Here is a 57,021-nt window from a genome sequence, read left to right on the forward strand (position 1 = left end):
CGACAGGCACGACTCCAGCGCCACCTTCAGCGCATACTCCGTCCAGCGGCCGCTGGCGGCCATCTCGGCGACGCTCAAGCCGCTGTGGCCCGTATCGGCCAGCGCCTGCAGCATGCCGCGCTTCCAGGCATAACGCACGCACTGAAAAACGACGGGACCGAAGGCGATTTTTTGCGCCTCGAAACGGGCGGCAAAGGCACTCTGGCGTTCGGGCGAGAATTTTTTATCTAACATGCGCTCACGGCTGGAAAGGTAGGGAGGAATCGCCACCGGGAACGGCAATGACGTCAGGATGAAAGTCGATGCGGCCACTGGCATGCTGGCCGGCGTCCGACAGATAGCGGAAATGCAGGCTGGCCTTGGCCGCGTCATACTCCAGCAGCAGGCGCACCGGCCGCTCCGGCAGCACGGGCTGCTGGAATTTCAGGGCATGCATGGCGCGAAAGCGCGCGGGCAGCGCCAGGTGCAGGCGCGCGAAATGCAGCGCCCACTCGACTTGCACCACGCCAGGCAGCAACGGTGCGCCCGTGAAATGGCCATCGAAATAAAACAGCGTGGCGGGCACCCGCAATTCGAGCAGCAATCGTGGCGCTTCGCCTTCGGCAGCGCACTCGAGCAGCTGCGCCTGCGGCAAGCGTGGCTTGTCCAGCAAGGCCAGCAGCAGCGACTGCGTGGTCTTGCCCTGGGCATTGATCGGCATGTGATCCAGATAGCGCCAGCGGCGCGGCAAGGCGACCGCTTCGACCTGGCCACTCAAGGCCAGTTGCAGTTGCCGGTTCAGGGCCAGCTTGCCTTGCGCCTCCAGCAGCGCGCGGCCGGCAGCGCTGCAAACGATAAAGGCAGCCACCTTCTGGCGTTCGCCAGCCGGCGCGTCGCACAGCAGCACGCGCGCCTCTGCCACCAGCGGCGTGGCCAGCAAGGCCGCCTCGATGGCGCTCAGCGAGATGCGCTTTTCTTCGATCTTGACGATACGGTCGCTGCGTCCCAGCAGCTGGAAATGTCCCTCGGCGGTTTGCCGGGCGCGGTCGGCCAGGGCCAGCCAGCCATCGTCGGCCAGATGCGCCGAACGTACGGCAAGCGCGCCATCGTCGTCCAGCAAACGCCATTGCACGCCGGGGAACGCTTGCCAGCTATCGTCCTCGGGCCGGTCGGCCATGCGCTGGCGCCATGCCACGCCGCCCGTCTCCGAACTGCCATAAATCTCGCACGGCATGCAGCCCAGCAGGCGCTGCGCCGCCAATGCACTGTCCAGTGCCAGCGGGCCGCCAGATGAAAACACGGCGCGCAGCTGGCTGCGCGCACCGGACCAGTCCAGATAGTCGGGCAGGCGTTTCAGGTGCGCCGGACTGGCGGCCAGCACGCAGGGCCCCTGCGCCAGCAAGGCAGCCAGCGGCTCCGGGAAATCCACGCTGAACGCATGCACGGCACGGCTGGCGCACAGCGGCCACAAGACCTTGAACAGCAAGCCATATATATGCTGGTGCGTCACGGTCGCCACTACCGCCGCACCGCCGGCGCGCGCGCCAAACAACTGTTCCAGCGTGGCGATCTCGCTTCCCAGCTGGGACAGCTTCTTCGGAATGGCTTGCGCCACGCCGGTGCTGCCCGAGGTGTGCACCACCAGCGCGGCGAAATCGTCATCGAGCACTGTCCACTGGCGTACACCGGAAACCTCGGCAGGCGCTGACAGCGGCGCATACGCCGCCGGGAACTGGCCCAGGAAGCCGTTGACCGACGCGGCCAGCGAGGCGCAGCTGGCCGGCAAGGTATCGGCCGTCAGCCAGATGGTCTTGCCAGCCTGCCAGGCGCCCAGCAGCGCGGCGCCAAATTCGATGCTGTCATCGAGGTACAGCGCAAAATGGCGGCCCTGCCGCCCTTCCAGCAAGCTGGCCCAGGCGTCCATGCGCGCGACAAAGTGCGCATGATCGAGCGCTGCGCCGTCGCGCCAGCCGGCCGGCATGGCGGCGGGACGGGTACACAAGGCGCGCGCGAGACTGGCCAGCGCAAGAATGGGAGTACGTGGTTCAGGCATGATGCAGACGTTTAAAACGCAAACGGACCAGGTATTCGCCACCGAATAACAGTCCCATTAAAATATAGGCGATCAGACCCGTGTACAGGGACCAGACGGCTTCACTGGCCCACAGCGCCGTGCCCAGTGCGATGCTGCCGTTGACGATGAAAAAGCCGCACCAGACTTGCGTCACGCGGCGCGTGTACTGCACGGCGGCGGGTGGAAAATCCGTTTCGCGCAGGCGCGCCAGCCGCTCCACCACGGACTGCGGCGTCCCCAGGCTGTAGCCGAAGGTCAGCAACAAGACCGCGTTGACCAGCACCGGATACAGTTTCAGCGGCAGCAGCAGGTTGCTCCACAGGGCGCAGGCGGCCAGCAGCAGGCCGGCCGCCACCGACCAGCGCGCTGCACGCTGCAACTTCAGCGCGGGCAGGCGGCAGGCAACCGCCAGCAAGAGCAGCAAGGCCAGCCAGCGTGGCTCGACCTGGCCATGACCGAACCAGATCGCCAGCGGATAGAGCACGGTCAGCAGCAGCGCGATGGCATTGAGCAGCACGCTTTATACCGCCTGCTCCGACAGCGACATCGCGTGCAGCGCCTCGACCACATCGTCGATCGTGCGGATGGTCTTGAACACTTCAGGCTGCAGGCGCTTGCCCGTCAATTGCTTCAGTTTCACCGCCAGGTCCACCGCGTCGATACTGTCGATATCGAGTTCCGCGTACAGATTCGACTGGGGCGTCAGCACTGCCGGGTCCAATTCGAACATCTCGGCCAGCAGTTGCACCACCCACGCATACAGCTCATCGCGGCTCATTTCACTCATGTCTACCATTTTGCTGCTCCCTTACTTCTTTCTGTGAGTATCAACCATCGCCGCGAGCGCCCGTACCGAGGCAAAGTGGCGGCGCGTATCGGCCGAATCAGCCGACAGGGAAATGCCATATTTCTTCTGCAGCGCCACGCCCAGCTCGAGCGCATCGATCGAATCGAGTCCCAATCCTTCCACGAACAGGGGGGCATCGGCATCGATATCAGCGGGACTGATGTCTTCCAGCTGCAGCGCCTCGATGATCAGTTCCTTCACTTCCAGTTCAAGCATGTTGTTCCTGTATCCCGCTAAAGTAATGTTGTAGATGATTGGTTAAGGTGCGCGCCGCCATCACGTCGCTGGCGCCATTCCCGGTAAATTGATCGATCGCCAGATCGTCCTGCACCGTGATCTCGAAGTGCGCGCGGCGCGCGGGCACGCGCCACCACTTTTCGCCCTTGCCCAGGGTCGAAGGCCGGCAACGTATCAGCACCGGCGTGACATCGCGGCGGCCACGCACGGCGATATTGGCAGCGCCACGTTTCAGCACGATCTCGCCGCTATACGGCGTACGCGTCCCTTCCGGGAAAATGATCAGGTTATTGCCGCGCGCCAGCGATGCCAGGCAGGCATCGACCAGTTCGGCGCCCCCCGTGTTATTGATGTAGCCGGCGGCACGCACGGGCCCGCCCGTAAACACGTTGTTCCACAAGCCGGACTTGACGATGCAATCGGCCCGTTTGACATACGCCATCAGGAAAATCGTATCGATCAGGGTCGGGTGATTGGCAAGGATCAGCAAGCCTCCCCGTTTCAGCTTGTCGATACCGCGCAAGTCATAGCGCAGCACCCCCAAAGCGCGCATCAGGCCTATGTAAAAACGAAAGCTCCAGCGTATGATGGCGCGCGCGCAGCTTGTGCGCATCTCGCGCCGCCACACCAGCAGATGCAGCAAGGGGAACACCAGTACCCGCAGCAGTACTCCGCCTATGCCAAAGGAGGCAAAGCTGAACCCCGTCGCGACGGTGCGCCAGCCCAGGGACAGTCCGTCACGCATGGGGGCCAGGCATGGCGCCAGCTTACGCAAGACGGCTCCAGCACCACTGCTGGCGATTGGCCGCATGTTCGTACGTGCGCGCTACCCCCAGCATGAAGCGCTGTAGCGCCAGGGTGGCGGGCATGGCGCGCTCCTGTGCACCTGGCGCCCCCTCATCACCCGCCAGCGCTCGCCACGACAATTCAAAACGGGCGCCCTGCTCCCGGTTATCGGCCTGCAGCAGCCAGGCAAACGCATGCGGCTGCTCGTGGCAATCCTCGAACGCCCCGAATGGCGCGGGCAAGGGACAGTCGGCAGCCAGCAGCAGCACCTGCGCCGCGCCATCGGCCAGCAGAGAGCAGGCCTCGATCACCGCCGCCTCGATACTGGCGCCGCCGGCAGCCAGGGCCAGCTGATTCGCGTGGTCTGCGCGGGCAATCGAAAACAGCGCGGCGCTGGCGTTATGCACGGCCATGCCAAACGCCGTGGGAGACAAGGGCTCGCCCTGCACCAGCGCGGACAACAGTTCGACTGCGCGGCCTACCTCGCCATGGCGCGAGCAAAATACCAGGGGAATATCGCGCTGTTCGCCCAGACAGGCATACGCCGTTTCCAGCGCCATCTTGCCAAGCTGGCCGGCGCGGCGGCGCAACAGGGGCGCCATCAGGCGTACGCCGGGTTCACCGCTGGGAGGAATGGGCGCAGGCGGCAGGGGACTTTGCGCCCATGCCTGCCACTGTTCTGGCGTCTCCAGACCGGGAGCCCAGGCAGCATGTCTGATGATGGAAAAACGGACACCGTGGGTGCGCATATGTATTTACCTGAGCTCATATAAAAGGTCGAACTCACGTCAAAACTACGCAAAAAGCCCCGCCGGCGTTCTTTTTAAATTATAAACGACGGCAATCAAAATAAACAAAACAAATATCCATGAAGCAACTTTCTTATAGAAAGTAAAAATACCAAGAATTTAGTATGCGCCGCGCTCCGTTACTATCTGTAACACTTTTTTTCATTATGTTTCAAGGAAGAAGTCATCATTTCGGCAGACGTTGCCCCAACAGGGATTTCAAGAAATGTTGCAATAAAACAACATATTCCAACCCATATGCTGTTGTTTTTAGGTAACAACCATTCCCTTCTGCGTCACTGCGACAGAGATGATTCTTTGATAATTCCCTGTTGAGGCTGGATTGAGCGCTTATGCATCATGGAAAAATATATGTTCCCGAACTTTCACGGTATGGGCAGTTATCTCCGTACCGGGATCATTTTAAGGATATTCAAGTTTTTCGATGCCGGGATAAAAAAACCCACTGTTTTGACTTTAACCTTTAAATCAATACAGTTATTTTTTGTGCAATGCTGAAAATAAGGGCCCAATCAGCAATACCAGCACCACCATGCGCGCCACGTGGAAAGCGGTGACGATGGGTACGCCCAGGTGCAGGGTCTTGGCCGTCAGCGACATCTCGGCGATGCCGCCCGGCGAAGTGGCCAGGATGGCCGTGCCGGCATGTATCTCCATCGCCTGCGACAGGCCCAGGCCGAAGGCGGTAGCCGCCAGCAGCATGGCCACGGTGCACGCGGCCACGCCAGCCAGGAAACGGGGCGCGGCGTACAAAAAATCGGGCGTAAAACGCGTGCCCAGCGCGATGCCGATGAACAGCTGGCCCGCGCGTATCATCCATTCGGGCAGGCGCGACAAGTGGATGCCAAACGCCGTCAGCAGCAGCGCCGCCAGCAGCGGCCCGATGACCCAGGCGTTGGGCAGCTTGCCCCGCTTGAAGAGTAGCGCGGCGGCCACCGTGACCAGCACCAGCAGCGCCAGCCCGCCATAGTCGACCATGGCGGCGCCGGGCACGAAATTCTCATGCCCTTCTTCCAGCCCATGGCTGCCCCAGTAACGCACGCCGAACGGTATCGTCGCCACCACCAGCATCATGCGCAGGCTGTGCGCGGCGGCGACCCGGCCCACATTGGCGCCATGGCGTTCGCTCTGCACCGCCATCTCGGAAGCGCCACCGACGGCCATGGCAAAAAAGGCGGTGGCGCGGTCCACGCCGGCCAGGCGCTGCAGCGCCAGCCCACCGAGCCAGCCCAGCGCCAATGCAACCACCACGCCAAGCACAATCCACGGCGTGTACGAAGCCAGCACGGCCAGCACGGGCGCCGTGAAATACAGGCCCAGCGCCGTACCGATGGCCCACTGCCCTGCTTCGCGCACGCGCACCGGACAAGCCAGTTCGCGCCCCGCCAGGCGCAGCGCGGCGGTGGCAAACAAGGGACCTATCATCCACGGCAACGGTGTCTGCAGCCACAGGCAGATGGCCGCACCCAGCAGGCCGGCGGCCAGCGCCGCTGCGAAGGCGCGCCAGCGCGGCCACCACACCATCTTTAAAACACCCAGAGTTTATCGGCCGGCATATGCAGCCAGTACTTGCCCGCCTCAAGCTTGTGGCGCGAATACGCGCGCAGGCTGATATTGTCGCCGCTCTCGTGCTGGAACAGGCATTCCCAGCGGTCGCCTAGGTACATGCAGGTCAGCAGCGGCAACTGCACCGAATTCTCCACCTGGGTAGCGCTGATCTTGACCTCTTCCACGCGGATCATGGTGGTCGCTTCCGTGCCCGTGCTGGCGCCGCGCGCCACGCCCTGCATGGTTGCGCCATCGACCAGCAGGCGCACCTGCTGGCCGTCGCGCTGCAGCACCTTGCCCGGCAGGCGGTTGTTACTGCCCATGAATTCCGCCGTGAACAGGGTGTCGGGCGTTTCATACATGCTTTGCGGCGTACCCTGCTGCTCGATCTTGCCGTTATTGAGCAGCAAAATGCGGTCGGAAATGGCCATCGCCTCGGCCTGGTCATGCGTCACCATCAGGGCCGACAGCCCCAGGCGCACGATCAGTTCGCGCAGGAAGGCGCGTGCTTCCTCGCGCAGCTTGGCGTCCAGGTTGGACAGCGGTTCGTCGAGCAGGATCACGGGCGGGTTGTACACCAGCGCGCGGGCGATCGCCACGCGCTGCTGCTGGCCGCCGGACAATTGATGCGGATAGCGCTCGCCCAGGTGTCCCAGGCCCAGCTGCGTCAGCACTTCCTTGACGCGCGCGGCCGTTTCCGTGCCGCCCATCTTGCGCAATTTCAGGCCGTAGGCGACGTTGTCGAAGACGGTCTTGTGCGGCCACAGCGCGTAGGACTGGAACACCAGGCCCAGGTTGCGCTGCTCGGCCGGCATCTCGAAATTTTTCGCGCCATCGAACACATTGCGTTCGCCGATTTCAATCGTGCCGCCCTTCGGGCTTTCCAGTCCGGCGACCGCGCGCAGCAAGGTGGTCTTGCCGCTGCCCGAAGGCCCCAGCAAGGCAACCACTTCGCCTTTTTTCAGATGCATCGAGACCCCTTTCAGGATCTGGTTGGCGGAGGCGCCGGTGCCGTAATCGAGATACAGCTCATTGACGGTCAATTCATTCATGGTCTTGTCTCAGTCTTTAATTTGTTATGCAGCTTAGTTGTGTAACTTAGTTGTGTAACTTCACGCCAAAGCGCAGCGCGATCCCCAGGCCGATGGCCACCAGGGTGATGTTGATGAAGGACAGCGCCGCCACCAGGTCGGTGGAACCGCCCGCCCACAGCGAGACCAGCATCGCGCCGATCACTTCCGTGCCTGGCGACAGCAGATATACGCCGGTCGAATATTCGCGCTCGAAGATCAGGAACACCATCAGCCAGGCGCCCAGCAAGCCGTACTTGATCAAGGGCAAAGTCACGTCGCGCGTCACCTGGCCGCGGCTGGCGCCGACGGCGCGCGCCGCCTCTTCCAGTTCCGGCCCCACTTGCAGCAGTGCGGTGGAAATGAGGCGCATGCCGTAGGCCATCCACACCACCGAATACGCCAGCCACAGGGCGAAAATGGTCGAACGCACTTCGCGCAGCGCCGGGATCAGATGGGCGCTCAGCCACATGGCCACGCCGTTGTCGACGCCTTTCAACATGCCGTCCAGCCAGGCCGGCACGAACAGGAACACCCACAGGAACGACAGGCCGGCCAGCAGGCCTGGCACGGCGCGCGGCACCAGCACGCTGTAGTCGAGCAGGCGCGTGATGCCGTCCTGCTTGCGGTGCATGGCCAGCGCGATAAAGCTGTAGCAGGCCACGGCCAGTGCGCCGCCGACCACGCCGATCAGGATGGTGTTGACGATGCCGCGCACCAGCGAAGGCTGTTCGAAAATATCGCGGAAATGCTGCAGGGTCAGCACGTCGGCCAGGTGCACGCCCTCGCCCCAGTACTGCACGAAGGAGCGCAGCACGATGCCCGTCAGTGGCAGGATGATCGTAAACAGCAGCCAGCCGGCCAGCAAGGCAAACGCCAGCCATTTCCAGCGGCCCAGCGGCATGGCCTTGCTGCGCGCGCCCTTGCCCTTGATCGATACATATTTATTGGCCGATTTCAGCAGCCAGCGCTGTATCATCACCAGCGGCATGGTGACCATCACCAGGCAGACGGCCACGGCGGCCATCAGGTGGTACGACGGTGTGCCCAGCTTATTGGTCAGCTTGTACAGATAGGTCGGCAGCACCAGATGGCCTTCCGGATCACCGAGCACCAGCACCAGGCCGAATACTTCAAAACCCAGGAAGAACACCAGCACGCCCGCATACGCCAGCGCCGGCATGATCATCGGCAGCGACACGTTCAGCATGACCTGGATCGGCGAGGCGCCGGCCACGCGGGCTGCCTCTTCCACGTCCGAACCCAGGCTTTTCAGGGCCGACGAGGCGTACAGGTAGACGTGCGGCACGTGCGTCAGCCCGGCGATGATGACGATGCTGGTAAACGAATAGATATTCCAGGGCACGAAGCCGAGCAGCTCCTTGGCCCAGATCGAGTAAAAGCCCACGGGCCCCATCGACACCACATAACCAAAGCCCATCACCATCGGCGAGACGAAAATCGGCACCAGCAGCATGGGCGCCACCCAGCTGCGGCCCGGCAAATCGGTGCGCACCATCAAAAAGGCCAGCATGCCGCCCAGCGGCACGGCGATCACGGTCAGGCCCAGGGCCAGCATCAGGCCATTCTTGAAGGCCATCGAAAAATCGGGATCATCGAAGATGAAACGGTAAGAGTCAAAGCCGAATTCGCGCACCGGCATGAAGAACGGTGCGGACAGAAAGCTCTGATAAAAAATAAGGAACAGCGGCAGGAAAATGGCGATGCAGGTGAGCGTCACGACGACGCCGCGCGACCAGTTCAGGCGCGACAAGAGAGAGCGTGACCGTACAGGTAACGGCAAGATGGCAGTTTGCATGATGAATCCAATGAATGAAGGGTGCGGCATCCGCGCGCAGGTGGCAGGTACTCGCTGCTACCTGCGCGCGGCTTGAGACGGCTTTACTTCTTGCCGGCCGTTTCTTTCCACTGCTTCAAGAAGGCCATGCGCTTGGCTGGCCCCAGGAATTGCAGGATGATCGGGTGCACGGGCACCGGCTTGATGTTGTCTGCGCCAATGATCTTGATCAAGTCAGCCGACGTGGTTTCGCCCTTCACGTCCGCGCGGATGGCGAACAGTTTCGAGTCATTGGCGATCACGGTCTGGCCGCGCTGCGACAGCACATAATCGAGCCACAGCTTGCCGGCGTTGACGTTTTTGGCGTTCTTGTTGATGAACTGCACGCGCGACAGGATCAGGGTGTAATCCTTCGGCAGCACCACGCCGATCGACGGGTCGGCCTTGGCGCGCACCAGCGCGTAGGAGCCCAGCACGTTGTAGCCGATCAGGTTTTCACCCGACGAGATACGCTCCATCATGGTGCCGGTCGACGATTGCACGCGCACCTTGGCCGTGCCAAACGCGTTCAGCAAGCCCAGGAACTGTGGATTTTCCTTGGCGTCCTGCGCCATGAACATGAAGCCCACGCCCGATTTTTCGATATCGTAGGTGGTGACTTTATCCTTGAACTTCGGCGTCGTGATCAGCTTGGCGAAGTCGGCATGCGTCTGCGGCACTTCCTTGGCGTCGAGCAGGCGCTTGTTGTAGACGATGGCGGCCGGCTCGAACGTGGTGCCATAGGCCATGTCGTCCCACATGGCCCAGCCTGGAATCTTGGCCGCTTCCACCGATTTGTATTTCAGCGCATAGCCGTCCGAGGCCAGGCGCATCTGCAAGTCCATCGCCGACGACCACATCACGTCGGCCGTATTGCCGCCGGCCGCCACTTCGGAAATGAAGCGGTTATACACTTCGGTCGAATTCATGTCGTTGTATTCAACCGTGATGCCGGGGTACAGGGCATTGAAATCCTTGATCAGCGGCGCCGTGGCCTTGCTGTCGGTGGCGCCGTAGATAACGACCTTGCCTTCCTTCTTGGCGGCGTCGATGATCTTCTGGTAGTCGGCAGGGTAGCCAGGAGGCACTTGCGCGAAGGCGGCGCCGGCCAGGCTGGCAAAGGCGGCGGCGAGCGCTGCCTGGAGGATGGTTTTGGTTTGCATGGTAAAGGTCTCCGTCTGTAAAAGTTTTTTATGGCTGCTGCTTGCTATGCCGTTCAGCGAACCAGGCCCAGTTCGCTGGCTCGTTTGGTGTAGTCGTCGACCGCTTTTTTTACGTAGCTGGTCAGTTGCGGCCCCGTCAGGGCGAAGGGAAACAAGCCTGCCTTGGCCCGCAGGCTGGCAAATTCCGGCGTGGCCATCATGCGGTCAAACGTGGCCACCCAGCGCCGATAGTCGGCGTCCGGCACTTGCGGTCCCATCCACACGCCGCGAATGATCGGCCAGACCACGTCGACGCCCTGCTCGCGCGCCGTCGGCACGCCGGCCAGCACGCCAGGCAGGCGCTGCTCGGCCAGCACGGCCAGCACGCGTGCATGCTGGCCATCCGCGTTCAGGGTCGCTTCGGAGGTATCGCCCGACACCACCTGCACATGATTGGCCTGCATCGCCGTAAACACTTCGCCGCCGCCTTCGAGTGCGACGAAGCGCAGCACCTTGGGATCGATGCCGGCCTGGCGCGCCACCAGCGCCATCTTCAGCCAGTCCTGGCTGCCGATGGTGCCGGACACGCCGATCAGCACCTTGTCCGGATGCTGGCGCAGCGCTTCGATCAGGTCGGCCAATGTCTTGTAGGGTGAATCGCTGCGCACGGCGATCATGCCGTAGTCGGTGCCCAATGCCGCCACCCAGCGCACGTCGCCGGCCCTGGCGTTGCCGAACTTGCCCTGCGCCAGGTTGAGCAGCGAGCCGCCCGAAAACGCCACCAGGGTGTCGGCCTCGGCCCGGCGGCGCTGCGACGCCATCGAATGCCAGGCGACGGCGCCGATACCACCAGGCAGGTAGCTGATGTGCATGGGCCGTGACTGGCTCTCCTGCAGCGCCAGCCCTTTTTTCGCCAGCTTGCAGGTCAGGTCCATGGCGCCGCCCGGCTTGGACGGCACCACGCATTCGACTGGCGCCGAGGCAGTGGCAGCACCGCTTTCCGCCGCCAGGGCAAGCGGCGGCAGAAAGGCCAACACCAGGAAAAGAGTGCGCAACATGGCCATGGATCAGAAGCGGTGCTGGATGCCAGTCATCACGCCGCGCTGCGTGCTGCCGAAACCTGGCTCGTCGCGCGACAGGCCGACCAGCTGGTTGTTCTTGGCCTTGGCATAAGCACCCACCACATACAGGTCGGTGCGCTTGGACAGCGCATAGCGCACGCGCGCCACGTACATGATCGGGTCGGCGTCCGTACCGGCCGGCACGTTCTTCACGTCCTGGTAGTAGATGGCGCCGGTCAGGGTAACGGCCGGCGCGGTCAGGTAGCTGACGCCACCCCAGTAGATGGTGCCGCGCACATCGGGCTTGCCGGTGGCGGCCGGATCAAGCTTGTAATCGCGCGCCACGGCTTGTACCTTCCATGCGCCTTCGCTATACATCGCACCCAGGTGATAGGCGGTGGTCTTGTCACGCTCGCCGTTGGCGATCGTATTGCCGTTGACCCGTTCATAGGTAGCCAGCAGGCTGACCGGACCGGCCTTGTAGGTCACGCCGCCAGAAAACTTGGCGCTGTCCTTGGCGCCGGTCGACTGTTCGCCGAAACCGTACGAGGCGCCGTACTTGAAGTCGCCGCTGCTGCCCGAATACTTGACCATATTGTCAAAGGCCGTGGTCATGCCATATTTGCTGGGACCGGTGGCGTTGCCCGAGGTTGCCCACGAGTAATTAGGCGCGTAGGCCAGTGGATCGAACGGCAGCACGAAGTCGTACACGGTGGTAAACGAGCGGCCCAGCACCAGGCGGCCATAGCTGCCTTCCAGGCCCACATAAGCCTGGCGCTTGAACAGCGCGCCGTCGGACGCGCCCGTGTCCATCAGGATGCCGCCTTCCAGGTTGAAGACGGCTTTCAGGCCGCCGCCCAGGTCTTCGCTGCCGCGCAAACCCCAGCGCGAGGTATTCATGCCGCCCGAACTGACGCGGCTGACCGAACCTTTCGATGGCGAGGCATTGCTGATGTTGTCGATACCGACATCGAGCAAACCGTAGACGCTGACGTTGGACTGGGCTTGCGCGCCACCGGCAGCGGCGGCGAGAACGGCCATGGCGGCCAGAGAGAGTGCGGTTTGTTTCATGGAGTGTCCCCTGTTTTTAGATATAGTTATGAGTGATATGCCTGATCACTTCTGTGAATCAGGAGCACACTATATGAGAACCATCCTTTCAATTGGCTTTCAGAGTGAAAGCTGTCGTCAGGCAGCCACAAGCGGCCGAAACTTATTCGGCATGGATGCTATCGGCGATGCAACGGCAGGCTTACACTGGCACCCTTTTCAAACGAATGGCGGAGACCATGCGCATACTATTAGTGGAAGACCATCTGGAACTGTCGCACTGGCTGGCAAAGGCCCTGCGCGACGCGCACCTGACGGTGGAGACAGCCCACACCGGCGCCGATGCCGACGCCCTGCTGCACACGCAGGAATACTCGCTGGTGCTGCTCGACCTGACCTTGCCCAAGATGGATGGCCTGGACGTGCTGCGCCGCCTGCGCGCGCGTGGCGGCACGCGCGGCAAGACGCCCGTCATGATACTGACGGCGCGCGGCGGCCTCGATGAAAAAGTCCAGGGCCTGAACCTGGGCGCCGACGATTACATGGCCAAGCCGTTCGAGCTGGCCGAGCTGGAGGCGCGCGTCAAAGCCCTGCTGCGCCGCAGCCAGGGCAACGAAGCACTGGTGCACCACTGCGGCGCGCTCAGTTTCGACACGGTCACGCGCATGTTCAGCTATGCCGGCGCGGCGCTGGCGCTGACGCCGCGCGAACATGCGGTGCTCGAAGCGCTGATCACGCGCTCCGGCCGCGCCGTATCGAAAGAAAAACTGTTCGATGAAGTCTTCGCGCTGGCCGACGACGCCAACCTCGACGCCATCGAGCTGTATATCCACCGCGTGCGCAAGAAACTGGAAAACGGCGTCGACAGCGGCAACCCCGATGGCGCCGCCATCACCACGCTGCGCGGCATCGGCTACCTGCTGCAACCGCGCAGCGCCATGGCGGGCACGGCGTCGAAATGACGGCCCGCCGGCCCCTGCTGGAACGCCTGCGGCTACGCTTTGCCCAGGGCCGGACGCTGGGCAGCCTGCGCAGCCAGCTGCTGCGCTGGCTGCTGATACCGCTGGTGATACTGGTGCTGCTGGACGCCGTCTTCGTCTACCGCAATGCGCTCGATGCGGCCGACATGGCCTACGACCGCTCGCTGCTGGCCTCCACGCGGGCGCTGGCGGAAAGAGTCTCGATCGTCGGCGGCAAGGTGGTGGCGGAAGTGCCCTATGTGGCGCTCGACAGCTTCGAAACCGACACCCTGGGCCGCATCTACTACAAGGTCACGGGCTTGAACGGCGAGCTGGTATCGGGCTACGACGACTTGCCGCCGGTGCCGAAAAACGTGCCCCGCTCGGAAAATTATCCCGCCCTGGTGCGCTTCTACCACGCCGATTACCACGGCAAGCCGATACGCATCGCCGCCCTGCTGCAGCCCGTCTACGACGACTCGATGCGCGGCATCGCCCTGATACAGGTGGCGGAGACGCTGGACGCCCGGCGCGGCCTGTCGAACCAGATCCTGCTCGACACCCTGCTGTGGCAGGCAGCCATGGTGCTGCTGATGGGCGGCCTGGTGTGGTTTGCCGTGCGGCTGGTGCTGCAGCCCCTGATGCGCTTGAAAACGGAAGTGGAAACGCGCACCCTGTCCGACCTGTCCGACGTCGATCCCAGCCTGGTGCACCGCGAAATGCGGCCGCTGGTGAGCGCCATGAATGGCGCCATGGGACGCTTGCAGCAACTGATCGCCAGCCAGCGCCGCTTTATCGCGGACGCCTCGCACCAGCTGCGCACGCCGCTGACGGTGCTCAAAACGCAGGCCGAACTGGCTTTGCGCGAATGCGACCGCCACCCGGACAATCCGCACAATATGGCGGCCTTGCGCGACATCGTGAAGTCCATCGCCAGCACCACCGATTCCACCGTGCTGCTGGCCAACCGCCTGCTGACCCTGGCCCGCATCGAACATGGCGGCGAAAACCTGCCCATGGAAAGCGTGTCGCTGCGTGAAGTGGCGCAGCAGGTGGGCCTGGAAATGGCCATGAGCGCCGTCAGCCGCGATATCGACCTGTCGCTGGAAGCGGCCGACGAAGCGCCCGTACAAGGGCAAGCCCTGCTGCTGCATGAACTGATCGCCAACCTGGTCGACAACGCGCTGCGCTATACGCCACCGGGCGGCAACGTAGTCTTGCGCGTGCGGGCTGCGGCGCCAGAGTCCCTGCATGGCGCCGTGCTGGAAGTGGAAGACAGTGGCGCCGGCATTGCGCCGGCCGAACGCGAACGCGTTTTCACGCCGTTTTACCGGGTCGCCTCGGCACTCGAGCGCAATCCCGGCGGCGCCGGCCTGGGCCTGGCCATCGTGCGCGACATTGCCGCCCTGCACCACGCCAGGCTGGAACTGGCCACGGCGGCCAATGGCCATGGCTTGAAGGTTAGCGTGCACTTCAACCTGGCGCGTTGACTTCCATAAAACATGACAGGGCTGCGGCGCGACGCTAAAAATTGCATGTTGCTTAAAAACAACAAGTAATTTATTTTTAATACTTAATTGACATTCATATTAATCAATTGCCTTACGTAAATATATTTATCCCTATAGAATTCGCCTTCCATTAAGCGGCAAGACCATCTTTCCGCATTAATTAATTTCTTAGGAATAAAATGAAAAAGCAATTGTTTGCAGTAGTCGTAGGCGCCGCTCTGGCATTCCCATTGTTCGCACAAGCTGAAGGCGCTTATGTTGGCGGCAATATCGGTCGTTCGGAATTGAAAGCCGGCGGCGACGGTTGGGGCAAAGAAAACAAAACCAGCTTCAAAGCCTATGCTGGCTACGATTTCACCGCCAATTTCGGCGTAGAAGGTGGTTATGTTAATTTCGGCAAAATCAAACAAAATGATGGCACCGAAGCGTTCAGCGCCGAAACCAGCGCATTGTACGCAGCTGCTACCGGCACCCTGCCACTGAACGAACAATTCTCGCTGCTGGCTAAAGTTGGTATTACGCGCAATCACACCAAACTGAAACTGAGCGACACCAATTTCAACTTCAGCGAATCGCAAAACAAAACCTCCGCCCTGATCGGCGTAGGCGCTGCGTACAACATCAATAAAAACCTGTCGGCAGTTGCTGAATACGAACACTTCGGCAAAACCGTCGACAACAACGGCGTGAACATCAAGGCATCGCAATTCTCGGTAGGCCTGCGCTACAAATTCTAATTCACGATTTTTGTGAATTAAAATCCAGCGATTAGCCTGGCTTTGAAGGCCCGGTCGAATTTTCGACCGGGCCTTTCTGCATTCAGGAGATCGTCCAGCCCCTTGCGCAAGCGCTGGAGTGGCGCAGACAGGCGGCCTATCGCCATGCAAGGAGGCTGCGCCTGAGTGAAATGAGGCCGCAATGCAGACTTTTTCCCGTCACCAGCGCATATTGCCCAAAATGTTGCCGTAAAACAACGTGTGATTTATTTTTCATTATTTTTAAATAATTTCCTTAAGGAAATAAAAGACAAGTTATAAAATCTGGCCTCCATTAAGCAACGCTTATTGCCGCTACCTTAATTACGCACAGGAGAAAAAATGAAAAAACAATTATTTGCAGCCATCACTGTCGCCGCACTGGCATTGCCCATGCTGGCCCAGGCACAAGCAGAAAATATTTACATCGGCGGCAGCCTGGGGCGCAGCGAATTATCGGTGAGCGCCCCTGAATCCAAGAGTGAACAAAACAAAACCAGCTACAAGATTTATGCCGGTTACGATTTCAATACCAACTTTGGCGTGCAAGCCGGTTATGCCGATTTCGGTTCCATGAAAGTGAATGAATATACCGATAATGTAAAAGTCGACAGCACCGCATTTTATGCAGCAGCAACCGCCAGCCTGCCCCTGAATACGCAGTTTTCCCTGTTCGGCAAGCTCGGTGCAAGCCGCAATCAGACTAAAGTCAAAAGCAATGATATGGATGGCCTTTCCGATAAGCAGAAAAAAACATCGGTGGTGATCGGTTTTGGCCTGAACTACGCCATCAGCAAGAACCTGGCTGCGATTGCTGAATATGAAAATTTCGGCAAAACGTTCAAGATCGATGGCGGCGCCACAATCAAGGCGCATACGATGTCGGCGGGCCTGCGCTACAAATTCTAATTCCTGCATGGCATGAATTGATTTTGAAGCTCGCCAGTCGATGATGCTACTATCCCGCCCTGAGATTTGAATGAGGGCGCACTGCCATGATGACAAAAGAAGAAGTCGGCGAACTGTTTGACAATATCCGGGAAAATGCCCCCTGGGATTTGACCCAGCCGCTGCTGTGGGGTTATTACTTCACCAACCCCACGCCGGAATCGCTGGAGCAGGCGGCTGCCCTGCTGGCCATGCAGGGCTACCGCCCGGTGGAGTTGTACCAGCCCGAGCTGGAAGATGCTGCCGCCCCGCCGGTGTGGGTACTGCACGTGGAGAAGGAAGAAGTGCATGGCGTTGACAGCCTGCATGCGCGCAATGGCGAACTGATGCAATTCGCACAGGAACACCAGCTGGCCAGCTATGACGGCATGGATGTGGGCCCGATCGGCCAGCAACAGGACGTACCGCAGTTCAAGTAAGACCACCTTGCAGTGGATGTAAAAACGGCGCCGATGGCGCCGTTTTGCATGGAATAAACAAGAATCAGCTCAGGTTTTCCAGGCGGATCTTGGTCACCGTGCCGACCACGCTGCTCAGGGCTTCCATCTTGGCAATCGCCGCCGTGACGTGCTTTTCCTGCGTCTGGTGCGTCAGCATGATGATGTCCGTTTGCGTCTCGTCTTCGGCCGGCTCTTTTTGCAGCATGGCGTCGATCGAGATGCCGCCATCGGCCAGGATGCGCGTCAGGTCGGCCAGCACGCCCGGCTGGTCGGCCACATGCATGCGCAGGTAGTAGCTGGTAGTGATTTCCGACATCGGCAGAATCGCGATATCGGTCATCGCGTTCGGCTGGAAGGCCAGGTGCGGCACGCGGTGTTCCGGGTCGGCCGTGGCCAGGCGGGTGATGTCGACCAAGTCGGCAATCACCGACGAAGCCGTCGGCTCGGCGCCCGCGCCACGGCCCGAATACAGGCTGGCGCCGACGGCGTCGCCATGCACCAGCACCGCGTTCATGGCGCCTTCCACGTTGGCGATCAAACGCTTGGCCGGGATCAGGGTCGGATGCACGCGCAGCTCGATGCCTTCCACGCCATTGACGGTGGCGCGCTTGGTGATGCCCAGCAGCTTGATGCGGTAGCCCAGTTGTTCGGCATAGCGGATATCGACCGCATTGAGGTTGCTGATGCCTTCCACATAGGCTTTGTCGAACTGCACCGGGATGCCGAAGGCGATGGCCGACATGATGGTGGCCTTGTGCGCCGCGTCCACGCCTTCGATGTCGAAAGTGGGATCGGCTTCTGCATAGCCCAGTTCCTGCGCCTGTTTCAGCACGGTGGCGAAATCGAGGCCCTTGTCGCGCATCTCGGACAGGATGAAATTGGTGGTGCCGTTGATGATGCCGGCGATCCATTCGATGCGGTTGGCCGTCAAGCCTTCGCGCAGCGCCTTGATGATGGGGATGCCGCCGGCCACCGCCGCTTCGAACGCCACCATCACGCCCTTGTCCTGGGCGGCCGCAAAGATTTCGTTGCCATGCACGGCCAGCAGGGCCTTGTTGGCCGTCACCACGTGCTTGCCGTTGGCGATCGCCTGCAGCACCAGGGTGCGCGACAGGTCGTAGCCGCCGATCAGTTCAACCACGATATCGATTTCGGGATCGTTGACGATCAGGGCCGGATCATTGACCACCTTGCAGGCGCCGGCCACCAGCGCTTCGGCTTTCGCTACGTCGCGCACGGCGACGGCGACCACTTCGATGCCGCGGCCGGCGCGGCGCTTGATTTCTTCCTGATTGCGGCGCAGGACGCTGAACGTGCCGTAACCGACATTCCCCAGGCCCAGCAGGCCGATTTTGATGGATTTCATAATCTACTAAAAGCTCATAAGTGACGCGCCTGGGCAATTGAATGCCGGCTACGCGCCAGGTTGATCGAGTGTGCTGCTACCGGCTCAGCCCCGGCTGTGACGCTTGCGATAGCCTTCGAGGAAGCGCGCGATGCGTCCCATGGCCTCGGTCAGGTCATCGGAATTGGGCAGGAAGACGATGCGGAAATGGTCTTGCGCGATCCAGTTGAAACCCGTGCCCTGCACAATCAGCACCTTGGCCTCGGCCAGCAATTCATAGGCAAACTGCTGGTCGTCGGCGATCGGATAAATCACCGGATCGAGGCGCGGGAACATGTACAGCGCCGCTTTCGGCTTGACGCAGGTCACGCCAGGAATATCGGTCAGCAGCTTGTGCGCCAGGTCGCGCTGCTTCAGCAAGCGCCCGCCAGGTCCCACCAGGTCGTTGATGCTCTGGTAGCCGCCCAGCGCGGTCTGGATCGCGAACTGGCCCGGTGCATTGGCGCACAGGCGCATCGAGGCCAGCATGTTCAAGCCTTCGATGTAATCCCTGGCGTGGCGCTTTTCGCCCGACACCACCATCCAGCCGGCACGGTAGCCGCAGGAGCGGTAATTCTTCGACAGGCCATTCAGGGTAATGAACAGCACATCGTCGGCCAGCGAGGCGATCGACACGTGCTCGGCTTCGTCGTACAGCACCTTGTCGTAGATTTCGTCGGCAAAGATGATCAGCTGGTGCTGGCGCGCCAGTTCGACGATCTGCAGCAGCAATTCCACCGGGTACAGGGCGCCGGTCGGATTGTTCGGGTTGATGACGACGATGGCGCGCGTCTGCGGCGTGATCTTGCGGCGCATGTCGTCGATATCGGGATACCACTCGTTCTGCTCATCGCATACATAATGCACGGGATTGCCGCCGGACAGGCTGACAGCGGCCGTCCACAGCGGGTAGTCGGGCGCGGGCACCAGCACTTCGTCGCCGCTGTTGAGCAGCGCGTTCATCGACATCACGATCAGTTCCGAGGCACCATTGCCCAGATAGATATCGTCGATGGTCACGCCGGCGATATTCTTGCTCTGGGTATAGTGCATGACGGCCTTGCGCGGCGCGAACATGCCCTTGGAATCGGTATAGCCGGCCGCGTTCTGCAGGTTCAGCATCATGTCGCGCACGATCTCGTCGGGCGGATCGAAGCCGAACACGGCCAGGTTGCCGATATTGAGCTTGGTGATCTTGTGGCCTTCTTCTTCCATTTGCCTGGATTTTTCCAGGACCGGGCCGCGGATGTCATAGCAGACATCCGCCAATTTATTCGATTTCTGAATCGGTCGCAAAATAAATCCCTGTCGTGATACGGCGCAGCCTGCCAACGCTTGCAGCGTGGCATGTGCACCAGAACTATGAATCCATGAGACTGCAATGGCGAAGGTTGCAACACCAAACAGGCATTCTCGCCGAAAGCAGGCCATTTTATCAAATTAAACATGGCGAATGACGGCATTTGGCGCTAAATCTGCCAAACCTGCCTGCCGCGCAGGCAAGGCATCGGCGACGCCGCCTTCACCGTTTCTTCACTTTAGCGGCGCCTGCTCACGCTACCATGGCGCTGCCTGTGCTTGCATCTGCCCGATTATGTTGCATTTAGAAAAGATTCCCCTGCCATTCGCTCTTTTCAAGCATTTATGGCATGCTTACGCCCCTTCGCCACAGTACGGCAAGCGTCCCGATTAACCGTCCAGAACAGCCCAAACGCCATGAAACTTCATGCCAGCACCACCCAACAATACCAGACCGTCACCGGCTACGATGAAAACGGCGTTGAGATCAATGCCCAGCCGTATAACTATAGCCTGATCGTCATGCCAGAGGTAGAACCACGGGCCTGGGAGGTGGGCAGTTTTGAAGCATTGACCGAAGCGCATTTCGCGCAAATCCTGGCCGACGAACCCGACGTGGTGATTTTGGGCACTGGCGAGCGCCAGCGCTTCGTCCATCCGAAGCTGACCGCCGCACTGACCATGCGCCGCATCGGCGTCGAATGCATGGATAGCCAGGCTGCCTGCCGCACGTATAACATCCTGATGGGCGAAGGCCGCAAGGTCACCCTGGCACTGATCCTGTCGAATGGCAAGGGTAACGCAGCATGAAGAAATTCAATATCAATGAATTGCACACCTCGCGCGTGCTGATGTGGTCCCTGCTGGGCATTTTTATCGTCGTCACGCTGTATGCACTGGGCATCCGCACGCTGGTGCCGCCCGATGAAGGCCGCTACGCCGAAATGGCGCGTGAGATGCTGGCCAGCGGCGACTGGATTACCACCCGCCTGAATGGCATCAAGTACTTTGAGAAACCGCCGCTGCAAACCTGGATGAATGCGCTGACCTTCGCCACCTTTGGCCTGGGCGAGTGGCAGGCCCGTTTGTGGACCGGTTTGTGCGGCATCATTGGTGTCTGCATGACGGCGCTGGCCGGCAAAAAAGTGTTCGGTCCGCGCGTGGGCCTGTATGCAGGCCTGGTGCTGGCGTCGAGCCTGTTCTGGCTGGCGTCCGGCCAGATCAATTCGCTGGACATGAGCTTGTCGGGCATGATGACCATCGTGCTGGCCAGCCTGCTGATCGCCCAGCGCGATGGCGCCACGGCAGCCGAGCAACGCAACTGGATGCTGGCCTGCTGGGCCGGCATGGCGCTGGCCGTGCTGGCCAAGGGCTTGATCGGCATCGTGCTGCCCGGCGCCGTGCTGGTGCTGTACACGGCGTTTTCGCGCGACTGGCGCATCTGGACCCGCTTGCACCTGGTCAAAGGCTTCATCGTGTTTTTCGCCATCGCCACGCCATGGTTCGTGCTGGTCGGCCTGCGCAATCCCGAGCAGCCGCATTTCTTCTTCATCCACGAACACCTGGAACGCTTCCTGAAAAAAGGCCACCAGCGCGAAGGCGCGTGGTATTACTTCCTGGTACTGCTGATTCCCGGCATCCTGCCCTGGATAGGCGTGCTGCCGCAAAGTATCGCCGCCGCTTTCAAGCGCCAGGACGGCGCCTTCCAGCCCCGCTTGATGGTGCTGATCTGGGCCGTCTTCATTTTCTTCTTCTTCAGCTATTCGACCTCCAAGCTGCCCGGCTACATCGTGCCCGTCTTCCCCGCACTGGCCCTGCTGATCGCGCTGTACCTGGAATCGGCCTCGCGCCGCCAGCGCATGCTGGCCGCCGGCCTGCTGACCGTGCTGGGCCTGGCCGTGCTGGTGATCGTGCCGTTCGCCTTCCAGCACGCCAGCGCACGCGATCCGCTGGAACTGGCTGCACTGAAAGGCTATCAGCCGTGGGTGATGGCGGCCGGCTTCTTTGCCCTGGCCGGCGGCGCCCTGGCCCTGCTGCATGCACGCCAGTTGCGCCGCGACATGACGGTGCTGACGATTGCCGGCGCCGGTTTCCTGGCCACCCACTGCATCCTGGCCGGTTCCGAGCTGTACGGCCAAAACCGTGCCGGCACGGATTTGCTGCCGCAGATCCAGGCGGAGCTCAGTGCCGACACCAAGGTCTATTCGGTGGGCATCTATGAACAGTCGCTGACGTATTATTTGCAGCGTCCCGTGATCCTGGTCGATTACTGGGATGAATTCACGTTTGGACTGGAACAGCAACCGGAGCTGTCGTTGCCGAAAGTGGAGCAATTTGTCGAACAATGGACGCGCGATGCGGCCAGCGGCGTGCGCGACGTGGCCATCATCAGCCACGACCAGTACAAGCAGCTGCAACAGCAAGGCGTACCGATGCGCCTGGTGGCGCAAGATGCACGCCGCATGGTGATTGCCAACAATATCGTTGTTAGCAAATAGAAAAGTCTTCGACTTGCGCAGACTGATCCGGGGCGAATGCGTCCCGGATGTTTGGCTTTCACGCCCGGGCGCCACGGAAACTGCCGCGCCACCACCCCGAATAAAGCTATAAAATAGCGTTGCCTGCCAGCGGACACGGATCACGCTGGCAACCATAACCATCAAAACAATAACAATACGGCCTACACCATAAAACCCAAGAACAAGACGAGTGCCCCATGACCTCTGCCCTGCCCTTTTTGCCATTTTCAAAACCCACCATCGATGAAGCCACCATTGCCGCCGTCGGCGAGGTGCTGCGTTCCGGCTGGATCACCAGCGGGCCAAAAGTGCAAGCCTTCGAAGCGCAACTGTCCGAGTATTTTGGCGGCCGCCCCGTGCGCACCTTCAATTCCGGCACCTGCACCATGGAAATCGCGCTGCGTATCGCCGGCATAGGCCCGGGAGATGAAGTCATCACCACGCCCATTTCGTGGGTCGCCACCGCCAACGTCATCATCGAAGTGGGCGCCACGCCCGTGTTTGCCGATATCGACCCGGTCACGCGCAATATCGACCTCGACAAGCTGGAAGCGGCCATCACGCCACGCACAAAAGCCATCATCCCCGTCTACCTGTCGGGCTTGCCAGTCGATATGGACCGCCTGTACGCGATTGCCGACAAATACAAGCTGCGCGTGGTGGAAGACGCCGCGCAAGCATTTGGTTCCGAGTGGAAGGGCAAGCGCATCGGCTCGTTTGGCGACTTCGTGTCCTTCAGCTTCCAGGCCAACAAAAACATCACCACCGGTGAAGGCGGCGCGCTGGTGCTGAACAACCTGGAAGAAGCGCGGCTGGCCGAAAAGTACCGGCTGCAGGGCGTGACCCGCAGCGGCGTCGATGGCATCGATGTCGATGTGCTGGGTGGCAAATACAATATGAGCGACATCATGGCCGCCATCGGCCTGGGCCAGTTCGCCAATATCGAGGCGATCACGGCCCACCGCCGCAGCCTGGCACGCCATTATTTTGCACAGTTCGGCAGCGATTTCGAGGCCCTCAGCGGCGCGCAGCTGCCGGTGGCCGACTTTGAAAACAGCAACTGGCATTTGTTCCAGATCATCCTGCCGGACAACGGCCCCGGCACGCGCGCGACCTTCATGCAAAAAATGGCGGAACAAAACGTGGGCACCGGCTACCATTATTCGCCTATCCACCTGTTTAGCATGTACCGCGAACGCGGCTTTACGGAAGGCATGTTCCCCGTCTCCGAAAAACTCGGCTACCTGACCGTGACCTTGCCGATGTTCTACGCCATGAGCAAGCAGGACGTGGAACGCGCCGTCGCCACCGTCAAATCCATCCTCATCAAGTGAGCAGCGTGCCGATGAAACCAGAACTGTCTATTATCATTCCAATCTACAACGAACAGGATGGCCTGGCCGCCCTGTTCGCGCGCCTGTATCCGGCCCTCGACGCCCTGCAGACCAGCTATGAAATCATCTTCATCAACGATGGCAGCCGCGACAATTCGGTCTCCATCCTGGCCGAACAGTTCCGCCAGCGTCCCGATGTGACGCGGGTGGTGCTGTTCAACGGCAATTATGGCCAGCACATGGCCATCCTGGCCGGCTTTGAAGCCTCGCGCGGCCAGATCATGATCACCCTCGACGCCGACCTGCAAAACCCGCCCGAGGAAATCGGCAACCTGGTGGCGAAGATGCGCGAAGGCTACGACTACGTGGGTTCGATCCGCCGCAAGCGCCAGGATTCGGCCTGGCGTACGCTGGCCTCGAAAATGATGAACCGCCTGCGCGAAAAAATCACCAATATCAAGATCACCGACCAGGGCAATATGCTGCGCGCGTATGGCCGCAATGTGATCGACCTGGTCAACCAGTGCGCCGAAGTCAATACCTTCGTGCCGGCGCTGGCTTACACCTTCGCCCGCAAGCCGACGGAAATCACGGTCGAGCACGAGGAACGCTCGGCCGGCGAATCGAAATATTCGCTGTATAGCCTGATCCGCCTCAATTTCGACCTGGTGACGGGTTTTTCGCTGGTGCCGCTGCAAATCTTTTCCATGCTGGGCATGGCGCTGTCGCTGGGCTCGGCCATGCTGGTGGTATTCCTGCTGATCCGCCGCTTCCTGCTGGGCGCGGAAGCCGAAGGCGTATTCACCCTGTTTGCGATCGCCTTCTTCTTCATGGGCGTGATTCTGTTCGGCATCGGCCTGGTGGGCGAATACGTGGGCCGCATCTTCCAGCAAGTGCGCGCGCGGCCCCGCTACGTGGTGCAGACCATCTTGCAGGACGGCATGGCGCAAGCCGAATCGGAAGCACAGCCCCATGTGCAGCTGGACAAACGCCAGGTGAGCCGCTGATGCGCGCCGTCGTTTTTGGCTACCACAACGTGGGCGTGCGCTGCATCAAGGTGCTGCTGGCCGGCGGCGTCGATATCGCCCTGGTCGTCACGCATGAAGACAGCCCCACGGAAAACCTGTGGTTCGAGTCGGTCGTCAGCCTGTGCCAGGCCGAAGGCATCCCCTACATCACGCCGGCCGACGCCCGCTCGCCCGAATTGCTGGCCCAGGTACAGCAGGCGCAACCGGACCTGATGTTCAGCTTTTACTACCGCAACATGTTGCCGGCTAGCATACTGGAAGTCGCTCCCGCCTATAATATGCACGGCTCGCTGCTGCCGCAGTTCCGTGGCCGCGCGCCCGTCAACTGGGCCGTGCTGCATGGCGCCACGGAAACCGGCGCTACCTTGCATGAAATGACGGTCAAGCCGGACGCAGGCGCCATCGTGGCGCAAACGGCCGTGCCGATCCTGCCCGACGACACCGCCTTCGAAGTGTTTGGCAAGGTCACCGTAGCGGCCGAGCAAACCCTGTGGGGCGTGCTGCCCGCCTTGCTGGACGGCACGGCGCCGCGCCAGCTGAACGATTTGCGCCAGGGCGGCTACTTCGGCGGACGCAAGCCGGAAGACGGCCGCATCGACTGGACCCTGCCCGCGCAACAAGTGTATAACCTGCACCGCGCCGTAGCGCCGCCGTATCCGGGCGCCTTTACCGAAGTAAATCATGTCGTTTACATCATCGAAAAGGCCCGTTTGAGCCGGCGTCCCGCGGGAAGTTTGCCACCGGGCTTGGCAGTAGTGGATAATTGCATCTTTGGCGTTTGCGGAGATGGCCACATGCTTGCCATTTCTGCATTGACGGCTGGCGACGTACCGGTTTCCGCTGCACAACTGCAAAGCCGCCTGGCCGCCCCCGTCAGCGCACACTGAACATTACCGAAAGAATCTCATATGAAAAAAGTCCTCATCTTAGGCGTCAACGGCTTCATCGGCCACCACTTGTCCAAACGCATCCTGGAAACCACGGACTGGCATGTCTATGGCATGGACATGAGCACCGACCGCATTGCGGAACTGCTGGACAACGATGCCTACAAATCGCGCATGCACTTCTTTGAAGGCGACATCACGATCAACAAGGAATGGGTCGAATACCACGTCAAGAAATGCGACGTGATCCTGCCGCTGGTGGCGATCGCCACGCCATCGACCTACGTCAAGCAACCGCTGCGCGTATTCGAACTGGACTTCGAGGCGAACCTGCCGATCGTGCGTTCGGCCGCCAAATACGGCAAGCACCTGGTGTTCCCGTCGACCTCGGAAGTGTATGGCATGTGCCACGACGAAGAGTTCGATCCGGAAAACTCGGAACTGATCTGCGGCCCAATCAACAAACCGCGCTGGATCTACTCGAACGCCAAGCAACTGATGGACCGCGTGATCTGGGGTTACGGCATGGAAGGCCTGAACTTCACCTTGTTCCGTCCATTCAACTGGATCGGCGCCGGCCTGGACTCGATCCACACGCCAAAAGAAGGCTCGTCCCGCGTGGTAACGCAATTCTTTGGCCATATCGTGCGCGGCGAAAACATCTCGCTGGTCGATGGCGGCGCGCAAAAACGCGCGTTCACCTACATCGATGACGGTATCGATGCCCTGATCCGCATCATCGCCAACAAAAATGGCGTGGCCAGCGGCAAGATCTACAACATCGGCAATCCGACCAACAACTATTCGATCCGCGACCTGGCCGGCATGATGCTGACCCTGGCTGCCGAATACCCGGAATACGCCGAAGGCGCGAAACACGTGAAAATCGTGGAAACGACTTCGGGCGCCTACTATGGCGCCGGTTACCAGGACGTGCAAAACCGCGTGCCGAAAATCACCAATACCTGCGAAGACCTGGGCTGGGCGCCAACCACCACCATGGCCGATTCGCTGCGCAACATTTTCGACGCCTACCGCAGCCAGGTAGCCCAAGCCAAAGCCCTGATGGATTAATGTTGAGCAAGCCGTTACTGACCCTGAAAATCGACGTCGATACCTACCGCGGCACGCGTGAAGGTATGGGCAACCTGGTGCGCATGCTGGCCGCGCACCAGGCCCGCGCCACCTTTTTGTTTTCGCTGGGCCCCGACCATACGGGATGGGCCTTGCGGCGCGCGCTGAGACCTGGCTTTTTCAGCAAGGTCTCGCGCACTTCGGTGGTCGAGCACTATGGCTTGAAAACATTGATGTACGGCACATTGCTTCCCGGTCCCGATATCGGCAAGCAATGTGTGCAAGAACTGCGCGCCGTGCGCGATGCCGGCTTCGAATGCGGCATCCACACCTGGGACCACACCTTGTGGCAGGACAACGTTGCCAAGCGCAACGCTGCCTGGACCGTGGGCATGATGCGCAAGGCCGCCAGCCGCTACCAGCAAGTGTTTGGCGCCAAGCCGCACACGCATGGCGCGGCCGGCTGGCAAATGAATGTCAGCGCCTTCGTCGAACACGACGCGGCAGGCTACCACTATGCCTCCGATGGCCGTGCCATTCTCGACGAGCGCGGCGCGATGGTGTATCCGGGCAATGGCCCGCACCGTGTGCGCAATGGCAATACCTTGCTGAAATGCGTGCAATTGCCCACCACCCTGCCCACCCTCGATGAACTGCTCGGCTGTGAAATCGATGGCAAGCTGCTCACAACGGGCAATGTCGCCGAGCATATCCTGGCGCTGACGGCAGAAAATCGCCGCGATCACGTGTATACCTTGCATGCAGAACTTGAAGGACAGAAACTCGCCCCCATTTTCGAGCAGTTGCTGACGGGCTGGAAAGCCCAGGGCTATGAATTCTCCTCCATGGGCGATTATTATGAAAAAGTAAAAGATACGGAATTGCCCGTCTGCCCCGTCACCTGGGGTGAACTGCCAGGCCGTTCGGGACGCCTGATTGTGCAGGGCAAAGCTGCCTGAATGTTGTATTGTTCCACCTGGATGCGTTGCCAGGATAAAAACAGCGCTGATGATCACCGTTCAGGAGAGAACCTGTGGCTGATAGCCAATCCCTCGTAAGCCTACCCGACTTTAGCGCCGCCATGACCAGCGGCAAAACCTTTCAGTTGCTGGGCCGTCCAGCCAAGACCACGGTGCTGTTTTTCTATCCAAAAGACAACACCCCAGGTTGCACGACTGAGAACATGGCCTTCCGCGACGCCTATCCGCAATTTCTCGCCGCCGGCGCGGAAATCTACGGCATCAGCCGCGATTCGCTGCGCTCGCACGAGAATTTCAAGGCCAAGCTGGAACTGCCGTTCGAACTGATTTCCGATCCGGACGAAGCCGTTTGCCTGCTGTTCAACGTCATGAAGATGAAACAGATGTATGGCAAGACGGTACGCGGCGTCGAGCGCAGTACGTTTATTATTGACGCTGAGGGCCGATTGGTGAAAGAATGGAGAGGCGTGAAGGTCGCCACTCACGTAGAAGAAGTGCTGGAATTCGTAGCGCATCTGAACTGATCGGTAGCTAAGTAATATAACTGAGCAACACCGATCGTATGCGTTGCAGGCTTTCAGCAAAAACGTCACTCAACCCGTCGTCCAGTTCACTGTACAGATCGCAATCTTGAGTCAGCGCAACGCCTCTTCCCACTCCGCCAGGCGGGCTTCCCGCCCGCAACTGGCACTCCTTCCCGGCCACCTGGCCGGCCTGTCGGCAGTCATATCGTCCTGTAGCATTGTTGTTCATCGCATCGACCCCATGAGAATCGCCGCCAGAAGCTGGCTGCCCATGGGCGATTCATTCCAGAAATTTTTTGATTGAGATCCTGATGCCACTGCCAAAAATACCTAGCAAGCCAGCCACCATCCTGGCAACACAAGATTACCCAACCGCAGGCGCCACGCGCCCGGCCGGCAAGAGCCCGGCTGCCAAGAAAGTTGCAGCACCCGTGATTGAAGCGGCACTGGCCGAAGTGGCCAAGCCGGTACGCAATGCCGCCACCAAGATCAAGCAAGTGGCGGCCCTGATGGTCGCCAAGCCGGCGCCAGTCGCAGCAGCACCTGCTGCTGCGCCAGCTGTCATTAAACCTGCCGCCAAGGCCAAGGCGCCGAGCGCCAAGGTCACCCCGATCAAGTCCGTGAAACAGGCGGAGCAGCCGCATCCGGCCAAGCACAAGGCCGTCGAAGTGCAACTGAAATCGTCGGCCAGCCGCGCCGCCGACCAGCGCGGCATCAGCAAGCTGTTCGTGCTCGATACCAACGTGCTGATGCACGATCCATCGTCGCTGTTCCGCTTCGAGGAGCACGATGTCTACCTGCCGATGATGACCCTGGAAGAGCTGGACAACCACAAGAAGGGCATGACGGAAGTCGCGCGTAACGCCCGCCAGGTGTCGCGCACGCTGGACGCGCTGATCAGCAATACGGACGATGACGCCATCGAGCAAGGCATCTTGCTGTCCAAGCTGGGCAACAAGGACGCCAAGGGCCGCTTGTTCTTCCAGACGCGTTTGCAAAGCGCCGACCTGCCAGTAGGCTTGCCAGTCGGCAAGGCTGATAACCAGATCCTGGCCGTCGTGCGGTCGCTGGAAGCGGAACAGGAAGGCCGCCCGGTGGTGCTGGTGTCGAAAGACATCAATATGCGCATCAAGGCGCGCGCGCTGGGCTTGCCGGCCGAAGATTACTTCAACGACCATGTGCTGGAAGACACGGACTTGCTGTATTCGGGCATCGTGCAATTGCCGGACGATTTCTGGAACAAGCACGGCAAGGACATGGAATCCTGGCAAGAAAGCAAGAACGGCTACAGCTCCACCTTCTACCGCGTGACGGGCCCGTTCGTGCCGTCGATGCTGGTCAACCAGTTCATTTACCTGGAACCGAAAAACGGCGAAGCGCCGTTCTATGGCCAGGTGAAACAGATCAACGGCAAGACGGCCGTGCTGCAAACCCTGCGCGACTTCAGCCACACGAAGAACAATGTGTGGGGCGTGACGGCGCGCAACCGCGAGCAGAACTTCGCCCTGAACCTGCTGATGAATCCGGAATGCGACTTCGTCACCCTGCTGGGCCAGGCCGGTACCGGCAAGACCCTGCTGGCCCTGGCCGCCGGCCTGGCGCAAGTGCTGGAAACCAAGCTCTACAACGAAATCATCGTCACCCGCGTGACGGTGCCCGTCGGTGAAGACATCGGTTTCCTGCCGGGTACGGAAGAAGAAAAGATGTCGCCATGGATGGGCGCCTTCGACGACAACCTGGAAGTGCTGAACAAGTCCGACTCCGATGGCGGCGAATGGGGCCGGGCAGCAACGCAAGACCTGATCCGTTCGCGCATCAAGATCAAGTCGCTCAACTTCATGCGCGGCCGTACCTTTGTGAACAAGTTCCTGATCATCGATGAAGCGCAAAACCTGACGCCGAAACAAGTCAAGACTTTGGTCACCCGCGCCGGTCCCGGTACAAAAATCCTGTGCCTGGGCAACATCGCCCAGATCGATACACCGTACCTGACGGAAGGTTCGAGCGGCCTGACTTACGTGGTCGACCGCTTCAAGGGCTGGTCGCACAGCGGCCACGTCACCCTGGCCCGCGGCGAGCGTTCGCGCCTGGCAGATCACGCCAGCGAAGTGCTGTAAAACACGGAGAGCGGCCTCGGCCGCTAATCAAAAAGCCCTGCTGGCAGCGATGCCAGCAGGGCTTTTTTTATCTCTACCAAAAAATCAGTGCTACACTTAGTACTCATATAATCCAATTTGAGTAGTATCATGATCAATTTAATCCAGCAACTCAGTGCCACGCGCCAGGCTATCGGACTCAGCCAGGAAGCGCTGGCGATGCAGGCCGGGCTGAGCCGCATGACGGTGCAGCGCACCGAGGCGGGCAATATCGATCCGCGCCTCTCCTCGCTGATCGTGATGGCCCGCGCGCTCGGCATGGAACTGATGCTGGTGCCGTCCGCCATCCGGCCCGGCCTGGAAGAGTTCGCTCGCTCTGGTGGCAAGTTCCTGGGCCAGCCGGAGGGTGTCGGCGCACCGCCATCGATCGTCGATGAGCTATTGGCCGCAGCACCCGGCAGCAGTCAGCGCTAAATCATGCGCACGGCCATCCGCTACCTGCGGCTATACCTGCACACGCCAGACCAGGGGCGGCGCGCAATAGGTTATCTGTCGCAATATGGCGATATCTTGCGGGTTTCGTTCGATGCGGCATACATAGCGGATACGCACCGGCCCACCTTGTCGCTGGGCTACCTGGGCGGCAATGGCGCCGCCACGCGCGAGATCCTTTCAGCCCCACGCGATATACGCCTGGTCCGCAGCGATGGCAAATGGCCCGCCTATTTCCAGAATCTGCTACCCGAGGGACATAACCGCGAGCGGCTGGCGCAGCAACGCGGTTGCCATCCCGACGATGAATTCGAGCTGCTGGCCGCTGCCGGCCACGACTTGATGGGCGCTGTTGAAGTGTCACCCGTGCCGCCATCGGAAGGCATACCCGATGTGGTGCGCCACTGGCATACGGCGCTGGGCCTGGATGTGCTGGAACCGGGTTTTGTCGAATTCCCCGTCGAGGACGCAGCCTCGCTACCTGGCGTGATCACCAAGTTTTCTGCCGTGCTCGATGATCGCCGTTATATGGTCAAACGCCATGGCGCGGCAGGCGATTACATCCTCAAGCTGCCCAGCAGCCGCCATCCTGAGCTGGTTGCCAATGAATACACTTGCTATCAATTGGCCAAAGGATTGGGCTTGGACTGCGCCAAGGCGCAGATCGTCGCCAGGAAAGACACCGATTTGCCGGAGCACATACCGTTTGACAATATTCTGGCGGTGGAACGCTTTGACCGCTGCGCAGACGGTGGCCGCATCCATATGGAAGAATTTGCGCAAGTCTTGCGCTATGAGCCGCGGCACAAATATGGCAAGGGCATCGCGCAAGACTATGCGGCCATGCTGCGCATCCTCGACCAGCTGTCGACCAGGCCCGCGCAGGACGTGCAGGAATTCGTCCGGCGTTTTATCGCCTTCATTCTGATGGGCAATACCGACGCCCACCTGAAAAACTGGGCTGTGCGCTACCCCGACGGGCGCCATCCGGCACTGGCGCCGCTGTACGATCCGGTGTGCATCACGGCCCTGTTCGACGACGTGCCGCAAAACGACTACAGCATCAACCGTGCTATCGATAAGCAATTGCGCGTCTTCAATTGGCATGATGTTGATACACTGCTACAACAAGCCCGGCTTCCACGCCGAGCCCGCTTGCTGCAACTGGCCAGGCAAGTGGTCAAACAAGCGCAGGCGGACTGGCCAACCTTGCTCAAAGAAGCTCCCGATAATGTACGGCGCTCGATTAGCGCCAGGCTGGATGGCGGGCTTAGCCTCACGCAATAGCCACCCACCTTTTCATTGACCACCATACATGCACCCGGCCGTACAAATACTCGTTTTCACCGCACTCTTTGCCATCCTTCATCTTGCCTTCATGGTGTTCTGCGCCCGTTGCCTGGGCCTCGTCATCCGCAGCATCACCTTCGGCATCGGCCCCACCTGCTACGCCTGGGGCAAGCTGAGCCTGAAGGCCTTGCCCTTCTCGGGCAACCTGACATTGAAAGACTCGCGAGAGGAGGAATTGCAAACGAATGAGTGCCTGGATGCCTTTAATTTCCAGCCAGTCTGGAAACAAGTGCTGCTGCCCCTGAGCGCGCCCCTGTGCCTGTTGCTATTGTCCATGGCAGTGCTTGGTTTTCAGGGCTGGACCAGTTTCCTGTCGGCCTTTGCCCAGATCATCGATGGCGCACTGGCGCCCCTGTCCACCGCGCAAGATTATTTGCATGCCTGGCATCCCTACGCCGCCACGCAGAGCCTGCTCATGGCATTTGCGTTACTGACCACCAAGCTGTGCGCGTTTAACTTGTTGCCGTTCGCTGGACTCAATGGCGGTCAGGCCTTGCTCAATCTTTTGCGCTGGGGCAAACCGGATGCGCCATGGCAAGCATCTGCCAGCAGCTGGCTATTGCTGCCCGGCATTGCCATCCTGGCTTCCTGGATGGCGGCACTCGCCTATCACTTCTTGCAAAAAATTAACTAGCAAATGCCGCACGGCCCGGCAACTTACCCGACCAATACCAGTTTGCGGTTCACGAATTCCATGATGCCCAGGTCGGACAACTCACGGCCGTAACCGGAATTCTTCACGCCGCCGAACGGCAATTCCGGCGCCGTCACGGCCGGCGAATTGATGAACACCATGCCCGTATCGATCTGGCTGGCGAGGCGTTTGCCACGTGCAATATCCCGGGTGATCACAGTACCGCCCAGGCCGAATGGCGAATCGTTGGCCAGCGCGATCGCCTCTTGCTCGTTGCTGACGCGAAACACCATCGCCACTGGCGCAAAAAATTCCTGGTAATACACAGGGTTCGATGCGGCCACGTCGGTCAGGATGGTCGGCTCCATGAAGTAGCCGCTGCGCGCGATGCGCTTGCCGCCCAGCAGGACCTTGGCGCCGCCTTCGAGCGCCTGGCCAACTTGCTTCAAGGCCAGTTCCAGCGCCGCCTGGCTCGACAGGGGCGCCAGGGTCGTTGCTGCATCCATCGGGTCGCCCGGCTGCAGTTTTTCCAGTTCGGCCTGGAAACGCTGCAGGAACTGGGCGGCAATCTGTTCGTCGAGGATGAAACGCTTGGAACCCGTACACACCTGGCCGGAATTGTGCATGCGGCCGATCACGGCCAGCTTGACGGCGATATCGAGGTCAGCGTCGTCCAGCACGATGAAAACGTCGCTGCCGCCCAGTTCCATGGTGCTTTTCTTCAATGCCTTGCCGGCCGTGGCCGCCACGGCGGCGCCAGCCCGTTCGCTGCCGGTCAGCGCCACGCCCTTGACGCGCGGGTCCGCAATCGCAGTCGCCACTTGCTCACTGCTGAGGAAGACATTCGTGTAGGCGCCGACCGGCGCGCCGGCGTCGATGAACAATTGTTCAAACGCCAGTGCGCATTGCGGCACATTGGACGCGTGTTTGACCAGCAAGGTGTTGCCGGCCATCAGGTTTGGGGCAGCCACGCGCGCCAGCTGATAATACGGAAAATTCCACGGCTCGACGCAAAAGATGACGCCCAGCGGACTGATTTCCACGCGGGCTTCACCGCGCTTCACGGCGATGGCTTTTGGCGCCAGGAAGGTTTCCGCGTTGTCCGCATAATAATCGAGGATCTTGACGCACAGCGACACTTCCTGCTGCGCTTCCTTGAACAGTTTGCCCATCTCCAGGGTAATCAACCTGGCAAACTCGTCGCGCCGTTCCTTCAGCAGGGCGGCAGCCTGCTTGACGATGGTCTTGCGCTCGGCATAGCTGCGCTGGCGCCAGTCCGTCTCATACAGATCGGCCGCCACGGCCAGCATATTATCGAGCTGGGCATCGGTGTGGCTGCTGAAGCTTTCAACGATTTGTTCGCTGTAGGGATTGGTGGTCTGATAAGTCATGGTCTATCCTGTGGTTGGCAGTCCGAAGACAGCCAGTATCGCGCCCACCAGGGATCAGGACGGTGCGCAGACGTACATAGCGCACACATCCCTGGCCCGCTTGCATGCCTTACCAACCGCCCCCCAGCGCGCGGAAAACCGCCACTGCCGCGCGCGCCTGGTCGGCATGGATGCGCACCAGCTGGTCGCGCGCGGCCAGCAATTGCCGCTCTTCCTGGAGCACTTCATACAGGCTGCTGGCGCCGCCCAGGTAACTTTCCTGCGCGGCGTCGCGGGCCCGCTGTTCGGCCGCCACCTGCCGCGCCACCTCGACCTGCTCCGCTTCCAGCCCGCTCAAGCTGACGATGGCGTTTTCCACGTCTTCGGTGGCGCGCAGCATGGCCTGGCGATACACGGCCAGCGCTTCGGCATTGGCGCCCCTGGCCTGCGCCACTTCGGCGTCGACCTTGCCAAAATCGAACAAGCGCCAGCGCAAGCCCGCTACCGCTTGCGGTTGAAACGATGCCGCCGACACCAGTCCGCTACTGCCCAGGCTGGAAAATCCCAACAGGGCCGACAAGGACAGCGATGGATAATATTGCGCGCTGGCCACGCCGATCAGCGCATTCGAGGCAGCCAGGCGGCGCTCGGCGGCGATCACGTCGGGACGGCGGCGCAGCAAATCGGCCGGACCTTGTGAACTGGCAATAGCTGGCGTGGCAATGTCCGGCGCAGGAGCACCGAGTTCCCCCGCATAGGTGCCAGGCTGGGCCCCCATCAGCACATCCAGCCGGTTCAGCTGGATATCGCGTTCCGTCAGCAACGGTGGCAGCGTCGCCCTCGCCTGCGCCAGCACGGCTTCGGCCTGGGCCGTTTCGCGCTCGGCCGACAAGCCATCGGCCTGGCGCAAGCGCACCAGCGCCAGCAATTGTTGATTGGCGTCGACCTGCTGCTGCGCCGTGACGATGCGCCGCTGCGCACCGCGCACGCGGAAATAGGCGTCGGCCGCTTCGGCCGCCACGGAAATGCGCACGCCCAGCCGGTCTGCCTCGGCCGCCTGCGCTTCGGCCATGGCGGTTTCCGTGCCGCGCTTCAAGCCGCCGGCCAGGTCCAGTTCCCAGCTGGCGCCCACGCCGGCGTCATAGATCGATTGATTGCGTGCATAGCCTGGCAAGTTGCTGGCGATCAGTCCCAGCGGGCTTTGCAGGGATTGGTGCTGGCGCGCCACGCTGGTATTCAGCTCTCCCGATGGCAATTGCCGGGCGCCCGCCGCATTGGCTGCCGCGCGCGCCTGGGCGACCCGCGCCATGGCCGCATCCAGATCCAGGTTTTGCGCCAGCACGCGCCCGATGATGCGCTCAAGCGCGGCATCGTTGAAACCCTTCCACCAGCTATCAAGCGCGGGCGCCGGCAAGCTTGCGCTGCGTGCATTGTGTCCATCCAGTTTCGCCTGGCCATGATAACTGGCCGGCATCGCTGTCTCCGGCGCACGGTAATCCGGTCCCGCCACGCAGCCGGCCAGCAACAAGGCCAGCAGGCAGCTGCCCCCCATGCGCAAGCTGAAGGGCTGCGCGCCATCGATACGATTGTTCATTTGTTCACTCCCTGTGATGCGGTTTATTGCCGCAAAGAAATTCAGTTCGCCAGGCATTCAATATACTTGCAAACTGCAAGTGACAAGTATATAGTTACTTGCAGATTGAAAGCAATATCAAATAAAGGAAAACCTGACATGACCAGCAATACCGAAGCCGCCGCCACCAAGCTCCCTCCCCCATCCAGCAAGAAACGCCGCGTGCTGCTGCCGCTGGCGATCGTGCTTGCCATCGGCGCCATCTGGTATGGCGCCCATTGGTGGAACGAGGGGCGTTTTATGGAAGAAACCGACGACGCCTACGTGGGCGGCGACATCACCGTCATCACGGCCAAGGTGCCTGGCTATATCGAGCAGGTACTGGTCAGCGATAACCAGATAGTGCACGCCGGCGACGTGCTGGCCAGGCTGGACGACCGCGATTACCGCGCCGCGCTGGACAATGCCGAAGGTGCGGTAGCGGCGGCGCAAGCGGCGCTGGCCAACCTGGAGGCGACGCGCGCGCTGCAGCAGGCGGTGATTGCCCAGGCGCACGCCGGGCTGGCTGCCAGCAGCGCCGAAACCACGCGTGCGCGCGAAGACCAGTTGCGCTACCAAAACCTGGCCGCCAAGGCAGCCGTCTCGCAGCAAAGTGCGCAAAAAGCCGATGCCGACTATCAGCAGGCCTTGGCCGGCGACAAGAAGAACCAGGCGCAGGTGCTGGCGGCCGAGCGCGAGCTGGACGTGATCGGCACCCGCAAGCAGCAAGCCGAAGCGGCACTGGCACAAGCGCTGGCCGTGCGCGAGACGGCCCGCCTCAATCTGGGCTACACGGTATTGCGCGCCCCGATCGATGGCAGCATCGGCAACCGCCGCGCGCGCAATGGCGCTTACGCGGCAGCCGGCAGCCAGTTGCTGTCCCTGGTGCCGGCCCATGGCTTGTGGATCGACGCCAACTTCAAGGAAAGCCAGCTGGCCGGCATGCAGGCGGGCCAGCGCGTGCGCATCGCCGCCGACGTGCTGCCCGGCCATGTGTTCCACGGCACCCTGGCCAGCCTGGCGCCTGCCACCGGCGCCCAGTTCAGCGTATTACCTGCTGAAAATGCGACCGGCAACTTCACCAAGATCGTCCAGCGCGTGCCGGTGCGCATCGCGCTCGACGCCAAGGACGCCACCCTGGGGACCTTGCGTCCGGGCCTGTCGGTCAGTGCCGAAGTCGACGTGCGTCCCCTTTCAGCTGCGGTGACAAAATGAGTGGCGCCAATGCTGCCCCCTGGCAGCCACGGGAATTGACACAAAGCCAGAAAATCCTGGCTTTCGCCACCATGTGCGCCGGCATGTTCATCGCCCTGCTCGACATCCAGATCGTCTCGGCCTCGCTGCGCGATATCGGCGGCGGCCTGTCGGCCGGCGCCGATGAAACCGTCTGGGTGCAAACCAGCTACCTGATCGCTGAAATCATCGTCATCCCGATGTCGGGCTGGCTGTCGCGCGTGATGTCGACGCGCTGGCTGTTTGCCGCCTCGGCCGCCGGTTTTACGCTGGCCAGCATGCTGTGCGGCCTGGCCTGGAATATCCAGAGCATGATCGCCTTCCGTGCACTGCAGGGTTTCCTGGGCGGCTCGATGATCCCGCTGGTGTTCAGCACGGCCTTCTACTTTTTCCAGGGCAAGCAGCGCGTGATCGCCGCCGCCACCGTGGGGGGCATCGCTTCGCTGGCGCCCACCCTGGGGCCGACCGTGGGCGGCTTTATCACCGACCACACGTCCTGGCACTGGCTGTTTTTCGTCAACCTGGTGCCCGGCATGTTTGTCGCCATCGTGGTGCCGATCCTGGTACGCATCGACCGGGGCGACCGCTCCTTGCTGCGCAACGCCGATTACCTGGGCATGCTGCTGATGGCACTGTTTTTGGGCTGCCTCGAATATACGCTGGAAGAAGGCCCCCGGCTGGGCTGGCTGGGCGACTCGGTGATTCTCACCACCGCCTGGATTGCAGGTTTGTGCGGCATCGGCTTTATCTGGCGCAGCCTGGTCTATGAGCATCCGATCGTCGATTTGCGCGCATTGAAAGACCGCAACTTCGCGCTGGGCTGTTTCTTTTCCTTCGTGACGGGCGTGGGCATCTTTGCCACCATTTACCTGACGCCCCTGTTCCTGGGCCGGGTACGCGGTTTCAGCGCGCTCGATATCGGCCTGGCCGTGTTTTCCACCGGCGTGTTCCAGATCATGTCGATTCCGCTGTACACCATCCTGGGCAACCGGGTCGACCTGCGCTGGCTGATGATGTTCGGTCTCGGCTGCTTTGCCTTGTCGATGTACAACTTTGCACCGATCACCCACGACTGGGGCGCGGCGCAGCTGATGCTGCCGCAAGCCTTGCGCGGCATCGGCCAGCAATTTGCCGTGGCGCCCACCGTGACCCTGACCCTGGGGGCCTTGAGTCCGGTACGCCTGAAACTGGCTTCGGGCCTGTTCAATACCATGCGCAACCTGGGCGGCGCGATCGGCATCGCCCTGTGCGCCACCATTTTGAACGACCGCACCAACCTGCATTTCCTGCGCCTGGCCGAACATTTAAATGGCGGCAATGAAGCGATGAACGGCATGCTGAACAATACGGCCGGCAGCATGGCCGCCCTGGGCAACGACGACTGGACGGCGCACACGGGCGCCCTGAAGCAGTTATGGGCGCTGACCTACCGCGAAGCGCAAACGCAAAGCTTTGGCGACATCTACCTGTTCATCATGGTCGCCTTCGTCATCGCCATCCTGCTGGGACCGCTGATGCGCAAGGTGACGCCGCCCAAGGCGCCGTCTGCCGATGGGCATTAAACGCCGTGAAAGTAGCGCCTGTACAAGCAAGCCGTTACAATCGGCCGCTTGTGCAGCGCCACCCCAACCAGCCAGTGAGCATTCAAAAGGAGTCCATCATGAAACCTACGCAATTTTCCGACATGCCGTGCCCGATTGCGCGCAGCATGGGCCGCGTCGGCGACAGCTGGAGCATGCTGATCCTGCGCGACGCCTTCCAGGGCATGACGCGTTTCGACGAATTTGTCAAAAGCACGGGGATCGCGCCGAATATCCTGACGCGCCGGCTGAATGACCTGGTCGACAACGGCATGCTGGAACGCCGCCTGTACAACGAGAAACCGCCGCGCCATGAATACCTGCTGACCGAGATGGGCCGTTCATTCCGGCCCATCATGTTTGCGCTCATTACCTGGGGTAACAAGCACTTTTCGCCGGACGGGATCCGCATGCAACTGGTCAACCGTGAAACGGGGGCTCCGGCCGTGCCCATGCTGTTCGATGCCGAAACGCAACAGCCCTTGACCGAAGAGCGCTACATGGTGGCGCCCGGCCCCGCCGCCAGCGACACCATGCGCGAACGCCTGGCCAACGCCGAACTGCGCCGGCGCGAGCGGCTGGGCATTACGCCGCCCGGGCCGTGATACCCAGCCGCTGCCATCAGATTGCTTCCAGTATCGTTGCCACGCCCTGCCCGCCACCCACGCACTGGGTCGCCAGCGCATAGCGCCGGGACTGGCCAGGCTGCCCACCGCTGCGGGCCAGCAGCGAAGCCGCCTTGCCCGTGATGCGCGCACCTGTCGCGCCCAGCGGATGGCCGATCGCCAGGCCGCCGCCATCGATGTTGACGATGGCAGGGTCGATGCCCAGTTCGCGGATGCAGGCCAGCGCCTGCGATGAAAACGCTTCATTGATTTCCGCCACTGCCAGATCCTGCACGCCGATGCCGGCCATGGCCAGCGCCTTGCGCGTGGCCGGGATCGGGCCAATGCCCATGAAGGCCGGATCGACGCCGACCGACGCCATCGCGACTATCCGCGCGCTGGGCCGTAAACCGTGTTTGGCGGCAAACTCTGCACTGGTCACCAAGACGGCCGAGGCGCCATCCGTCAGTGGCGACGAGGTGCCCGCCGTCACCACGCCCTGTTCGCTGAAAGCTGGCTTGAGCAGGGCCAATGCTTGCAGGGTGGTGCCGGGACGGATGCAGCCATCTTCACTGATGGTCTCGCCAGCTTCGTTGATGATGGGCACGATTTCATCGCGCAGCAAGCCGCTGGCGCGGGCCTGCGCCGCCTTCTGATGCGATTGCAATGCCAGCAATTCCTGGTCGGCGCGGCTCACTTGATACTTGCGGGCCACATTTTCAGCCGTATTGCCCATGCTGATATAGGCGTCGCCATGTTCATACAGCCAGGGATTCGGCGAAAAATTCAAGCCGCCTTGCGGCACCATCGTCATCGATTCGACGCCGACGCATAAATAGGCATCGCCGGCGCCCGCCTCGATCATCGCGGCGGCGATGTGGATGGCCGACATGGAGGAACCGCAAAAGCGGTTGACCGTCATGCCGCCCAATTGTTCCGGCAAGCCTGCCAGCAAGGATACGATGCGCGCCAGGTTATTGCCCTGCGACGCTTCGGGATAGGCGCAGCCGAGGATCACGTCGTCGAGCAAGACGGGATCGAGTCCGCTGCGTTCCAGCAAGCCTTGCACCAGCTGCGCGGCGATGGTGTCGGGCCGGGTCTGCGCCAGCTGGCCTTTGCGGGCAAAGTGAAATGGAGAACGCGCGTAGGCACTGATGACTGCTTTCATGTTCAACTCCCAGGGGTTCGTGTATGAATAAACCAGTAAATTACATGATGATCATACTCTAAAAATCCTGGCATGCCATGCTGCGCCATCCGGCGCGCTCCGCTGCCTGCTAGAAATTCACCTTCAAACTCAGCAGCGCTTCCCTTTCCGCCCCACGGAAGATGCCACCGAAGTATTTTTTGTCGAACACATTGCCGATGTTCAAGGCCAGGCGGTAGCGGGCCGTCTCGTACGCCACGGCAATATCAGTCAATGTGTAAGGGTCGTTCATGTAGATCGTATTGGCCGTACCGTTGTAGGGCGAGGCGCCACGGTAGCGCAGGCCGCCGGCCAGCATCAGGCCAGGCACGGCCTGCGGCCGATAATCGAGCCAGACGCTGGCCGCATGCCGCGTGGTCTGCAGGGTCTGGCGGCCAATCTCGTAAGCGCGGTTGCTTTGGGTGGTGCGCGGGTCCAGATAGGTATAGCCGGTCAATACGCTCAGTTCGCTGAACGGCTTGAACGTAGCTTCCAGCTCCAGCCCCGTGGAGCGCACTTCACCGGTCTGGACGGAAGAACGCGGGTGATCCGGATCGGGCGTCGTGACATTCGTTTGTCTCAAGTCAAACAGCGACGCCGTCAGCATGGTCGCGCTGCCTGCCAGCTGGTATTTCAGCCCCAGTTCCACCTGCTTGCCCTTGCGCGGATCGAACGCCTTGCCATTAAAATCGCGGCCCGTGGCCGGGTCGAACGAAGTTGCATAGCTGGCATACGGCGCCAGGCCATTGTCGAACAGATACAGCAAGCCGGCGCTGCCCGTGGTGGCGCTGTCCTCCATGCGGGTGGCCGAGGAACCCGTCTGCGTGGTGCGCGCGCGGTCGTGGCGCAGGCTGACGTTTGCCACCCATTGACGCCATTTGAGCTGGTTCAGGGTATACATGCCCGTCTGCTTCAACTGCGTGTCGGTGTAGTCCAGCTCGGGCGCATCGATGGCCAGGCCATACACGGGGGCATAGATGTCGAGATTGGGCACGTCCCAGCCGAAACCGAGGCCGTCGTTTTCCTGGTATCTCAGGTAGTCCACACCGACGATAAAGCGGTGCTCGACGTCGCCCCAGCGAAAGTCCTGCTGCGCGCGGCTATCGACGGCCAGGGTCTTGCCATCGACTTTTTCGGCCAGGCTGCCACGCGTGGCCGTGCGGCCATCGGCCAGCAAATCCATGGCGTAGATATGCTGGTAACCCACCTTGATGGTGGAATAGCGCAGGTTTTGCGTCAGCTTCCAGCCGCTTTGCGTGGTATGTTCAAACTGATAACCGAGGGCGCGCGTATCGCGGTCGAAGTAATCGAAAGACGGGTCACCCGCCGTGCGGCTGACCGGTAAATTCTTGATTTGCGGATACACGAACAGGCTGGGCCACCATGGTTTCGGCGTGCCCTGCTCTTGCGAATAGGTGCCCAGGACCGTCAGGCTGGTATGCTCCGAAATTGCCCAGCGCAAGGAGGGCGAAATCGAGACGCGGTTGTTTTTTGAATCGAGCGGGCGGTCATCGGCGTCGCGGCCCGTCATGGTGACGCGGTACAACAGGTCATTATTGCCAGCAATCGCGCCACCGAGGTCGGCGTTCAGCTGGTAGCGATTGTAGCGGCCGACCGAAAAACCCACGCTGTTGACGTGATCTGCTTCAGGCAGTTTGGAGGTGACGTTGATCATGCCGCCGGGACGGCCCTGGCCATAAAACACGGAGGCCGGTCCCTTGATCACTTCCACGCTGTCGATATCTTCCATGTCGCTATTCCAGGAGCCATAGCTGCCGGCCGACAGGAATTTCAAGCCATCCTGGTAATACGAACTGCCATCGCTGAAACCGCGGATGGTGGCGCCCGACATGCGCACGTCGGCACCGGTCACATCCGTCAGCACGCCCGCCGTGTAAGCCAGCGACTGTTCGATGCTTTTCGGCGCCTGCGTCTTGAGCTGCTCGCGCGTGACGACGGCAATCGCGCGCGGCGTCTCGATCAAGGGCGTGCCCATCTTGGTAGCAGCAGCGCTGACGGGCACATAGCCGCGCGAGACGGTTGCCGTGCCCGCATCCTGGGTGGCGCTGACGGAAATCAAAGGCATCACCTTCTCGGGCGAGCTGGCGGCAGATGGCGGCGCGGCGCGCAGTACATAGCTGCCCGCTGCCAGTTCCACCGCCTGCAAACCCGTGCCTGCCAGCAAAGTGGCCAGCGCCGACTGCAGCGTGTGCGATCCCTGCAAGCCGGCCGTGCTCTTGCCGCTGGCTTGCTCGGGCGTGTAGGTCAGCAAGACATTGGCGCTACTGGCCAGGCTGCGCAGCGCGGGCGCCAACGGGCCGGCAGGGATGTTGTAGGCCAGGCGTGCCCCCTGCGCCTGCTGGCCAGTGGTCACCTGCGCTTGCGCCAGCGCGGGCACGCCGGCAGACAGGGCCAGGCTGCAGATGGCCAGCGAGACGGCGCGGGCGAGTGGCGTAAATTGCAAGGAGTGACGGTGTTGCTTGCTACGGACTGACATAAGTAGTGCCTCTCAAAATAGCTGCTGAAATGATTCCCCTACTTAGCAGGTGCCTTGAGAATGCGTATCGGTCAGGCTCAGAATAAAAAAAATGCCTGCCGGCAGCGTGGGCTGGCCGGCAGGCATGAGAAGCAGCGACGATCAGTTGACCCGCTTGGCCGGCATGTCCTGCCCTTCCTGGCGCAACACAAGCTGCCCGATCTTGCCGTCAGCATCCTTGCTGAAACGTACTTCCGCATCGACTTCATTCGAGAAGAAAGCCGTATCGCTCATCGGCAGCATCGTCAGCTTGCGGAAACCCGTGACCTGGGCAAAGAACTTGTCGCCTTCGCGCGTCACTTCCAGGTAGACCTGGGGCGCCAGCGCATATTTGCCCACATAGGCATCGAACTGCGCGTTCGTCATGGCGACCACGGTGCGGGCCGGCTTGGCAACGCTGGCGCGCTCGAAGACCGATTTCGATTCGCCCGCGTCATTGAGGATCAGTTGCGCCTCGCCTTTCGGTCCCCGTTCGAACTCGGCCGTGGTCAGGGTATTTTCAATCAGGAAGCCATTCGGCGAATACGCCAGCAGGCGCTGTGCGGGACGGCCCGTGCGTTGCAGCAACAGATTACCTTCGAAGTTGCGGATCGTGTAGCCGGCGTTGTCATTGATTTTATACACGCCCGCGTAGGCGTCTAGGATGGCAGGCTTGAGCGTGATGACCTTGATCTCGGGATAGGGCCGGCCAACGGCGACAGCGGCTGCCTTGCGGGCCACCACGTCGGGATCGACCAGGCCTGTATCCGAGTTTTCCAGCACGGCCACATACACTTTTTCCTTCGGCAAGCGCATCGCGTAGGTGGCAAAGCCGTTGATGCCGCCACCGTGATGGATTACCGGCGTGTTTTGCCAGGTGCCCAGCATCCAGCCATAGCCATAACGGGTGGCCTTGCCGTCGTTCAGCTTGGCCGGCGTGAACGCCTGTTGCCAGGTAGCGGCCTTGAGCAGCTTGCCTTCGGAGATGGCGGCGTCCCAGCGGGCCAGGTCATCCACGGTCGAGACCAGCGCACCGGCCGCGTAAGGCTGGCTCAGGCTCAGCGGCAGGTTCGGCACATACGCCTCCCCCGAACGGATATGGCCGGCTGCGCGCTTGACGGGCGCGCGCTCATGGCCTTCGTAGGCGGTATCGTTCATGCCCAGCGGCACAAAAATCTGCTGCTCGACGAACTTGGCGTAGGGCTGGCCCGACGCTTTTTCTATGATGGCGCCCAGCAGGAAATAACCGGAACTGCTGTAGCGCCACTGCGACCCCGGTTCAAAGTCGAGCGGATCGTTCTTGAAGAAATCGATCATCTGCGCCACGCTCAGATCCTTGGTGCTGTTGGGCACGAATTCAGGCTTGATGGTGTAGTCGTGGATGCCGGACGTGTGGGTCAGCAATTGTTCTATCGTGATCTTCTTGCCGTGAGTCGGATAGTCGGGCAGGAAGCGGGTGATGTCGTCACTCAGCGCCAGCTTGCCCTGGTCGGCCAGGATCAGCGTGGCGACGGCCGTAAATTGCTTGGAAATCGAGCCCAGGCGCAGCGACATGTCGGGCGTCAACGGCTGCCCATCCTTGACGCTGGCCAGACCATAGGCCTTGCGCAACAGCGGCTGGCCATCCTTGACCACGATCACCACGGCGCCCGGTTCGGTCGACTTGAAATACGGGGCGATGCTGGCGTCGATCTGCGCGGCCAGCGCTTGCTGGCGCTGGCTCAGAGGAGCGGGCTGGTCAGCCCAGGTGACAGGGGTTTGCAGCAGGATCAGGGTGGCGAGACAAATGCTGGAAACTTTAAACATGTAGAGCACTTTCCAAAGGAGGATGAACAAGCATGGCCGAGCTCCAGACAGCGGCGATCGGTCTGACGTTACGTCTTAGAAAATATTTCTAAGGCGCAAAAATCAGAGTAACAGACGCTCCTCTTGCAATTCTCTCCATTTGTCACTTTGGAAATCATTTCAAGTGGGCATCCAGGATTTTTACTGACGCATGGCAACGCCTTCCATTACACTCAACCTTGCAACAAACCAATAAGGATATTTATTTCTACGCTAGCTGCATACAGTCGAGGCCTGGCCCTGTGGGTAATACGCGCCTACCAGCGCCATCTGTCGCCCTACAAGGGATTTTCCTGCGCCTACCGCGTGCTGACAGGACGCGACAGTTGCTCGGGTTATGGCTACCGCGCCATCGCCCGCCATGGATTGATCACGGGCTGGGCGCTGCTGCGGCGCCGCTTGCATGCCTGTGGCACACGCCACCGCGAACACCTGGCGCAGCATCCCTCCACTTTTATGACGGCCCGGCATCGAGCGCAGGCAGGTTTTTGCGACCTCCCCACTACAGACTGTGGCGATTGCTCCTGCGACTGGGGCGACGCACTCGATCTACTGAGTTGCGACTGGCCCCATCGCAAGAGCGCGACACCATGGCGTAACAGTTATACTGAGAGCAAGCAACTGAAGCGGCAGCAAGTGGCACATCGCCAGAAAATCGCGCGCATGCAAGCGCCTGAAAATGAAGGTTGATGAAATTTACTTACAGATTGAAATATTCATTCGAAAAATGAATACCACCTATCGCAACTATGAATTTGCCGACTGCAAGGCGGCGGCCTATACTGCTGCCGTCTCCCCTACACTGCCTCCCATGCACACCCAGTCCAGCCCGCGCACACAGCGGGTTTTTTGTACCCGGCAATTGCCATTCAGCAACTTCACCTTGTCCGGGAGCGCAGCATGATCGTGCGTGACCGCCCCTCGGCGTTAAAACTGTTCCTGGTCGTGCGCGGTTCCGTCCTGCCCCGCATCCGCACGACCCTGATCGTCAATACGCTGTTCGCTGCCTTCATCACCTGGTGCCACGGCACCCTGTTCGACCACAAGGTGATCCTGACCACCATCCCGTTCACCCTGATCGGCTTGCCACTGGCGATCTTCCTGGGGTTCCGCAATACGGCCGCCTATGACCGTTACTGGGAAGGGCGCAAGCTGTGGGGTGAGCTGGTACTGCGCTGCCGCAACTTTTCACGCCAATGCCAGAGCATGATACGCAGCGACACCCCGGCGCACGCCAAACTGGGCCTGGATGATGTGCGCGTGCGCATGATTTACCGGACCATCGCTTTTTGCCATGCGCTGCGCCACCAGTTGCGCGATACGCGCGGGCCAGCCGAGCTGCAGCCGCTGCTGCGCCCGGCCGAGTGGGAAGCGGCAAACAAGGCGTCGAACCCGTCCGATTACCTGATGCTGCAAATGGGCCACGACCTGGCCGATTGCGTGCAGCAAGGCCGCATCGACAGCATGCTGGCCGCACAGATCGATGGCACCATCAGCGCCATGGTCGGCGCCGGTGCATCGTGCGAACGCATCCGCAGCACGCCGATTCCGTTTTCGTATTCCCTGCTGCTGCACCGCACGGCCTACCTGTATTGCTTTTTGCTGCCTTTCGGCCTGGTCGATTCGCTGGGCTTCATGACGCCGTTCGTGGTCGCCATCGTCGCCTACACCTTCTTTGGCCTCGATGCGCTCGGCGATGAAATCGAAGAGCCATTCGGCACCGACGCCAACGACTTGCCTTTGAGTGCCATGTGCCGCGCGATTGAAATCAATCTGCGTGAATCCTTGCAAGACGACAACTTGCCGCCCGCCATGAAGGCCGTCGATTTCACACTGAATTGAAATACAGCACAGCTTTCGCTTGACCTTGCCACCGGGGGAAGGCTTACAGTGCAGTCACTTAACCATTACAGGAGTGCTTGTCATGTATCAATTGCAAGTAGAAAACATGAGCTGCGGCCATTGCGTCGGTTCCGTCACCAAGGCCGTGCAAGGCATCGACCCGGCCGCCCAGGTGCAGATCGACCTGGCCAGCAAGAGCGTGAAAGTGGAATCGTCGGGTGCGCTCGACAGCATCAAGGCCGCCATCGTGGAGGCGGGCTACCCCGTGACCAGCGCACAGTAAGTGCGCGGAATATAAAACAGCCGGCTGATACGCCGGCTGTTTTGCTTTCAGGCATCGAGTTCAGGATAGTGCCGGAAAATACCATCCTGATTGAAAGCTATCCTGCGCTTCGACTTCAGGTAGCGGGCAATATTGGGCCGTGCCGCCACCCTGTCGTGCAGATCGAACAAGGCTGGATATTGCGGCGCCAGGCGCGCCATGGTCTTTGGAAAAGCATACGACAAGCCGGCCAGCATCTGGAATAGCGACAGGTCGCCATACGTGAGTTTTGCGCCCACCAGCCAGCCGCCACGGCGCGGATTGTTGGCCAGCACCTGCGTAAAGTAGGCGAGGAATTTCGGCAGGCGGGTGTCGCGAAAATCCTGTGCGCGCACAAGCGCCGCCGGTTTCTGTTCTTTGTAATACTGGTTCATCGACAGCGGATGGTGCGTATCGTGCACTTCCGTCAGCCAGTCGGCCATGGTCAGCTGCAGCTGGTTCAGCCACAGCCGGCCTGCTTCCGCGCGCGGCGCCAGGCCCAGCCGCCGCCCCAGGTACAGCAAAATGTTCGGCGTCTGGCCGATCAGCAAGTCGCCATCAGCCAGCACGGGCGGCGCGTAGGCAGGATGCAGCGTGCTGGCGCCATCGAGGCAAGCCAGCACGGCCGGCACGCCCAGGCCGTTTTTTTCAGGTTGACGGGCAATATCGACATAGCTGGCGCCCGCCTCTTCCAGCGCCAGCCGGATGAATTCACCACGCCCCTGTATCGTGGGCCAGTAATACAGTTGGTACGCAGCGCTCATCATCCACCCTTTCGGTCAAGACATTCAGAAGTCCATTCTGGCGCTCAGTTCCACTGTCCTTAACGGCGCCAGCAACACCTGGCTGCTTGCGCGTCCGCCATAATCCGCATACAGCTTGTTGGTCAGGTTACGCACGCGCAAGGTGATCGTAGCATTGTTTATCCGATACGCCGCGCCGGCATCGGCCGTCGTGTGGCCGTTGATGCGAATCTGGTTGGCCGTGTCCGTGAAACTGGCGCCCGTATGATTTACCCCAAGAAAGACCTCCGCCGGCAACGCGTCCGCTTTCCAGGTCGAGAACAGGTTGTACACGCGCTCGGGCACGTTGGTCGGCACGTTGCCGATGCGCGACACTCCCCCTGCTTCGATCAGGTTGTCGAAACGGGCGCGCAGCAGCGCCGCGTTGCCGGACAAGCTCCATTGCCGCGTCGCCCGCCATGCCGCCGTCAATTCCAGCCCCTGCGACGATTGCTTGCCGTTATTGACCGTCAGGTTGGGATTGTTCGCATCACGCGACAGCACATTATCGAGTTCGATGCGGTACAGGGCGGCCGTCCAGCTCAGGCGCGCATCCGGCGAACTTTGCTTGAAGCCGATCTCGGCCTGCTTGCCGCGCGAGGGCGCAAATGCCGTATTGCTTGCCGAATACAGGAACAGCGTGCTGACAGGCAAGGTAGCCGTGGTGTACTGGGCGTAGGCACTGCTGCTTGAATCGATCTCATACACGCCACCCAGGCGGAGCGAGGTGGCGTTCAGATTGGTGCTGAAAGCCGTCAAGCTGCCCGTGTTCAGGTCGCGCACCGAGCGGTCCAGGCCGGTATGGTCATACCGCACGCCACTGACCACGGTAAAGCGGCTGCCCAGTTTCAATGCGTCTTCCAGGAACAGCGCGGCGCTATCGATATCGGTGGTGGTATTGGTCCGGTTGCCGGCGCCGGTCGACAGCGTTGGCGAGGGGTTGTAGAAGCCGACCTGGGGCGCGAGGGCGGAAGTGGCCAGCAGCGCGCGGGTGGCGCTGCTGCCATCCGAGAAACGGCGTTCGCTGTCAAAGCCGGTCTTGCCCAGCTCCGTGCCGATCACAAAGCGGTTGGCAAAGCCGGCCAGGCTGCCTTGATGACTGAGATCAAAACGGTCGGCCACATAATGCTGCTCGTGCGTAATCAGGGTCTGGTCACGCACGATGGTGTCCGGACTGACAAAAACAGCGCTTTCCGAATTCTTGAACAAGCGATGCGCCTGGTTGATGGCCAATTCATTTTGCCAGCGCCATCCCGGCGCCAGGTTGCCGCTCAGCTTGATACGTCCCCAGTAGGTTTCCGAACTGTTTTCATTGTCCAGGACGTTGTAGTTATTGCCGGCAATGCGACGATCGATCACGCGGCCATCGGGCGTACTCACCACATTGGTCGGCTCCGTGGCAAACGTGCGCGGCACCAGCGGCGTGCCGAAATACCCCTGGTTATTGTCTTTCAGATAGTCCAGGCTGGCTTCAAGCTTGACGTCTTGTGGCAGATCAAAGCTGACGGCGCCCGTCAGGTGGTCGATTTTCTCACCGGCATTCGGCACCACGCCCAGCTTGCTGTCGTTGTGGCTATAGTCGAGGCGGTACGCGCCATTCGCCCCGATGGCGCCGCCCAGGTCCACGGCGGCGCGGTAAGCGCCATGGCTGCCGTAGGACAACATCAACTCGCGGCTGGTGTTGCGCTCGGGTTTGCGCGTCACGACGTTGACGATGCCGCCGATGGCCGTATCGCCATTGAGCACCGAGGCCGGTCCCTTGAGTATCTCGATGCGTTCGTAATTCCAGGTGTCTTCCACCCGGTTGGTGATGCCGGCGGCGGAACTGCGCATGCCGTCATACAGGAACAGCACGTTATTGAAACCGCGCATCGACACGCTGGCCGGCGCCGATGGCGGATTGCCGCCGCTCACGCCGGCCGCGCCGCGCAAGGCGTCCAGCACGGTACGCTCGCCCCGCTGCTGCATGGTGTCCTGGGTGATGACTTCCACCGAGGCCGGCGTTTCGCGCACCGTCAATCCCAGCCGGCTGGCAACGCCTGCATGGGAGTCCAATGGCGCGGCGCCGCTGTCGCGCGTGCCGGGCACTTCGACCACCGCGACCGGTGGCGCGCCATCCTGCGCCCATACCGTACCTGCACTCAGCATCGCCAGGGCGGCGGCCTTGTAAATCTGTCTGTTCATTTTTTGCATGCTCTCTTTTGGTGGTGTGATGGTTTTTTTAGATGACTTGATAGCGCCGCAAACGCCAGCCGGCAAAGGCCAGCAGCAGCAAACAGGGCGCCAGCAATTGCCCCAGGGCGATAAACGCCCCCTGCCTGACGACGGCGGCGTCTTCCTCGCGCCAGCTGAAGCGGGGGATGGTGGCGAAATCGGCCACGCTCAGGGCTTTGCCGGCATCGATGCGGCGAAAGAAGAATTGCTTCCACGCGGCGTGATAATCCGACGTTTGCTGCATGAACCAGGCATGGCGGCGCTGGCCGGTGCCGGCCAGGGTGCTCATGGCTTCCGCGGCGACGGCGGCCGGCGACAAGAAGCTGTAGTGCTCCACCAGCGCCTGCCGCAACGCTTGCTGGCGATCAAAGCGGGCCAGTTCGGGGGCGATCTGCTGGTCGACTTCGCGCTCGATGAAAAACATGCCGCGCAGCCGCCCCGCCATCTGGATGCTGCCGTCTTTCGGCACCAGCACGCCGGGTTTGCCCACATGCGCATAATCGGTGCTGAGCAGCTTGTTGTTGCGCGCCATCGCCTCGGCCGTCAGCACCCGGGTGCGCGTGGCCAGCTCGGCGCGCGAAGGCGACGGCACGGCCCGGTTCACGGCCAGGTTCAACAGGGCGGGCAATACCAGCACCAGCATCACCCAGGCGATGATCAGCACCATCGCATTGCTGGCCGACGATTTGCCGCAGGCATTGACAGCGAGCACCAGTGCAAACCAGAACAAGGCATACACGCCCACCGTAGCCAGCCAGGCCAGCGGGGCAAACAGGCCGCCGCCGAGCGCAGCGGGCTGGGCCAGCAAGAGGATGGCGGCCGGCACCAGTACCGCCAGCGCCAGCAAGATCCCTGCCCGGCTGACCACTTTGCCGATCAGCAAGGTCCACAGCGCCAGCGGCTGCGACATGAGCAGGCGCAAGGTGCCGCTTTCGCGCTCGCCCGACAACAGGTTGTAGCCCAGCGCAAAGATCAGGAACGGCAGCAGGTAGACCACCACGAAGGACAGGTCGAAATGGCCGCTCAGCAGATTCCAGGGATTTTCGCTATCGTTGTTGCCGATAAAGCTGATCTTGCTTTCATAAGTCACCTTGTATTGGCTGGGAAACAGATCGTCCTGGCCCAGGGCGATGGCCGCCAGCGGGGCGGGCGGCAAGATGGCGTGGTGCGCACCGTAGCCGCCCCCCATATGGGTGGGATCGGCCGGGTTGTCGAAGGGGCCAGGAATCACGTCGCCCGCCATGATGTGTTCAAGTTTCACCAGTTGCTGGGCGCGTCGCTGCAAGTCGTCATGCACGATGGCGGCCTGCGCATCCTTGTGCAGGGTGGCCTGGTGGATGCCGTTCGACAAGGCATAGACGATCAACAGCAGGAACACGATACCGACGACCCAGAAACTGCGGTCAGCTGCGAGCAGGCGCAGCTCTTCCGCCATCACCATGCGCAGACGGCGGCCTTGAGAGAGTTTTTTCATGATTTTTCTTAAAAAGCGCGCTGCCGCACAGTAGCTTGCCAGGCAAACACAAGGGCCAATGCCAGGGCGGCGCACAGCGACAGCAAGCTGCGCCCGCTGCGCTCGATGGCCCAGGCGGCAGCGGGGGGATGGTAGTCAAAGGCCGGGATGCGTTTCCATAATTCCGGCCCGGACTGGTAAGCGAAGTGCTGGCCGCCCAGCACGTCGGCGTGCTGGACCAGGTCTGCGCTGACGATGTTCTGGATCAGCCGTCGATGCTGCTCCGCCGCCGTGGTAAAGCTGCGGTGGTGGCCGAAATCCGTGCCCGCCGCATTGCTCGACAGCGCACGCATGGCCAGCATGGGCAGCACGGCGCCACTCCATTCCTGCACGCCCTGCTGGCGTTCCCAGGTATCCCACAGGCGGCCGAAATGGCGGTCGAATACGGCATAGCTGGCATGATCGTCGAGCTGCAGGGCGCGGCCCCACTTCGAGAGCGGCACGTCGCGTCCCCAGCGCTCGGTGGTGCCGAAATTGGCCAGCCACAGACGGTCGGAAGTCGCTTTCAGGTCGGCGCCCAGTTGCTGGTTGAATTGCAGCTGGGTCGGCGTCGGATAGAGCCGGCGCGACAGTTCGGCCATCACGCGCGGCGCGATCACGGCGTTGCCGATCCACAAGGCGAGCAAGACCGTGATTGCCACGCGCGAAGTCGACGCAAGCGCCGACACGCCCAGGGTCAGGAAAATGAACACGGCAAAATACAGGCAGTAGCACAGCACCAGCCAGCCAAACCGCAGCAAGGTATCGCCGTGCGTGCCCGGGTCGGCGCCCAGCATGGCGGCCACCCCGGCGATCACGCCAGCGGGCGCCAGCAACATCAGCAGGCTCAGGCCCAATGCGGCCGCCTTGCCCCACAACATGCGCGAGGCCGGCAGGCCCAGGCTCAGCGCCTGGCGCAAGATGCCCTGCTCGCGCTCGCCGGCAAAGGCATTAAAGCCCAGCACGATCACCAGCAGCGGTCCCAGCACCTGCAAGATCCAGCCGGCCGACAGGTCGCCAAAGCGCTGCAGGCCGGTGGCGTCCTGCGCGGGCCGGAACATCACATCGCTCTGGCGGTGCGCCTGCAGCCAGATGGTGCTGCCGATATACGGATTGATACCAGGATCGATCAGCGCCAGGGCCGCCTCGGGCTTGAATGCGTGCATGCCTTGATGCGCGGCATCGTGCGGGTGGCGCCGCCCCTGCTTGAGCCAATCGGCATAATCGGCGCTCTGGGCCGCGCGCTGTTCGGCACGCGCCTGCTGGCGGTGCTGGTAGCCGATCGCCAGGGCAGTCAGCAGCAGCACCATGATCATGCCGCCGGCCCACAGCAGGCGGCCATCGCGCCAGCGTTCGAGCACATCGCGGCGGGCCATCAGCCAGATCATAGCGAGGCTCCCATATGGCGCAGATACACAGCCTGCAATTCGCGGTCGCTGATCTCGGCGCTGGCAAAATTTTCCACCAGCTTGCCCTGCTTCATGATGCCGATGCGGGTGCCCGTATGGCGCGCGTGGAACAAATCGTGGGTGGTGGTCAGCACGGCCACGCCGTTGGCGCTGGCGCGTATCAGCAAGTTCGAGAATTCATTGGCCGCGTGCGGGTCGAGGCCGGAAGTGGGTTCGTCCAGCAGCAAGGCCTTGGCCTCTTTCGCCAGGGCCACGGCGATCCACACCTTTTGCCGCATGCCTTTCGAATAGCCCGCCACGCGCCGGTCGGCGACGGCGGGATCGAGGCCCACTTCTTCCATCAAGCCCAGCAGGCGCGCACGCGGCAGTTCATGTCCCAGCGCCAGGGCCGAGAAATAACGCAGGTTTTCCAGTCCGGACAGGGTGGGATACAGATTGACCTGTTCTGGAATATAGGCAACGTCCTGCTTGCTGCGCAAGGGATCGCGCGTGACATCGACACCATTGATCCATGCGCTGCCAGCGCTGGGCGCAATGAAATTGAGGAACAGGTTGATGGTGGTGGTTTTGCCTGCGCCATTGGCGCCCAGCAAACAAAAAATGTCGCCCGGTGCGACACATAAGTCCAGGCTGTCCAGCGCAGTATGTTGACCATAGCATTTGCGCAGGCCGATTGCTTCAAGCATAAGTCACTCTCTTCTGAAAGCGACAGAATACCTTAATGAGAATGGATTATCAATAACGAAGTGGCGAGTCCGTCAACAAGGAACGTTTCTACACGGTCAATGGCAGCAGTCGCCCCCCACCGTGCCCAGGCTTTGCAAGATCGGGCAGTCGGGCCGGTCATCGCCGTGGCACGATTGCGCCAGGTGGGCCAGGGTGTCGCGCATTTCCGTCAATTCGGCGATGCGCTGGTTCAGGTCGGCCACATGGGACAGGGCAATGTTCTTCACATCGGCGCTGGCGCGCTGGTTGTTTTGCCATAGGGACAGCAATTCACGGATTTGCTCCAGCGAAAAACCCAATCCCCGCGCCCGCTTGATGAAGCGCAAGGCATGCAAATCATTCGGCGTATAGACGCGGTAGCCGGCATCGGTCCGCGCGCTGGGCTTTAATAAGGTGATGCTTTCGTAATAACGTATCATCTTTGCCGATACGCCTGTTTCGCTTGCTGCCTGGCCGATATTCATTTCATGACTCCTTGGTTTGTGCGCTGCGCGCTGTCCAGCGGCGCAGCAACAGGGCATTGCTGATCACGCTGACCGAACTGAAGGCCATCGCCGCGCCCGCCACCATGGGGTTGAGCAAGCCAAAGGCGGCCAGGGGAATGCCGATCAGGTTATAAATGAATGCCCAAAACAAATTCTGCCGTATCTTGCTGTAGGTGCGGCGCGAGATATCGATGGCGTCCGCCACCAGGGCCGGGTCGCCGCGCATCAGGGTAATCCCTGCCGCATGCATGGCCACATCGGTGCCGGTCGACATGGCGATACCGACATCGGCCGCCGCCAGCGCGGGCGCATCGTTGATGCCGTCGCCCACCATCGCCACCGTCGCGCCCTCGGCTTTCAATGCAAGGATTTTAGCGGTTTTATCGGCAGGCAACATTTTCGCGGCCACCACGTCGATGCCCAGCAGCGTGCCGACCGCATCCGCACTGCCCTGGTTGTCGCCGGTCAGCATCACGGTCTGGATGCCGAGGCCATGCAGGTGGGCAATCGCCGCCTGTGCATGCGGCTTGACCTGGTCGCTGAAGGCAAACAGGCCCAGCAATTGCGTGCCTGAAGACAGCCAGGAAATCGTGTTGCCCGTGTTTTCCAATACGTGCGCCTGGGCTGCCAGCGGCGCCAGGTCCACATTCAATTCCTGCATCAGGCGCGTGCTGCCCAGTTTTAGCTCCAGGCCATCGACCTGCGCCGCCAGGCCGCGGCCAGGCAAGGCGGACAAGCTGCTGGTCGGCAATGGCGTGATGTTGCGCGCAGCCGCCGCGTCCAGCACGGCGGTGGCCAGGCTGTGCTCGCTGCCGCGCTGGATGCTGGCCGCCAATTGCAGCAGGCGGACTTCATCGATAGCGTGCGCATGCAGGGCGGCCAGCGCAGGTTTGCCCACCGTCAAGGTGCCCGTCTTGTCGAACACCACGGTGGTAACGGCATGCGCCACTTCCAGCGCTTCCGCATCCTTGATCAAAATACCATAGCGGGCCGCCACGCCCGTGCCGGCCATGATGGCGGTCGGCGTGGCCAGGCCCAGTGCACACGGACAGGCAATCACCAGCACGGCCACGGCATTGATGATGGCCGTTTCCAGCTGGCCCGTCGTCAGCCACCAGCCCAGCAGGGTCAGCAGCGCCAGCACCAGCACCACGGGAACAAAAATGGCGCTGACCTTGTCCACCAGGTGCTGGATCGGCGCCTTGGCTGCCTGTGCATCTTCCACCAGGCGGATGATGCGCGACAAGGTCGTCTCGCCGCCTACCGCCTGGGTGCGCACCAGCAGCAAGCCATCGGCATTGATGGCGCCGCCCGTCACCTTGTCGCCCACATGCTTATCGACCGGCAAGCTTTCACCGGTGATCAGGGACTCATTGATCTGGCTGGCGCCTTCCACCACCACGCCATCGACGGCAACGCGCTCGCCGGGACGGATCACCACCAAGTCCCCCACTTTCACGTCGGCAACCGGGACATCGCTATCGTGCCCATCGCGGCGCACGCGGGCCGATTCCGGACGCAATACCTGCAGGGCGCGGATGGCCGACGCCGTTTGCCGCTTGGCGCGCGATTCCAGCCATTTGCCCAGCAATACCAGCGTAATCACCACGGCCGCCGCTTCAAAATACAGGTGCGGCAACATGCCGTACGCCGTCAACCATTGGTAGACGGACAAGCCATACGCGGCGCTGGTGCCCAGCGCAACCAATAAGTCCATATTGCCGCTGCCGGCCCGCACCGCCTTCCAGCCTGCCTTGTAGAAGCGCGCGCCAAAATAGAACTGCACCGGCGTGGCCAGGACCAATTGCAGCCAACCGGGCAGCATCCAGTGGATGCCTGCCCATTCGAGCAACATCGGCAACATCAGGGGGAATGACAGGATGGCGGCCAGCACCACCTTGAGGCCGTCGCGCGAGGGCGCGCTGGCAGGCGCATCCGATTGCTTGCTCACCGGCACGGATGCCTCGTAGCCCGCCTTGGCGATGGCGGCGATCAGGGCCGCCGCATCGACGTCGCCCGTGATCTTGATACGCGCGCTTTCGGTGGCCAGGTTGACGCTGGCGCCCGCCACGCCGGGCACTTTTAACAGGGCTTTTTCCACCCGGCCCACGCAGGAGGCGCAAGTCATGCCGGCCACGTTCAAATCGATATCACGCTGGGCCACCGTGTAGCCGGCCTTTTCCACGGCCGCCTGCAAGGTGGCAAACGGGATGGCGGTATCGGACAGGACCCTGGCCGTTTCGGTGGCCAGGTTGACACTGGCGCCCGTCACGCCATCGACTTTCAACAGGGCTTTTTCTACCCGGCCCACGCAGGACGCGCAGCTCATGCCTTCGATGGCCAGCGCCTGCGCATGGGCAGAGGAAGAAGAGGGAGAAGCAGAGGACGACGATGCGGTCTGGGTCATGGCAGATCCTGTACGATAGATGAACTAATAGGTACAGGATCTGCTATCCAATGATGGGAAGGTCAAGCCTTATTTAATTATCATAACAACATCAACGTACCACGCAATCGATCACCGCCGCATTTTTGCCTGCCCCGCCCGATCCCGCTGCACCGCCTGGTGCAGAAAATGCAGGTGGCGGCGTGAACTGGATGTCAGGGTGCGATGGGATGATGACCGGTGGCTGCAGTATGCCGGGCGTAAAGCCGAATTGCCCTGCCGCAAAATTCTGCGCGCCCCCCGTGTTACTGACGTGAATCATGCCCTCGATCACTTGCACATACAGGCCAGGCGTCAGGCTGCTCGATGCGGCCGATGACGGTAGCGCCGGGGCTGAAGACGCGCCGACCAGGGTCGCCGTGAACGTGGTGCCGCGGATGCCGATGGTCGCCGATGGGGTCTTCATCTCGAAACGTTCCTTGTTACGCTTGCCCAGCAGCCCCGTCACCGAACGCAAGCCGCCCTTGAGCAGGCTGAACACGGCGTGGTCGCCATCGGGCTGTTGCGCTTCATAGGCGAACTGTTCGATGACGAAACTGGTATTCGGCTTCAGGGTGATTTCGCTATTATCGATCAGCTTGATGAGGGCATAGGTATCCTTTTCCGTCAGCAAGGTATCGCCGGACTCGACTTCGGACTTGATGGCCAGGATCTTGACCTTGCCATCGGCTTTCTTGGCAAGCAGGGGACCGCTCAATTGCATCACCGTGCCCGCCACCTGCCC

52 protein-coding genes (2 of these 52 running past the window's edge) are annotated in these 57,021 nt (G+C 61.3%); 24 read left to right on the forward strand and 28 right to left on the reverse strand.

The window, feature by feature from the left end; genetic code table 11:
* The 13 genes from ACL9RI_RS10325 to ACL9RI_RS10385 all read right to left on the reverse strand — a co-directional run.
* Positions 1–234: the beginning of a class I SAM-dependent methyltransferase gene (locus ACL9RI_RS10325; RefSeq protein ID WP_422726470.1), read on the reverse strand. The gene continues 855 nt to the left of window position 1, outside the view; only the first 234 of its 1,089 coding nucleotides appear in the window; its start codon is at positions 232–234; its stop codon lies beyond the left edge, outside the window.
* Between the two features lie 4 nt (positions 235–238).
* A complete protein-coding gene (locus ACL9RI_RS10330; RefSeq protein ID WP_422726471.1) occupies positions 239–2,032 on the reverse strand; it encodes an AMP-binding protein in 1,794 nt (597 codons plus the stop codon).
* On the reverse strand, positions 2,025–2,570 hold the full coding sequence (locus tag ACL9RI_RS10335) for a hypothetical protein (protein WP_422726472.1): 546 nt from the start codon (positions 2,568–2,570) through the stop codon (positions 2,025–2,027). The genes ACL9RI_RS10330 and ACL9RI_RS10335 overlap by 8 nt, the downstream gene beginning before the upstream one ends.
* A gap of 3 nt (positions 2,571–2,573) precedes the next feature.
* Positions 2,574–2,831, reverse strand: a complete 258-nt coding sequence (locus ACL9RI_RS10340; RefSeq protein WP_422726527.1) for an acyl carrier protein — start codon at positions 2,829–2,831, stop codon at positions 2,574–2,576.
* A 30-nt stretch (positions 2,832–2,861) separates the two neighbouring features.
* Positions 2,862–3,116, reverse strand: a complete 255-nt coding sequence (locus ACL9RI_RS10345) for a phosphopantetheine-binding protein (RefSeq protein WP_183740574.1) — start codon at positions 3,114–3,116, stop codon at positions 2,862–2,864.
* Positions 3,109–3,882, reverse strand: coding sequence for a lysophospholipid acyltransferase family protein (locus tag ACL9RI_RS10350; RefSeq protein WP_422726528.1), 774 nt, complete (start codon positions 3,880–3,882; stop codon positions 3,109–3,111). The genes ACL9RI_RS10345 and ACL9RI_RS10350 overlap by 8 nt, the downstream gene beginning before the upstream one ends.
* Positions 3,883–3,904: 22 nt before the next feature.
* Positions 3,905–4,672 (reverse strand): beta-ketoacyl synthase chain length factor, encoded by a 768-nt coding sequence (locus tag ACL9RI_RS10355; protein ID WP_422726473.1) that lies wholly within the window; start codon positions 4,670–4,672, stop codon positions 3,905–3,907.
* A gap of 537 nt (positions 4,673–5,209) precedes the next feature.
* Complete coding sequence (locus ACL9RI_RS10360) at positions 5,210–6,256, reverse strand: AbrB family transcriptional regulator (protein WP_422726474.1); 1,047 nt, start codon at positions 6,254–6,256, stop codon at positions 5,210–5,212.
* A 2-nt stretch (positions 6,257–6,258) separates the two neighbouring features.
* Positions 6,259–7,332, reverse strand: a complete 1,074-nt coding sequence (locus tag ACL9RI_RS10365; protein WP_422726475.1) for an ABC transporter ATP-binding protein — start codon at positions 7,330–7,332, stop codon at positions 6,259–6,261.
* A gap of 46 nt (positions 7,333–7,378) precedes the next feature.
* Positions 7,379–9,169 (reverse strand): ABC transporter permease, encoded by a 1,791-nt coding sequence (locus tag ACL9RI_RS10370; RefSeq protein ID WP_422726476.1) that lies wholly within the window; start codon positions 9,167–9,169, stop codon positions 7,379–7,381.
* A gap of 83 nt (positions 9,170–9,252) precedes the next feature.
* Positions 9,253–10,350, reverse strand: coding sequence for an ABC transporter substrate-binding protein (locus tag ACL9RI_RS10375; protein ID WP_422726477.1), 1,098 nt, complete (start codon positions 10,348–10,350; stop codon positions 9,253–9,255).
* Between the two features lie 53 nt (positions 10,351–10,403).
* Positions 10,404–11,393, reverse strand: a complete 990-nt coding sequence (locus ACL9RI_RS10380) for a Bug family tripartite tricarboxylate transporter substrate binding protein (protein WP_422726478.1) — start codon at positions 11,391–11,393, stop codon at positions 10,404–10,406.
* A gap of 3 nt (positions 11,394–11,396) precedes the next feature.
* Positions 11,397–12,461, reverse strand: coding sequence for a porin (locus ACL9RI_RS10385; protein WP_422726479.1), 1,065 nt, complete (start codon positions 12,459–12,461; stop codon positions 11,397–11,399).
* 218 nt (positions 12,462–12,679) lie between these two features.
* On the opposite strand from ACL9RI_RS10385, the gene ACL9RI_RS10390 reads away from it, so the two are divergent.
* The 5 genes from ACL9RI_RS10390 (at position 12,680) to ACL9RI_RS10410 (ending at position 17,032) form a co-directional block, all read left to right on the forward strand.
* Positions 12,680–13,402 carry a response regulator gene (locus tag ACL9RI_RS10390; RefSeq protein WP_422726480.1) on the forward strand — a complete coding sequence of 241 codons (723 nt, stop codon included), beginning with the start codon at positions 12,680–12,682 and terminating at the stop codon, positions 13,400–13,402.
* Positions 13,399–14,889, forward strand: coding sequence for a sensor histidine kinase N-terminal domain-containing protein (locus ACL9RI_RS10395; RefSeq protein WP_422726481.1), 1,491 nt, complete (start codon positions 13,399–13,401; stop codon positions 14,887–14,889). The genes ACL9RI_RS10390 and ACL9RI_RS10395 overlap by 4 nt, the downstream gene beginning before the upstream one ends.
* Before the next feature lie 200 nt (positions 14,890–15,089).
* Positions 15,090–15,647 (forward strand): outer membrane protein, encoded by a 558-nt coding sequence (locus ACL9RI_RS10400; RefSeq protein ID WP_422726482.1) that lies wholly within the window; start codon positions 15,090–15,092, stop codon positions 15,645–15,647.
* Positions 15,648–16,007: 360 nt separating this feature from the next.
* Positions 16,008–16,574: an outer membrane beta-barrel protein gene (locus ACL9RI_RS10405; RefSeq protein WP_422726483.1), complete on the forward strand. Its 567-nt coding sequence runs from the start codon at positions 16,008–16,010 to the stop codon at positions 16,572–16,574.
* Between the two features lie 86 nt (positions 16,575–16,660).
* Positions 16,661–17,032 carry a ribonuclease E inhibitor RraB gene (locus ACL9RI_RS10410; RefSeq protein WP_422726484.1) on the forward strand — a complete coding sequence of 124 codons (372 nt, stop codon included), beginning with the start codon at positions 16,661–16,663 and terminating at the stop codon, positions 17,030–17,032.
* 64 nt (positions 17,033–17,096) lie between these two features.
* Here ACL9RI_RS10410 and ACL9RI_RS10415 read toward each other — a convergent pair whose 3' ends face one another.
* Both ACL9RI_RS10415 and ACL9RI_RS10420 read right to left on the reverse strand, forming a co-directional pair.
* Positions 17,097–18,419, reverse strand: a complete 1,323-nt coding sequence (locus ACL9RI_RS10415; RefSeq protein WP_422726485.1) for a homoserine dehydrogenase — start codon at positions 18,417–18,419, stop codon at positions 17,097–17,099.
* An 84-nt stretch (positions 18,420–18,503) separates the two neighbouring features.
* Positions 18,504–19,733 (reverse strand): pyridoxal phosphate-dependent aminotransferase, encoded by a 1,230-nt coding sequence (locus ACL9RI_RS10420; RefSeq protein WP_422726486.1) that lies wholly within the window; start codon positions 19,731–19,733, stop codon positions 18,504–18,506.
* Positions 19,734–20,153: 420 nt separating this feature from the next.
* Between ACL9RI_RS10420 and ACL9RI_RS10425 the strand changes: the two genes are divergently transcribed.
* From ACL9RI_RS10425 to ACL9RI_RS10480, 12 genes are all read left to right on the forward strand, one after another.
* Complete coding sequence (locus ACL9RI_RS10425; protein ID WP_422726487.1) at positions 20,154–20,546, forward strand: Mth938-like domain-containing protein; 393 nt, start codon at positions 20,154–20,156, stop codon at positions 20,544–20,546.
* A complete protein-coding gene (locus ACL9RI_RS10430) occupies positions 20,543–22,234 on the forward strand; it encodes a glycosyltransferase family 39 protein (RefSeq protein WP_422726488.1) in 1,692 nt (563 codons plus the stop codon). The genes ACL9RI_RS10425 and ACL9RI_RS10430 overlap by 4 nt, the downstream gene beginning before the upstream one ends.
* Before the next feature lie 218 nt (positions 22,235–22,452).
* Positions 22,453–23,589, forward strand: a complete 1,137-nt coding sequence (locus tag ACL9RI_RS10435; protein WP_422726489.1) for a DegT/DnrJ/EryC1/StrS family aminotransferase — start codon at positions 22,453–22,455, stop codon at positions 23,587–23,589.
* 11 nt (positions 23,590–23,600) lie between these two features.
* On the forward strand, positions 23,601–24,596 hold the full coding sequence (locus ACL9RI_RS10440) for a glycosyltransferase (RefSeq protein ID WP_422726490.1): 996 nt from the start codon (positions 23,601–23,603) through the stop codon (positions 24,594–24,596).
* Complete coding sequence (locus ACL9RI_RS10445; RefSeq protein WP_422726491.1) at positions 24,596–25,504, forward strand: formyltransferase; 909 nt, start codon at positions 24,596–24,598, stop codon at positions 25,502–25,504. The genes ACL9RI_RS10440 and ACL9RI_RS10445 overlap by 1 nt, the downstream gene beginning before the upstream one ends.
* Before the next feature lie 21 nt (positions 25,505–25,525).
* Positions 25,526–26,578, forward strand: a complete 1,053-nt coding sequence (locus tag ACL9RI_RS10450) for a bifunctional UDP-4-keto-pentose/UDP-xylose synthase (RefSeq protein ID WP_422726492.1) — start codon at positions 25,526–25,528, stop codon at positions 26,576–26,578.
* Complete coding sequence (locus tag ACL9RI_RS10455) at positions 26,578–27,537, forward strand: xylanase (RefSeq protein WP_422726493.1); 960 nt, start codon at positions 26,578–26,580, stop codon at positions 27,535–27,537. The genes ACL9RI_RS10450 and ACL9RI_RS10455 overlap by 1 nt, the downstream gene beginning before the upstream one ends.
* A gap of 74 nt (positions 27,538–27,611) precedes the next feature.
* The gene (locus ACL9RI_RS10460) at positions 27,612–28,082 is read left to right on the forward strand and encodes a peroxiredoxin (protein WP_183675895.1); all 471 of its coding nucleotides are present in this window, start codon (positions 27,612–27,614) and stop codon (positions 28,080–28,082) included.
* Between the two features lie 311 nt (positions 28,083–28,393).
* Positions 28,394–30,199 (forward strand): PhoH family protein, encoded by a 1,806-nt coding sequence (locus tag ACL9RI_RS10465; protein ID WP_422726494.1) that lies wholly within the window; start codon positions 28,394–28,396, stop codon positions 30,197–30,199.
* Between the two features lie 129 nt (positions 30,200–30,328).
* Positions 30,329–30,652, forward strand: a complete 324-nt coding sequence (locus ACL9RI_RS10470) for a helix-turn-helix domain-containing protein (protein ID WP_422726495.1) — start codon at positions 30,329–30,331, stop codon at positions 30,650–30,652.
* A 3-nt stretch (positions 30,653–30,655) separates the two neighbouring features.
* Positions 30,656–31,957, forward strand: coding sequence for a type II toxin-antitoxin system HipA family toxin (locus ACL9RI_RS10475; protein WP_422726496.1), 1,302 nt, complete (start codon positions 30,656–30,658; stop codon positions 31,955–31,957).
* Between the two features lie 91 nt (positions 31,958–32,048).
* A complete protein-coding gene (locus ACL9RI_RS10480) occupies positions 32,049–32,654 on the forward strand; it encodes a site-2 protease family protein (RefSeq protein WP_422726497.1) in 606 nt (201 codons plus the stop codon).
* 23 nt (positions 32,655–32,677) lie between these two features.
* Here ACL9RI_RS10480 and ACL9RI_RS10485 read toward each other — a convergent pair whose 3' ends face one another.
* Positions 32,678–34,045 (reverse strand): NAD-dependent succinate-semialdehyde dehydrogenase, encoded by a 1,368-nt coding sequence (locus tag ACL9RI_RS10485; RefSeq protein ID WP_422726498.1) that lies wholly within the window; start codon positions 34,043–34,045, stop codon positions 32,678–32,680.
* Between the two features lie 109 nt (positions 34,046–34,154).
* Complete coding sequence (locus tag ACL9RI_RS10490; protein ID WP_422726499.1) at positions 34,155–35,618, reverse strand: efflux transporter outer membrane subunit; 1,464 nt, start codon at positions 35,616–35,618, stop codon at positions 34,155–34,157.
* Between the two features lie 138 nt (positions 35,619–35,756).
* Here ACL9RI_RS10490 and ACL9RI_RS10495 point away from each other — a divergent pair, with 138 nt between their 5' ends.
* The 3 genes from ACL9RI_RS10495 (at position 35,757) to ACL9RI_RS10505 (ending at position 39,054) form a co-directional block, all read left to right on the forward strand.
* Entirely contained in the window at positions 35,757–36,851 is a 1,095-nt protein-coding gene (locus ACL9RI_RS10495) for an HlyD family secretion protein (protein ID WP_422726500.1), read from the forward strand.
* Complete coding sequence (locus ACL9RI_RS10500) at positions 36,848–38,431, forward strand: DHA2 family efflux MFS transporter permease subunit (protein WP_422726501.1); 1,584 nt, start codon at positions 36,848–36,850, stop codon at positions 38,429–38,431. The genes ACL9RI_RS10495 and ACL9RI_RS10500 overlap by 4 nt, the downstream gene beginning before the upstream one ends.
* 98 nt (positions 38,432–38,529) lie before the next feature.
* A complete protein-coding gene (locus ACL9RI_RS10505) occupies positions 38,530–39,054 on the forward strand; it encodes a winged helix-turn-helix transcriptional regulator (RefSeq protein ID WP_422726502.1) in 525 nt (174 codons plus the stop codon).
* A gap of 16 nt (positions 39,055–39,070) precedes the next feature.
* On the opposite strand, the gene ACL9RI_RS10510 is transcribed toward ACL9RI_RS10505, so the two are convergent.
* The 3 genes from ACL9RI_RS10510 to ACL9RI_RS10520 form a co-directional block, all read right to left on the reverse strand.
* Positions 39,071–40,222, reverse strand: coding sequence for a thiolase family protein (locus ACL9RI_RS10510; protein WP_422726503.1), 1,152 nt, complete (start codon positions 40,220–40,222; stop codon positions 39,071–39,073).
* Positions 40,223–40,331: 109 nt separating this feature from the next.
* Complete coding sequence (locus tag ACL9RI_RS10515; RefSeq protein WP_422726504.1) at positions 40,332–42,737, reverse strand: TonB-dependent siderophore receptor; 2,406 nt, start codon at positions 42,735–42,737, stop codon at positions 40,332–40,334.
* A 141-nt stretch (positions 42,738–42,878) separates the two neighbouring features.
* The gene (locus ACL9RI_RS10520) at positions 42,879–44,561 is read right to left on the reverse strand and encodes a serine hydrolase (protein WP_422726505.1); all 1,683 of its coding nucleotides are present in this window, start codon (positions 44,559–44,561) and stop codon (positions 42,879–42,881) included.
* A gap of 123 nt (positions 44,562–44,684) precedes the next feature.
* Between ACL9RI_RS10520 and yidD the strand changes: the two genes are divergently transcribed.
* The 4 genes from yidD (at position 44,685) to ACL9RI_RS10540 (ending at position 46,725) form a co-directional block, all read left to right on the forward strand.
* Positions 44,685–45,290, forward strand: a complete 606-nt coding sequence (gene yidD / locus ACL9RI_RS10525; RefSeq protein ID WP_422726506.1) for a membrane protein insertion efficiency factor YidD — start codon at positions 44,685–44,687, stop codon at positions 45,288–45,290.
* Positions 45,280–45,504, forward strand: coding sequence for a hypothetical protein (locus ACL9RI_RS10530; protein ID WP_422726507.1), 225 nt, complete (start codon positions 45,280–45,282; stop codon positions 45,502–45,504). The genes yidD and ACL9RI_RS10530 overlap by 11 nt, the downstream gene beginning before the upstream one ends.
* Entirely contained in the window at positions 45,501–46,442 is a 942-nt protein-coding gene (locus ACL9RI_RS10535; protein WP_422726508.1) for a bestrophin family protein, read from the forward strand. Before ACL9RI_RS10530 ends, ACL9RI_RS10535 begins: the two co-directional genes overlap by 4 nt.
* An 82-nt stretch (positions 46,443–46,524) precedes the next feature.
* On the forward strand, positions 46,525–46,725 hold the full coding sequence (locus tag ACL9RI_RS10540) for a heavy-metal-associated domain-containing protein (RefSeq protein WP_422726509.1): 201 nt from the start codon (positions 46,525–46,527) through the stop codon (positions 46,723–46,725).
* A gap of 47 nt (positions 46,726–46,772) precedes the next feature.
* Here the strand turns inward: ACL9RI_RS10540 and ACL9RI_RS10545 are convergent, their stop codons facing one another.
* The 8 genes from ACL9RI_RS10545 to ACL9RI_RS10580 all read right to left on the reverse strand — a co-directional run.
* A complete protein-coding gene (locus tag ACL9RI_RS10545) occupies positions 46,773–47,507 on the reverse strand; it encodes a glutathione S-transferase (protein WP_422726510.1) in 735 nt (244 codons plus the stop codon).
* A 24-nt stretch (positions 47,508–47,531) separates the two neighbouring features.
* On the reverse strand, positions 47,532–49,709 hold the full coding sequence (locus ACL9RI_RS10550) for a TonB-dependent receptor (protein WP_422726511.1): 2,178 nt from the start codon (positions 49,707–49,709) through the stop codon (positions 47,532–47,534).
* 37 nt (positions 49,710–49,746) lie between these two features.
* Positions 49,747–51,213, reverse strand: a complete 1,467-nt coding sequence (locus ACL9RI_RS10555; protein WP_422726512.1) for an ABC transporter permease subunit — start codon at positions 51,211–51,213, stop codon at positions 49,747–49,749.
* Between the two features lie 8 nt (positions 51,214–51,221).
* Positions 51,222–52,619: an ABC transporter permease subunit gene (locus ACL9RI_RS10560; protein ID WP_422726513.1), complete on the reverse strand. Its 1,398-nt coding sequence runs from the start codon at positions 52,617–52,619 to the stop codon at positions 51,222–51,224.
* Positions 52,616–53,326, reverse strand: coding sequence for an ABC transporter ATP-binding protein (locus ACL9RI_RS10565; RefSeq protein WP_422726514.1), 711 nt, complete (start codon positions 53,324–53,326; stop codon positions 52,616–52,618). The genes ACL9RI_RS10560 and ACL9RI_RS10565 overlap by 4 nt, the downstream gene beginning before the upstream one ends.
* A gap of 96 nt (positions 53,327–53,422) precedes the next feature.
* Positions 53,423–53,830 carry a Cu(I)-responsive transcriptional regulator gene (gene cueR / locus ACL9RI_RS10570; protein WP_183740684.1) on the reverse strand — a complete coding sequence of 136 codons (408 nt, stop codon included), beginning with the start codon at positions 53,828–53,830 and terminating at the stop codon, positions 53,423–53,425.
* A 1-nt stretch (position 53,831) separates the two neighbouring features.
* Complete coding sequence (locus ACL9RI_RS10575; RefSeq protein ID WP_422726515.1) at positions 53,832–56,258, reverse strand: heavy metal translocating P-type ATPase; 2,427 nt, start codon at positions 56,256–56,258, stop codon at positions 53,832–53,834.
* A gap of 91 nt (positions 56,259–56,349) precedes the next feature.
* Positions 56,350–57,021: the 3' portion of a FecR family protein gene (locus ACL9RI_RS10580; RefSeq protein ID WP_422726516.1), read on the reverse strand. 15 nt of this gene lie beyond the right edge of the window; only the last 672 of its 687 coding nucleotides appear in the window; its start codon lies beyond the right edge, outside the window — the gene reads right to left on this strand; its stop codon occupies positions 56,350–56,352.

The sequence above is a fragment of the Janthinobacterium sp. Mn2066 genome (genome assembly GCF_049319705.1).
In the GTDB taxonomy this organism is placed as follows: domain Bacteria; phylum Pseudomonadota; class Gammaproteobacteria; order Burkholderiales; family Burkholderiaceae_D; genus Janthinobacterium.

Bases quoted from the DNA above. Each gene is read 5' to 3' on its own strand.
- ACL9RI_RS10515 (WP_422726504.1), bottom strand. From the start codon at position 42,737: ATGTCAGTCCGTAGCAAGCAACACCGTCACTCCTTGCAATTTACGCCA.
- ACL9RI_RS10455 (WP_422726493.1), top strand. From the start codon at position 26,578: ATGTTGAGCAAGCCGTTACTGACCCTGAAAATCGACGTCGATACCTAC.
- ACL9RI_RS10540 (WP_422726509.1), top strand. From the start codon at position 46,525: ATGTATCAATTGCAAGTAGAAAACATGAGCTGCGGCCATTGCGTCGGT.
- ACL9RI_RS10340 (WP_422726527.1), bottom strand. From the start codon at position 2,831: ATGAGCCGCGATGAGCTGTATGCGTGGGTGGTGCAACTGCTGGCCGAG.
- ACL9RI_RS10465 (WP_422726494.1), top strand. From the start codon at position 28,394: ATGCCACTGCCAAAAATACCTAGCAAGCCAGCCACCATCCTGGCAACA.
- ACL9RI_RS10405 (WP_422726483.1), top strand. From the start codon at position 16,008: ATGAAAAAACAATTATTTGCAGCCATCACTGTCGCCGCACTGGCATTG.
- ACL9RI_RS10505 (WP_422726502.1), top strand. From the start codon at position 38,530: ATGAAACCTACGCAATTTTCCGACATGCCGTGCCCGATTGCGCGCAGC.
- ACL9RI_RS10520 (WP_422726505.1), bottom strand. From the start codon at position 44,561: ATGTTTAAAGTTTCCAGCATTTGTCTCGCCACCCTGATCCTGCTGCAA.
- ACL9RI_RS10535 (WP_422726508.1), top strand. From the start codon at position 45,501: ATGATCGTGCGTGACCGCCCCTCGGCGTTAAAACTGTTCCTGGTCGTG.
- ACL9RI_RS10565 (WP_422726514.1), bottom strand. From the start codon at position 53,326: ATGCTTGAAGCAATCGGCCTGCGCAAATGCTATGGTCAACATACTGCG.
- ACL9RI_RS10345 (WP_183740574.1), bottom strand. From the start codon at position 3,116: ATGCTTGAACTGGAAGTGAAGGAACTGATCATCGAGGCGCTGCAGCTG.
- ACL9RI_RS10545 (WP_422726510.1), bottom strand. From the start codon at position 47,507: ATGAGCGCTGCGTACCAACTGTATTACTGGCCCACGATACAGGGGCGT.
- ACL9RI_RS10395 (WP_422726481.1), top strand. From the start codon at position 13,399: ATGACGGCCCGCCGGCCCCTGCTGGAACGCCTGCGGCTACGCTTTGCC.
- ACL9RI_RS10390 (WP_422726480.1), top strand. From the start codon at position 12,680: ATGCGCATACTATTAGTGGAAGACCATCTGGAACTGTCGCACTGGCTG.
- ACL9RI_RS10575 (WP_422726515.1), bottom strand. From the start codon at position 56,258: ATGACCCAGACCGCATCGTCGTCCTCTGCTTCTCCCTCTTCTTCCTCT.
- ACL9RI_RS10330 (WP_422726471.1), bottom strand. From the start codon at position 2,032: ATGCCTGAACCACGTACTCCCATTCTTGCGCTGGCCAGTCTCGCGCGC.
- ACL9RI_RS10350 (WP_422726528.1), bottom strand. From the start codon at position 3,882: ATGCGTGACGGACTGTCCCTGGGCTGGCGCACCGTCGCGACGGGGTTC.
- ACL9RI_RS10490 (WP_422726499.1), bottom strand. From the start codon at position 35,618: ATGAACAATCGTATCGATGGCGCGCAGCCCTTCAGCTTGCGCATGGGG.
- ACL9RI_RS10450 (WP_422726492.1), top strand. From the start codon at position 25,526: ATGAAAAAAGTCCTCATCTTAGGCGTCAACGGCTTCATCGGCCACCAC.
- ACL9RI_RS10530 (WP_422726507.1), top strand. From the start codon at position 45,280: ATGAAGGTTGATGAAATTTACTTACAGATTGAAATATTCATTCGAAAA.
- ACL9RI_RS10500 (WP_422726501.1), top strand. From the start codon at position 36,848: ATGAGTGGCGCCAATGCTGCCCCCTGGCAGCCACGGGAATTGACACAA.
- ACL9RI_RS10385 (WP_422726479.1), bottom strand. From the start codon at position 12,461: ATGAAACAAACCGCACTCTCTCTGGCCGCCATGGCCGTTCTCGCCGCC.
- ACL9RI_RS10355 (WP_422726473.1), bottom strand. From the start codon at position 4,672: ATGCGCACCCACGGTGTCCGTTTTTCCATCATCAGACATGCTGCCTGG.
- ACL9RI_RS10550 (WP_422726511.1), bottom strand. From the start codon at position 49,709: ATGAACAGACAGATTTACAAGGCCGCCGCCCTGGCGATGCTGAGTGCA.
- ACL9RI_RS10480 (WP_422726497.1), top strand. From the start codon at position 32,049: ATGGTGTTCTGCGCCCGTTGCCTGGGCCTCGTCATCCGCAGCATCACC.
- ACL9RI_RS10400 (WP_422726482.1), top strand. From the start codon at position 15,090: ATGAAAAAGCAATTGTTTGCAGTAGTCGTAGGCGCCGCTCTGGCATTC.
- ACL9RI_RS10430 (WP_422726488.1), top strand. From the start codon at position 20,543: ATGAAGAAATTCAATATCAATGAATTGCACACCTCGCGCGTGCTGATG.
- ACL9RI_RS10560 (WP_422726513.1), bottom strand. From the start codon at position 52,619: ATGATCTGGCTGATGGCCCGCCGCGATGTGCTCGAACGCTGGCGCGAT.
- ACL9RI_RS10415 (WP_422726485.1), bottom strand. From the start codon at position 18,419: ATGAAATCCATCAAAATCGGCCTGCTGGGCCTGGGGAATGTCGGTTAC.
- ACL9RI_RS10440 (WP_422726490.1), top strand. From the start codon at position 23,601: ATGAAACCAGAACTGTCTATTATCATTCCAATCTACAACGAACAGGAT.
- ACL9RI_RS10470 (WP_422726495.1), top strand. From the start codon at position 30,329: ATGATCAATTTAATCCAGCAACTCAGTGCCACGCGCCAGGCTATCGGA.
- ACL9RI_RS10360 (WP_422726474.1), bottom strand. From the start codon at position 6,256: ATGGTGTGGTGGCCGCGCTGGCGCGCCTTCGCAGCGGCGCTGGCCGCC.
- ACL9RI_RS10365 (WP_422726475.1), bottom strand. From the start codon at position 7,332: ATGAATGAATTGACCGTCAATGAGCTGTATCTCGATTACGGCACCGGC.
- ACL9RI_RS10495 (WP_422726500.1), top strand. From the start codon at position 35,757: ATGACCAGCAATACCGAAGCCGCCGCCACCAAGCTCCCTCCCCCATCC.
- ACL9RI_RS10380 (WP_422726478.1), bottom strand. From the start codon at position 11,393: ATGGCCATGTTGCGCACTCTTTTCCTGGTGTTGGCCTTTCTGCCGCCG.
- ACL9RI_RS10485 (WP_422726498.1), bottom strand. From the start codon at position 34,045: ATGACTTATCAGACCACCAATCCCTACAGCGAACAAATCGTTGAAAGC.
- ACL9RI_RS10555 (WP_422726512.1), bottom strand. From the start codon at position 51,213: ATGAAAAAACTCTCTCAAGGCCGCCGTCTGCGCATGGTGATGGCGGAA.
- cueR (WP_183740684.1), bottom strand. From the start codon at position 53,830: ATGAATATCGGCCAGGCAGCAAGCGAAACAGGCGTATCGGCAAAGATG.
- ACL9RI_RS10370 (WP_422726476.1), bottom strand. From the start codon at position 9,169: ATGCAAACTGCCATCTTGCCGTTACCTGTACGGTCACGCTCTCTCTTG.
- ACL9RI_RS10375 (WP_422726477.1), bottom strand. From the start codon at position 10,350: ATGCAAACCAAAACCATCCTCCAGGCAGCGCTCGCCGCCGCCTTTGCC.
- ACL9RI_RS10425 (WP_422726487.1), top strand. From the start codon at position 20,154: ATGAAACTTCATGCCAGCACCACCCAACAATACCAGACCGTCACCGGC.
- ACL9RI_RS10445 (WP_422726491.1), top strand. From the start codon at position 24,596: ATGCGCGCCGTCGTTTTTGGCTACCACAACGTGGGCGTGCGCTGCATC.
- ACL9RI_RS10410 (WP_422726484.1), top strand. From the start codon at position 16,661: ATGATGACAAAAGAAGAAGTCGGCGAACTGTTTGACAATATCCGGGAA.
- ACL9RI_RS10510 (WP_422726503.1), bottom strand. From the start codon at position 40,222: ATGAAAGCAGTCATCAGTGCCTACGCGCGTTCTCCATTTCACTTTGCC.
- ACL9RI_RS10435 (WP_422726489.1), top strand. From the start codon at position 22,453: ATGACCTCTGCCCTGCCCTTTTTGCCATTTTCAAAACCCACCATCGAT.
- ACL9RI_RS10475 (WP_422726496.1), top strand. From the start codon at position 30,656: ATGCGCACGGCCATCCGCTACCTGCGGCTATACCTGCACACGCCAGAC.